Here is a 54,576-nt window from a genome sequence, read left to right on the forward strand (position 1 = left end):
GTTTTACGAAATGCTCGAACAGAATGTGGGGTCGAACTGGATCGACGCCGTGTCCAACCTGTTCGATTCTGACCAGGCGAAAGAAACCTACCCGTGGATTGGCATGGTGCCAACGCTGCGTGAGTGGATCGGTGGCCGTCATGCAAAGGGCTTCATCGGCGCTGAACTCGAAATCGAAAACCTGCACTTCGAAGCAACCATTGAGGTTCTGGTCAAAGAGCTGCGCCGCGACAAGACCGGGCAACTGCGCATCCGCCTTGGCGAGCTGGCCGACCGCACGAATGCACACTGGGCCAGGCTGCTTTCGGTACTGTTGCTCAATGGCGAAACCCAGGTCTGCTACGACGGCCAGTATTTCTTCGACGTTGACCACGAAGAAGGCCAGAGCGGGGTGCAGTCGAACAAAATCACCACCAAACTTTCCGAGCTGGCGGCGGCTGTTCATGGCACACCAACCCGACCGAGTGTCGAGGAATTCCAACAGGCAGTTGCCCGGTCTGTGACCCAGCTCACCAGCCTCAAGGATGATCAGGGCGAACCTATCAACGAACTGGCTCGCGAGTTCCTGGTGATGGTGCCGTTCAACCTGTTGAGCGTTGCTCAGTCTGCGCTGAGCGTTCCGCGCGGCACCAACATCAACGAGATTGTCATGCCTGACAACGTGGTGGTCCGCGTGGTCGGTAACGTGCGCCTCAATGCCTGGCAGGACAAGTTCGTGACCCTGCGTACCGATGGTCGTTTGAAAGCGTTCATCCGTCAGCAGGAAACCGACGTCGCAATGAAGGCGAAGGCGGAAGGCTCGGAATACGAGTTTGACAACGACGCGCATCAGTATGGTGTCGACACCTGGCGCAACGTCGGTTTTGGCCGCTGGCAGTACGCCGTCCTTAACCAGTTGGTGGCATAGGCCGGTCGGCCCGCCACCTCACCGAGGACACTGATATGCCGAAATACCGCGTGACAGAGACCATCACCCTTTACGGTGGTGAGTTGATCCTGACAGACGCCCAGGCCAGCGCCCGAAAGCACTGCCTTGAGCCGGTCGAAAAGAAAAAGGGGCGCTACACCATTCTGGAGCCCGTCCAGTTCAAAGTCGGGGAGGTGATCGTGATCCCCGGTGAGCCGGACAAGGCGCTGGATCAGCGGCTCGTGAAGGTGGACAAAGCTGGAGGGACCGGCGATGCCGAATAAAACATATACCGTCCTGTCAGGTTCGTTCCGCCGGCCAGACAACAGCCTGGTCGGCCAAGGTGGCTTAGTAGAGCTGCCGGACGACGTGGCAGATCGCTTTCGTCACCAGTTGGAAGTCGTGGTGTCCGGGCCATCGCCGGCACCGGTGGGTGAAGGTGGACGCAAGCAAAAGGTGAGCCCCGATGCTTGACGAAGACCTCAGGGGTTTCCTTGAGGACTTTGACGTTGGCGGAGTCGTCGATGGTGAGCCGTTTCTGGCGGCACGCGACATGCCAGATGAGATCCATGGCATGGGCGGCACCAATAGCCAGTCCACCGGCTACGAGATCCTTGTCATTACCTCCGACGCTGAACGCCTCGGTATCAGAAATCCCAAGCTGATCACCGTAGGTGGCGTGGCCTTTCGGGTCCGTGACTGCCGGATGATCGATGACGGCGCCTTCAGCCTGGCCTCACTCACCAAGGTTTAATCCATGCCTTCGATCCAAGAACGCATCGTCGCAAAGGCGCAGGCGCTGATCCTGGCTGCCGATACGCCGGCGGCTGATCGCGTGTTTCGCAGCCGTACCGAGGCGATCACACGCGACATGACTCCGGCGCTAGTGCTGCGGCCCAGCCTTGAAACTACTGAGCGGGAAAGCTTTTCCGTGGACCGCAACCAGTTCGAACTGACGGTAGAAATTATCGCTCGGGAAGACACTGTTACAGGGGCCGCCTGGGACCAGGTGGCTGACCTGGTGAAGGTAGCCGTACATGCGGTGCTGGCAACAGAGGATGCTTTTCCGGAGGCGGACCGGGTCCAGCGGTTTTACATCGACTGGATCGAGGACGAAGGGGACAACACCGCCGGCAACTGCCTGGTCCGCTATCGCTTCACCTACTTGTGCAACACCGGAGACTTGACCACCGGCCCCACCTTTTACTGAGGAATAAATTATGCAAATTGCATTCGGCAGTGGGTTGTTTTACGCCACCCCGCTGATGGACGCCTATGGCAACGCCCTAGCGTCACCCACCCCGATCCTACTGGGCATCATGCAGGAAGCATCGGTTGATCTGTCGTACGACTCCAAGGAGCTGTTCGGTAGCGAGCAATTCGCCGTGGATGCGGCGCGCGGTCAAGGCAAGCTATCGGGCAAGGCCAAGGCGGCGCAGATCAGCCTGTCGCAAATGAATGCCCTGGTGTTCGGGCAAACCCTCCAGCCCGGCCAGGTGCTTGTGCACCACGCAACCACTCCCCAGGATATTCCTGCCGGTGGCAAGATCATCGTCACCCCGCCAGGTGCTGGCCTCTTGGCCGGTGACTTGGGTGTTCGCGGCGGCGGTGCAGCCCCGTTCACCCGTGTACTGGCAGCGCCGGCCAAGGGGGAATACACCTATGACTCAGGTACCGGTGAATACGCTTTCGCCGCTGCGGACGAAGGCGTGCCGGTATTTATCGATTACCGCTACTCGGTCGCCACCGGCAAGAGCCTTTCCGTGCGCAACTTGCCGATGGGCGATATGCCGGTGTTCCAGGGTGAGCTGTATCTGAAATACAAAGGCAAGTCGATTTACGTCCGCGTGCCCAACTTCGTCAGCAACAAGTTGAGTCTTTCGACCAAGCAGGACGATTACACCATTCCTGACTTTGAATTCACGGGCTACGCGGATGAGTTCGGCGAAGTCGCTTACTGGAGTTCCAGCGAATGACCGTTAACATCCCTGGTGTGGGCTTTCCGTTCCCCGGCAAGACGCTGGTTATTCCCCCGCTGGCGTTGGGTGATCTGGAGCAGTTGCTGGACCGGATCAACCTGGTCATGGCCGGCAACATGGACAAGGACAGTATCTCCACCGTAATTGATGCCACCCACGCCGCCCTCCGTCGAAATTATCCTGATATGGATCGTCAGGAAGTAGCAGACCTGCTTGACCTGCGCAATTTCCGCGCTGCACTCGAAGCCGTAATGGGGGCGTCAGGGTTGGAAGTGTCGGAGCCGGCGCCGGGGGAAGGCCGGGCCCCTTCGACTGGGGCCAGCTCTACGCTCACCTGATCGCCAGTACCGGACAAAGCCCGGTCACGCTGCGCCGTGACTGGGACATGGTGATGGTCGGCCATATGACTGACTATTGGCGACGCCATCCGCCGGTCCATGTGCTGGTGGCTGGGTACATGGGCTACAAACCGGCAGAAAGTGTTACGGATGCGTCTGATCTGGCAAGCAACTTGGCGGCAATGGCGGAGGACATGCGCGCAGAGTTGCCTGAACACCTGCGCGGTGCGCTGGATGCGTTCGTTACGCCGGGATGACGCCGGTTTATTCCTGCTCTCGTCACTACCGAACTCCGCTCTGGCGGAGTTTTTTTCGTCTGCTATGTGAGGTTACGGCATGGATAGGAGTATCGCGTATCAGTTCACCGCCGGCACCCAAGGCTTTGACCGCGCAATCGAAAGTATTGAGCGGAATATGCGTGACGCTCGAACGACTTTTAGTCGGGAGCTGCGTGCGATTAATACCGAGATGGTGGGCAGCCAAACGCAATTGAGCCGTTTTGGTCCGGCGGTCAATGATGCATTGGGCGGTGTCAGCACCATCATGCGCTCTGGGCTCTCCAGTGTTGCTGCCGGCCTGATCGGTGTTTTTGCGCTTGGTGCTTTCAAGGTCAAGCAGTTGGTTGTTGACAGCAAGGATGCGGCAATTCAGCAGCAGGCGGCTTATCGGGGCTTGGAGGCGGTCGCCAATCACGCAGGTGTCGGTATTGGCCGTGCCATGGATGAGGCGAACAAACTTGCTGCTGACGGCCTGATCAGTGTCGGAGATTCGGCCAAAGCGCTTCAAAACCTGTTGAGCCGGGGCTACAACGTCGACCAGGCAGTGAGCGTCATCACTCGCTTGAAAGATGCCGCTGCCTTTAACCGGCAGGCGAACCTTAGTCTTTCGGAAGCTGTAGTGTCGGCTACCGAAGGTTTGAAGAATGAAAACTCGGTGTTGGTCGACAACGCTGGTGTCACTAAAAACGTTGCCAAAATGTGGGAAGAATATGCCAAGAGTATTGGCACTACCCGCGACAAGTTGACCGACTCACAAAAGATCACTGCTGAATACAACGGGGTGATGAAAGAAACTGAGGCCCAGGTCGGCAACGCCGCGAAAGCTGCTGACGGCTTGACTGGTAGCCAGGCTGAGCTTGATTCAAAAAGCAACGAGCTGCAAGTCACTATTGGCACGATCCTGGAGCCTGTTTTTGTCAGCCTAAACAAGCGACTTGCTGAGACGGCCAGTTGGTTCAATAGTCTGTTGAAAGGAATGACGGGCGTTGGGGCAACAGTCGACGAAGTGGCAGCGAACGTTGCTCGCTATGAAGCAATCCTCAAGGACTTCAAGCCTGGGCCTCGGGGCAATGGCAGTAAGGCGCCTCTCGAAGCGGCATTGGTGGAGGAGCGTCTGCTGCTGGAGAACATGCAACTTGTCTCCAACAAGGTAGACGAGGTTGACGCTGGTATGCGTTCCCGTGTTGCACGCATTGAAGAGCAGCGCCGAAAGGTGGCTGACATGGCGGCAACGGGCGACACAGCGATGACTAAGGCCCCACAGCAAGGCAGGACGGCACCAACAGCCTACGGTATCGAGGTTGCCCGCCTGACGAAGCTTGAGGCCGGTTATGCCGCAGCGATTGAGCACCGGGAAAAAGTGAAGGCGTCAACAACGCCTCCTACGAAAAAGACTGAAGATCCCATCGCGCCCTCGGGTAAGGCAACATCGCGGGTTAGCCAGTGGTCTGAGGCGCTGGATGCGCAGAAAGTTGCACACGCTCAACAGCAGACAGAACAGGGCACTTTTCTCCAATTTTCTCAGCAACAGGAAGCAGAGTACTGGCAAGGAATTCTCAAGCGTACTGACCTGACAGCCAAGGAACGCTTGAGCGTGCAGCGCAATTACCTGGCCTCTTTGAACTCACTACGACGCGAGGACGAAGGTAAGGCGTTTGCCGACTTGCAGGCTCAGGCCCAGCAATACCGCAACAATATGGATGCGCGTTTGAATATCGCGCAGCAGGTGCTGGAGCGGAGCCGGCAACTTTATGGTCAGGACAGCCAGGAGTATCGCAAGGCGGCTGCGGAAGTGGTCGCTGTCGAGAGGGAAAAGCAGCAGCAAATCACCAACATGAAGCAACAGGAGTATGCCGCTGACAAGCAGGCACGGCTTACCGATGTTGCCCATGCGGAGCAGATGGCTCAGTTGGATCTGCAGGCCAACTTGATTACCCAGGCGCAGTTGCTGCAGGCCCAGGCTGAGTTTGAAAAGCAACGGTATGCAATTGAGGCCGAATCGCTTGCGCAGCGAAAGGTTTTGCTAGAACAGGATCCTGATCGGAACCCGGTAGCTCTCCAGCAAGTCCAGCAGCAAATTCTCGCTCTTGAACAGACACATCGCAACAGCATGGCTGTAATCGGCCGGCAGCAAACCATGGAGTCTCAGAGCAACTGGACTGGAATGGTAGGGAGCCTGCAGGCCAGTTGGTCCAGCGGGTTGAACGGAATCCTTACCGGCACGATGGGAACCCAGGGGCTGTTGAAAGGGATCTTTGGAAGTATAGGCACCGCGTTTATCGAAAACATGGTCACCAAGCCATTGATGGCGTGGATCTTTGGCGAGACGGCGAAAACCGGTGCGACCGTCACGGGTGTCGGTGTGCGGACTGCTGCAGAAGCAGGCGGCGCGGCTATGTCGGTCGCGATCTGGGGCGCGGCGACCATCTCCAACATCATCGCCAGCGCATGGCAGGCGATGGCCGGTGCATTCGCCGCTATGTCAGCTATTCCGTTTATCGGACCCGTACTGGGGGTTGCGGCGGCGGTTGCGGCCGGTGCGTTTGTTTTCGGCTTGGTCAAGAACGTGGCGTCAGCTGAGGGCGGTTACGACATCCCCGCAGGTGTGAACCCCATGACCCAACTTCACGAACAGGAGATGGTGCTGCCAAAGCAGTACGCGAACGTCATTCGTCAGGCAGCGAGCGGCGAAGGGCAACTGGGTGGCGGCGGCGGTGGTTATCACTATCACGACAACAGCGGACGCCTTACCCCGGCTGACATTCGGCGTAATGCGCGGGTGTTTGCAGAGGAAGTGCAGAAGTTGCGGCGTGATGGTGCCATTAAGGCATAAGGGGCGAATCATGATTATAGGGCCGTTTTTTCCAGCGAGATGGATTGCTGGTTTACCAGATCGAGGGGTAATGGCCGAAGACGTTTTGCCCCATATGCCGGGGCAAACACTGCTCGCCAAGAAGGCACCGGAATGGAGTACCGGCGTTCAGAAATCGGTAAGTGGGCGACGTCGAACCACGGCCTATTACGCTGCGCCTGTCTGGTCGTTCCAGATCAATTACAACGCTGTTCGTAAGCGTCCGGGGCTGGACGAGTGGACGCGGCTGTTGCAGTTTTTCAACGCACGCAAGGGACAGTTCGGTGAGTTCTTATATTTTGACCGTACCGATCACCAGGTATCGAAGCATCGTTTCGGGTTCGGTGACGGGGCCATCCGGGTATTTCAACTTTCCAGAGCCATTGGGGACTGGGTAGAGCCGGTTTACGGCGTAGTCAACATTGAACTGCTGACAGTAAATGGAGTTCCCTCGAGCGCGTACACCGTGGATGAGTTGGGCCAAATCACATTTGCCCAGCCTCCCGCTGGTGGGGCTGTGTTGGAGTGGACAGGGGCCTTTTTCTTCCGTTGTGCCTACGAATCTGACTCGCTGAATAGCGCGCAGCCATTCGGGAGAATCTGGGAAATCAAAAACGTCTCTTTTACGAGTATCAAGCCATGATCGAGGCTACTCCCAAACTAAAGCAATTTTTGTCCTCGGCACGCAGCTTTGTTATGGCCGATCTCTACACCATCGCCTTGGCAAGCGGTCAGGTTCTTCGTTACACCGATGCGGGTATTCAACTCTATGTTGAAGGGGTGAACTACTCGGCGTCCGGTCCGTTAATCAAGCGTACGGGTGTCCGGATGGTACGAGGCATAGAGGTCGACACACTGAGTGTCACGTTCTATGCCGGCGTTCAAGACACTCTCCTGGGGGAGCCCGTGCTGGCCTTTATAGCTGGTGGTGGGTTCGACGGAGCATCACTAACTCTCGCCCGGGCCTTCATGTCGGACTGGGGCGCTCCGGTGGTTGGGACTGTAATGCGTTTTATTGGTCGTGTTGCCGAAGTAGATCCTGCTAATAGAGAGCAGGCGACTGTTTCGGTCAAGTCGCCAATGGAGCTACTCGACACAAAAGTACCTAAGGGAGTTTTCCAGCCAGGGTGTCTACGTACCGTATATAGCGCTGACTGTGGCGTGAATCGGGCTTTGTTTGAAACAGCAGGGCATGTGCTATCGGTGTCGGCGGGCCTGAATATACAAACCGATGTCGCTGCAGAGCAGGGCTGGTTTGATCAGGGTGTAATTCGATTTGTAAATGGTGGTAACGCCGGCGTATCACGTACGGTTCGTCGCCAGTCGGGTAGCGGTGTTATTAGTTTGATACTCGGCTTGCCCGCAGTGCCTCAGCCCGGCGATCAGTTCCTTGTTTACCCAGGATGCCCGCGCACGCTGGACGCCTGCACTAATAAGTTCGGTAACCGGGGTCGATATCGCGGGATGCCGTTCATTCCTGTCGCGGAGACGTCTGTATGACCGGGGTGGAATTGCTGCAGCGTGATGCAGTGTTGGCGGAGGCTCGGCGGTGGTTAAAGACTCCATATGCTCACCGGCAACATTTGGTGGGTGTTGGGGTGGATTGTGCCTGGTTATTGATCGAGGTTTTCCACTCGGCTGGGCTTATGCCTTGGATCGACCCGGGCGCTTATGCCCAGGATTGGCACCTACATCGCAGTCGCGAACTGTATCTGGGCTGGTTGGATGAGTACGGTCATGAAATAGAAACGCCTCAGCCTGGGGACGTCGCGATTTGGAAGTTTGGGCGCACTTACAGCCATGGGGCGGTTGTTGTCGACGAGCACCGGGTTATTCATTCGTATCGCGATGTAGGCGTAGAAGTCGCCGATATGCGCGAAGAGCGCCTAGCCAGCAGGCCGGTGCGGTATTACACGCTTAATCGATATGGGGGTGGATAATGGGGGGCGGTGGCAGCAGTATCTCGAATAGCGCAACACGCATAAACGCCTTGCAAATCCAAAGTAGCGCAAGTGGAAAGCCAATAGCCTGGATAGCAGGCCGAAACCGTATAAGTCCGAACCTTATCTACTACACCGACTTTGAGGCAGTTGCCAAAACAACTAAAACAAAGACCGGTGGCAAAGGTGGCGGTGGCGCTACACAAAAAGACACCACCTATACCTATTACGCGGCCATCATCCTTGCGATTGGCCGTGGGCCGCTCAGCGCGGTACGGCGTATTTTTCGGGATAAAGAAGTATTCGATGAGAAGTTGGTCGACGGCGTACCGCAGTCTGCTCTCGCGCAAATCGGGTTTAGCTTTATGCCTGGACAACCGGATCAGCCAGTATGGGGTTACCTCGAAACCAAACACCCGACCGAAGCTATCGCATACTCCGATACTGCTTATGTGTACTCGGCACATTATCTGCTGAATGATAACGCCGGCGTTCAGAATCACACCTTTGAAGTTGACGGACCCTACCAGGTGCCGGGCTTGCCGGACGCTAACCCCGGCGTATTTCTGCCTGGCCTATTAATGGATCCGCTGGATGGCGTGGGTTTCGATCCTCGGTGGATTGATGACATGTCTAATTACCGCGACTACTGCTTGGCAGAAAACTTATTGCTGAGCCCCGTTCTGGACGAGCAGGCGCCCGCTAGTGAAGCTATCGCGCGATGGCTACAGCTGACCAACAGTGAAGTGGTGTGGTCTGCAGGAAAGATGAAGGTGGTTCCTTTTGGTGACCAAGTAGTTACCGGTAATGGGGTTACCTGGTATCCGAATGTTTCCCCAGTAGCGCATCTGACCGATGATGATTTTTTGGCAGAAGAGGGTGAGCCACCGGTACAGCTGAAGATAAAAAGCCAGGCCGATAGTTACAACGAAGTGTCGTTAGAGATTCTTGATCGTGATCATGAGTACAACACGGATGTGGTGCGTGGAGTGGACCAAGCTGCTATTGAGCAATTCGGCTCTAGACCTATGGACACAATCAAGGCGTATGAAATCTGCAATCCCGTCATTGCGTCGCACTCGGCCCAGTTGCTGGTTCAACGCAAGCTTTATATACGCAATGAGTATCGCTTTTCCCTGGGTTGGCAACATGTGCTACTGGAGCCGATGGATCTGGTTACTGTCACCGAGCCGGGGTTGAAGCTTGATCGGCGATTGGTGCGTCTGATCTCCGTCGAGGAAGATGAGGATGGGAAAATTGCCATCGTTGCAGAGGACGCATTGCTCGGCACTGGTAGCGCGTCAAATTACCCCGTGCAGAGCAAGAGCGGTTATCAGGGGAATCAGAACGCGGCGCCCGGCCCAGTACTACCGCCAATAATTTTTAACCCTCCTGAGAGTCTTCTACTTCCGGGCGAACTTCAGGTTTGGGGGGCGGTCGCCGGCGCTGGCGACTCCTGGGGCGGTTGTGAAGTCTGGATCAGTGCGGACGGTGACAGCTATCGGATGGTAGAGAGTATCTATGGCCGATCTCGGATAGGACGCCTTACTGCGCCTTTGGAGGTTGGTAGTGATCCTGATCTGCAGAATGCTTTGTCGGTCCAGTTGTCGGTTCCTTCTGAACTCACGGCGGCCACCACAGGTGAGGCTGATAGTGGTGCAACGCTTTGTTGGGTTAACGGTGAGTTGATCAGCTACCGAGATGCTGTGCTCACCGGGCCGGGATCATACAATCTGAGCTATCTACGTCGAGGCCGGCTAAGTTCTAAGGTCGCTGCTCACGCCGTGGATGCCCCTTTTGTAAGGCTTGATGATGCCATCTGGAAATACAGTTTCGCTGTTGATCAGATCGGCAAGCGGGCCTGGGTCAAATTTCGCTCCTTTAACGTGTTTGGGCGAGCATTGGAGGATCTGGCAGATGTCACCGCTTATAGCGTGATGCTATCACCAGTTAAAGTCGCACCAAGCCCGGCGCTTAATTTGCAGTTGGTTGGCACTTTTGAAGCGCCATATTTCACTGTGAGCTGGGCTGCAGGTAGTCATGCAGAGGACCGCCTGGTAAGGGTGCGCAACGGGGCTACCAACGCCTTGCTAAGGGAAGTGCCCACAACCAGTACGGCATACACCTATCAGCGCGCAGATGCGCTGGTGGATGGGGCGTTGGTGCGCACATATCGAGTGGAAGTCGTCGAGCGGAACGCAGTCGGTAATGCCCCTGTCACTGCCCTGATGGTGACAAATACGGCTCCTCCTGCCGTGACAGGAAGTACCGCCACTGTCGGGGGGGCCACCGCCCTTGTAAGTTGTGATCCAAGCCAAGCAGCCGATGCTGCGGGGTACATTTTCGTGTACTCAACGCAATCAGGTTTTGATCCGACGGTTTCGGGAACTGTAGGTTATGAAGGCGCTTCCGCTTCTGGACAGATTCAAGGCTTGTCACTGGGAACTACTTATTACCTGCGTATCGCTGCGTTCGATACCTGGAGTAATGTTCGCTCGCAACTAAATTTTGCCCCGCCTATTACACTCCACACCTGACAGAGAAAATTATGCAACCTATTCAGTTCTTCGCCGCGAGAGCCGAAGACGGCGCTCTATTGCCTGATGCGACCGTGGACGTATTTGTTCACGGCACGCAAGAAAGAGCCGTTTTGTTTTCAGACTCTCCGGGTGTTACACCTTTAGGTAATCCCGTTCGTTCTGATGCAAACGCACGGGTATTTTTTTACACAACAGCTCCTCGCATTGATATGCGTATAAGTCGGTACGGGTATGTCGCGCCTCTGCTGGTCGATATTTCTACATTGGACGCGGCTACAGCTGTTGAGCAGGTTCAGGATAATATTGATAAAGCGATTAACAAGATTGATGGTTCGCTAGAGGTAATGCGGACTCAGTTTGATGAGCTTCTCGAGCGTTCCGGCTTCGAAACTGTGTTCTTGTCTTACGGTGCAGGCGTCATCGTAGAGCGCCCTACACAAGCAGTACAGCGCGATGGCGAGCTATATAAGGTCACGAATCAATCCGACTTACCATTTACTCTTTTAGGAAATTGGAGCGAAGATCGTCTGAAGCTGACGGCTATCGGTGATCAGGCCCTTCGCCAGCAAGTGCAGCCATTCCTCGATGCTGGTTACTTTCAACCAAACGATCTTGATTTGTCTGGCATTGTTAATGAGCAAGCAAAAATCTTGGCGTATTTGCTCAAGTATAAGCGAGTGAGAATCCCAGCCGGAAAGGTCAATATTGGAGAACTGGCTCCTCCCTCTGGGACGTCATTGGTTGGCTACGGAAAAACTAGACTTAATCGGTCAACGAAGCAGTGGTTGTCGGGAGGGACTACTCTTATAGGCTCAATTAACCTTACAGGTAAAACCGGTTGCAGGCTTTATGACTTCAACTGCGATGGGTACGCGGCAGGCAATGCCATCGTGGGGCTATCTGATTCTACTGAATGGCATTGGATTGAACGTGTAGCTACCCGTGCCAGTGACCATAACTTTTTATTTGAGCAAAATGGCGCAGATAGTGCTGGCCGCTACGGCGGCAATATTTTCTGTGTTGACTGTGATGCTTACGATGGACCGAATGGTTTCGTCTCCAAGATGCTTAACGTCACATTCTTGCGCTGTTTCGCTTATGACGTCACGGTTCAATCCCATGTGGCTGTGTCCGATAACATTAACGGCCCTGGTGTTTTTAGTCGTGCCCAAAATACCAAGTTTATAGAGTGCGGCGGTGATGGCTGTCATATTGGCTGTTCCATTTATTCCCATGATTTTTATCATGGTGTTTCACCCGCTAACCACGTGGTTACGGTCAATCCATCGACGGGTACTTATTGGTCGGGCACCCATACCAACGTAACAAATTGCCAAGGCCATGTCGGTGATTATCCAGAACAGCCCGGCAGTCCTTACAATTTTGTTCCGATCTTCAATAACGAGGTTACCGTTGGTGGTGGGAATTTCCAGAACTCGCCATTGTTTGGTTGGCGTTTTGATTGGGCTGGGCGTCCTCGGGTTTTGGCTGGTCACTTCTCTGGTTGTGTCAATCCAATCGTTATTGGCTCTAACGTTGTGGATCTTTATGTGGATTACAGTGTTACCCGTTTTGGTGCCATTAATCCCGGAATCCTGTCATACGAAATCGTCGAATCGAGCAATGCAAACGCAATTAACGTCAGCATGGTCAGGGATCTATTAATTGTCCGGAATACTGAGCCTACGGCTATTTCGCTGCTTGTTACAGGTAATAGCTTTCAGCGGATAAACATTGTGCTTGATGACGATCTGACTACTTTGACGATTGGGGGAAGGGCGATATTCGGAAAAGGCTCGGCGCTTTCTGCGGAGTGGAACGGTGAACTTGGCGCGTGGCGTGTAATTGGCGCGCCTAGCACTTTTCCGGATTCAGAGGTTCCGTTTGAATATGCCCAGAATCTTGATTTGTCTTGGCGATCAAAGGCTGCGTATGTAGAAATGACGGGGAACATTAATACCTTGGTAGTTCGCGGCGGATTTACACCAGGTACACGTTCAACGTTGAGACTTGCAGCGAAGTCTTCTGCCTATTCAGTATTCAACTGGGATGGTGTCAATTGGGGTTCAGCCGATGCTGTTACCTCCATTGCAGCAGATCAGACTGTGCTGATCCAGTTCTACTGGACGGGGAGAAGCCAGCTCGTTGAGTCAGTTTTGAGGTTCTCAGCCGTCCCGTAAGGACGGCCTTCTGATATCATTCCCGCTCTAATTGGAGCTATTTGAATGCAAGGCAAGCTTTTTCTATCTGCACTGTTGCTATCCGGCTGCGCTTTGGCCGATCAATCTCAACTCGATCAGCACGTAAAATGTCCGGTGTCTTCCGACAAGGCATACCGAGTTCTTTTCGTAGGCGACAGCATCACCCGCCACGCCTTCAACAAGGACACAATCCGCGACTTGGGCTGGTCTCACACTTCAGGCATGGGGGCATCCAGTGCCAAGACTGATTACGTCAATCAGCTGGTGTCAATGATCGCCAAGGATCGCAACCAGTACGTGGTCAAGTGTTACCACACGTACGGTGGTGGCGGCTCGGTAGCTGATCGCATTGCCGGTCTGCCGATGGTGGCGGATTCCAAGCCCGACCTAGTAGTTCTGCAACTGGGCGAGCATGACGACGCCACTACAGACCCTGTTCTTTTCCACCGGCAGTACGCAACCCTTGTCCGCCAGACGCGCGCAATGTCAAGTAAGCCGAAGGTTATTGCGGTTGGGCCCTGGTCTCTGGCGCCACTGAATGCCAATGGTGAGTACTCCGACTCTACCGCCGCGGTTGATCGTGAGATGTACAGCGTTGCGATTGAGGAATCGCTTGAGTACCTATCTGTTAAGGATATGGCGGCGATCCCGGAAGCTCACGGATGGGGCCCGTCCGAAGGGGTGAAGTGGCACCCAAACGACTTGGGACACTCTTTGTATGCAGCTAGGTTGTTCAGGTTATACAAGGCAGAAATCAATAAATAAATACAAGTAATTTTGAGCGTTGTAATGATGGGGTTTGTAAAATGTTGAAGGACTATAGCGTAGGTCTTAATTTAGCCAGGGTTGTAGCATGTCTGATGGTCATATTTCTTCACGTGTCTGCGGCAGGCATTGGTGTTTTTGATGAAGGCTGGATCTACTCAAACATTTACGATTCATTTGTAAGGTCATGCGTACCTATTTTCCTGATGATCTCGGGCGCTCTAATGCTTGGAAAAAATCAAGATGCGCTCGATTTTTATAAAAGAAGATTTCTTAGGATTTTTCCGCCGCTAGTTTTCTGGTCTGTATTTTATGTTGTATGGAAAGCTAGTATGGGAGTCGGGTATGGTGGTATTTTAGCTTCCGTTGTAGCAATCGTAAAAGGTCCTGTTTACTATCATCTTTGGTATCTTTACGCGCTTGTCGGCATCTATCTTTTCATTCCTTTCATGTCAAAGATATATCTGAATTCAAGCGACACAGATAAGAATGTCTATGTTTTTGTTTGGTTCTTAGTCGCGTGTGTTGTACCGATAGCTTCATATTTTTATCATGATCTCGCGGACTTTTCTAGCATTTATGGGCTCTCTTCGTTCATAGGCCTTGCGGGGTATGTGTTTTTAGGGGCATATGTTTTTGAGCGGATTTCAAGTGCTAACTCATCTGTTTCTGTAAAGACGGAAGTAGTGGTTTTCATGTTTTCTAGCGGGTTAACTGCGCTGCTCACTTATGCTTTATCTGTAAATGAGGGAAGCCCTAATCAGCTTTTTTACTCTTATCTATCTCCCGTAGTGGTTTTTTCATCTGTTTCAGCATTTAAGTTATTAGTTGTTCTGGGGGCGAGGTGTACGAGACTTTCCAAGGTTTTGGGTGTTCTCTCTGGTTGTACACTTGGCGTCTATTGTATTCATGTGTTTGTAATGAACAGGTTTAGCCTTATTTATGGGCCGATAGTAGAAGGTCACTCTAATTTGTGGGTTATACCTGTATTGTCAGTTTCAATATTTATCCTCTCAATAATTCCCGTTTACATTTTAAGAATGGTAAAGCCCTTAAGGCAGATAGTGTAAGGTTCTTAAATTTCGAAGCCCGCTCTCAGCGGGCTTTTTTTCGCCTGGAGAAAAGTATGAACTCAACCGAGAAAGACCGGGACATCCTGGCGCGCACGCTGTGGGGTGAAGCTCGAGGGGAAGGACTGGCCGGCCAGATCGCCGTTGCCTGGACCATCCGCAATCGGGTGTACGACGGCAAGGCCAAGTCATGGTGGGGCGAGGGCTATGCCGGTGTGTGCCTGAAGCCATGGCAGTTCAGCTGCTGGAATCAGAACGACCCGAACTACGCCTACCTGAGCGGTGCCAAGCAGATCCCGGTCGCGCAGTTCGCCCAGGCACAGCGTGCGGCAGACCAGGTGATGTCGGGTGCGGTACCTGATCCAACCGGTGGCGCCACTCACTACTACGCAACCACCATGCCGAAGCCTCCGGCCTGGGTGGCGAAGGCCACACAGACGCTGCGCCTCGGTCACCACGTCTTCTTTAAGGACGTGCCGTGATGACGCCCGGGCAGATCCTTGGCGCGATCCTGCTAGCGCTGGCCATCGGGTTCGGCGGGGCGTGGCAGGTTCAGGATTGGCGAATGGGCGAAAAGCTGGCTGAGCAGGCCGGGCAGTTCGAAAAGGAGCTGGCCGCGATCAGCAATAGGGCTTCCGCCCAGGCCCAGGCCGAGCAGGACAAGCGCCTGGCCCTGGAGCAGCAGCTCGCCGGCCAGGACCAACAACATTCCAAGGAACTCTCCGATGCCCAACGTAACCAGGCTCGCCTGCGTGATCGCCTTGCCACTGCTGATGTCCGGCTGTCAGTCCTCCTTGCCGAGGATCCAGCCAGTGGCTGCAACGTGCCTACCGCCCCCGGCACCGGCAGCGTGGTTCATGCAGCCCGTCGAGCCCAACTTGACCCTGCGCATGCGCAACGAATTATCGCCATCACCGACGCCGGTGACCAAGGATTGATCGCGCTGCGGGCTTGCCAGGCATATGTAAGGGCGGTGGCGCACTGATTGCAATCGGCTATGCTGAACGAGCGGCCAGCAGTGAGAGCCATCACCCACCCATCTGGTTGACACATGGACAAGCGCCTTGCTGGCCTTTCGTTTCTGCTGACCCTCTGCTGGGTAGCCGCGGTTATCACTGTGATGTGGTTCTATTCATAAGCCCTGCCAGATTGGCTTGATCAGTTCCGCCCCTTTGTTCCGCACATTGCCCACGGCTGTGTCGACCTTGAACCACTCGAACACCTCCGACGGCTCACCCTGGTGCAACACCATCTGCTCGGCGCGCTCCTTGGGCGTGGCCGGGTCCAACCATTCCCGCGCCAGGTCTGGCGTCAGCACCACGGGCCGCCGGTCGTGGATGTCCACCATGCCCCCGGCGCTGTCGGCGGTGATGATCACGAAGCCATCATGCTCGCCTGGGCCTTCATCAGCGTCAGGTAGCTGGCCAATGGCAGCGCAGAGTATCGGTGCACCGTCCCGCCGGCGGATCAGGTAGGGCTGTTTCTTGGGCCCGCCTTCATCCACCCACTCAAACCAGTTGTCGATGGGCGTAATTGCACGATGTGGCCAGATCGCCCGGAAGAACGGACCATGAGCCACTTTCTCTACGCGTGCATTGATAGGTGCCGCCCGGTCTTTCGCCCAGTGCGGCCTCCATCCCCAGCGCACCGGGTCGGCGTGTAGCCGTTCGCCCTGCACGTGCAGCAGCGCAACCGCGGTTGTCGGTGCCACGTTGTACCGTTCAATTGGTTGATCGCCCACGGAGTTTGCCAGAGCATTGGGCATGCTCAGCGCCGCAACGAAGTCGTGGATACCGCTGTACTGTGATAGTCGTCCGCACATAAGCATCTCCGCTCGTCGGCGCCAATGAACAGCCGGTCCCCGGCCAATCTCTATACTGTAGACACTGGCCCGAGGCATTCGTCATGGCGATCAACATTGAACAAGTCACCGCGATGGAGGCGTGGTTTGCGCTACGCAATGATCCCGCATTCATATCGGTCACTCCTGAGGAGCGCTACGAAACGCGGCTGGCCCTGGCGGATGACTTGAAGCAGCAGGGCCTAATTGATGATAACGAGTGGCGGGAGCTTACCGAGGAAGCCGTAGTAGCCTACGCGGATGAGCTTGGGTGAAGCTCATGCAGTGCTTTTAGCTCTGCCAGCAGCCGCTGATTTTCCCTGAACAGATAGTCCCTCTGCTCGGTAACAATCTTCACGCTTTGCAACGAGCCAAACGACTGCTGGTGTTCCAGCATACTTATCTTTTCCAGCGCATCGGCAATCTTTCCTTCGGCCTCGGCCTTTCCTGTCATGAGCAGGTCATTCATCTGCACCAGGCCGGCGATATTCGCCCGCGCTCGACGCAGCATGCGCTCGGTCTCCACCAGCTCATCTACTAAGATTGAGCATTGGTGCTGGTACATCTCAAGGGGAGTGGGGCAGCCGAGCCAATCATCGGTGTCCATGTCTACGTTCATAGTGTGAATCTCATAAGCTGTATGCGTGTACAGTAATCGAGGTTCAGAAGTGATGCGATTTCAGCCGACGAAGCGTAGAAAATCCATTCCGCAATCAAATGTGTTCGGCCCGTGAACATTGGGCTGCGCCGCCCGTGGAAATACTATTATGCGGAATGGGAAAATCTACAAGCAATTGAAAAATAAAGTTTTTATTGGGGATTGCAAATCCGCCTACGCCGGTTCGATTCCGACCTCGGCCTCCACTCTTGGAAACCCCGTAGATTAACGTCTACGGGGTTTTTTATTGGCTAATGCTTTTCATAGGCTCGCCCTCGCTGTCGTTGGGTTCTATAAGAATGCCATCGTGGCGCATAGACGCCTCGGCTTGGGCGAGTCCATCCAATTACCCTTGACCCTGCAACGGGCCGCTCAGGCACGGAAAGCGAGGCGCCGTCCTTTGGGGAGTCCTCGCGTCTGGTGGGCGAATACTGAGCACAAGGCGCAATTATAGGTGGAAGTGGCCCGCAGCCTCCGGCTGGTAAAGCACTTTCTTGATCTCAATCCGGCGGGTCCGATCAGAAATTCGCCAGTCGATGGCGTCCCCCTCCTGATAACCAAGGATGGCGGCGCCTATGTCGGAATACACGGAATGTTTCCCTGCGTTGTTGTCTGCGTCTTCAGGGTAGACCAAGGCCACTTCGTACTCTTCGTCGTCCAGTTGCAGCAACGCCCTGGAGTTCATCGTGATGACATTGCACGCCACCTGCTGCGGCTTGACGACAATGGCTCGCTCAAGCTCATGTTCGAGTTCAACAGCCGCCGGGCCTTGCTCGAAAGCGATTAATTCCTCGAGCCTGGCCTTGTCGATTTCAGTGATGTAAATCCTAGCGGAGTCGCCACCGGCTCCTTCGCGCAAGAACTGGAAATAGCGGGCCGCCGTCATGGAAAACGACTTCAATGTCGGCGTTTCGCTCTCAAGCATAAAGCCGCTGCGCAGAAAGGCTTTCAGAGAGCGCGAGTTGTCCGGGTGGATCTTGGCGATGAGTTTCTCGGCCCGCATGTCGAGGAAGGCCAGTTTCATGCCTTCGCGGATCGTACGGGCGCCTAGGTTTCGGCCCCATTTTTCGCTGTCTCCGATGACCAGGACTATCTCGCAATTTGAATCGGTCTTGACCAGGCGGACAAAGCCCACCGGGGCGTCATGCCGGTCATAGGCCATAAAGAATCTGCCGTCCCGGTTGAATAGATGGGTCAGGATCGGCAACTGAGTCCTATCAACGGCTTGCTCGATGGAGCGGGAGACATGACGCGAATCGCTCAGGTAGCAGGTGACGCGCTCATCCTCTAACCAATTCATCAATGTCAGTGCATGCGCCCGAGTTATTTCAGGACACAGCGAAATGAAAGGCTTGTTCATCTTAACCACACTTATTTGTAAAGGATTGAAGCCCTTCATGGATATGGTCATGGCGGTTCTTCGGCAACCGGATACTTTAAGACATACCGCGAGTAATGGCGAATATCCCAGAGAGTTCCAGGAGGCCACTGCTTACCAGGGGGGGGCGGAACTGTTTAGTCAACTATTTGTGAGAAGGAGAAATCAGCGGATTGCGAATCCGCCTACGCCGGTTCGATTTCGACCTCAGCCTCCACTGTTGGAAACACCTACGATTAACGTCTACGGGATTTTTTATTGGCTAGGATTTGATGGTCGCTTCCATTGATTGCTTGTAAGGTCTCAAAATGCCGATTTAGTCGCGCGTTCATCCTGCTGGCGCAGGATAACGCCCGTACTCATCAAAGCTGAAAAGGTAACCATGAAACAGAACATTCTTCTTGTGGCCGTTTGTGCTGCACTGATCCAAGGCTGTGCCGCCACCTCCAAAAGCCATGAAGAGTCACCTTCCATGCCCACTGCTACTTCGGCGGCTATAACCCAGCCAGCCTTATCCGCTTACTATTGGAACCTGGTCTCGGCGACTGATGCTTCCGGTAAACCTCTCGTTGCTTTGAACAAAGGTGTCGAACGCAAGTTGCGCGTTTCCTTCGGTGAAAAGAATCTGAACATCAGCGGTGGCTGCAATGGCCAGTTCGGCGGCTATCACTATCAGGGAGGGGTTTTAAAGGTACAGTCACTGGCCTCCACGCTTATGGCCTGCGACAAGGACCTGATGGATCTTGACGCCCAGGTAGGCCGACTGTTCAAGGGTGATCTGCGCGCCGTTATCACTGGTGATAACACCGAGCCGATGCTGCAACTGATTACAGTGGACGGCTCGGTGCTCAAGCTACAGGGTGAAGCTACTCCAGAGACCCGCTACGGTAGCAAGGGCGAGGTCAAGTTCCTGGAAGTGGCGCCCAAGACTGTCAAGTGCAGTCACCCGATGATCCCTGAGTATCAGTGCTTGCAAGTGCGCGAGCGCCGCTATGACGACGCTGGCCTGCAACTTCCGACCCAGGACCCATGGCACCCGCTGTATCAGTCTATTGAAGGTTTTGAGCATCGTGATGGGGTGCGCAATGTGTTGCGGGTCAAGCAATACGAATGGAAGAATCCGCCAGCAGATGCGCCTTCGACGGTCTATGTGTTGGATCTGGTGGTCGAGCAGGACGCTTCCGGGGCTGGTAAATAGGGAGGGCCAGAGCAGGTCGGTGTGCGCAAGTCGATTCCGACCACTGTCTGCACTCTTAGAAACTCCGTCGATGGGGGCTATGGGGTTTTATTGCCAGCGTTTATCGAGTGTCCCGAAACGTAGAAGGCTGTGCGCGGCGGGAGCTAACGCTTGAGTCCCATGCATGCATCGTAGGCGTCTTTGCTTCTTTCGAGGTTATTTAATAGCTCCTGGCGACGAGCGCCTTTGGGTGAATACACATCAAGGCCCGACATCGCCAGGCTGTCCTCCAGATGTGCAATCTCTTCCCTGTAGGGCGCGCAGCGCTTGTCTGCAGCCACCAAGGCTTTATAGGTTTGTGCTTCGGATTGGGAGTTGAGCGCGGCCTGGCTCGCAGAAGTCAGCTGCTTTTCTGTCTCGTTGAACCGAACTTCTTTTTTGGCGAGATCTACCTCAGCCTTTCGCAGAGAGTCCGCCAATTGCTTGTTGTCCAAGCGAGCGGCGTCCAGCTCCTTGCGGGTCTGCGTCAATGAGTCGTTTAAATGTCTTACGTCGCTTCGCAGCTGGCCGCGGTCTTCTACAACCGTAAATGCGTAGATAGCCAGCGTTATGAAAGCGGCAAACCATGTTCCGTCCTTGAGCAGGCCCCAGCGCGACGGCTTGACTGGATCGTGGTGGTCGTTTTTCAGTTGGCGCATATCAAATTCTCCTGTGTTATCGCTTGAGCCTTCGCAAGCTCTACCGCAGCCGCTATTGCCGCCTGGGCCTGAGGGCTGTTCTTCCAGCACCTAGACTTCAATGCGGCAGAAGCATTCGCCAGGATATCTCCCACTTGCGACCTTCCGAGTACCTCCATCGAGCCAATACCCATTTGCTCCAGCCGTGCGATCACGGTAGGGCCAACGCCTTTGAGCGCAAGTAGCGCGGTTCTTTCTTCCAATGAAAATGGCACTTGGGAATTCCTTTCTCCACGCGGGAAAATCTGAGCGGGATACCGTCAAGCAACCGGCGGCACCATTGCGGCATTTTCGACGAGTGACATGTCTAGATCAAGGGTCCCAGCCCGGTTGGGGTTGTCACACGGGCATTTGCCATTACCCTGAAAATGTTTGAATTATTACAAACAATTTCGGTTTGGCTATTTTTCAGTCAAGCGACTTCAGGATGAGGAACGAAAAATGTTTTCACATGAAGGTACCGCATTAGAGCTATTGATCCTGGTTTTTGGCGTGACGGGCGTGCTTTTGATTGCCTGGTTTTTTCACCATCAATATGAGCTCAGGGCTCGCAAGCGTGTAAAAAAACAACATAGCCCTGATAAGCAACCCTCGCCTCAAAATCACTGATTGCCGGTAAACCTGCGCCAGTCATTGTGCCGGCCCTCCGCCCTATGATCCGAGGCTCGGCGTCAGCCAATCGCTTCGGATCTGTTGATTCTCTGTGCTTTGACTTCATTGGCATAGGCTTCAAGCTTTTGCTGCTGTGCAGTGAGTAATGCGCAGACCTTCGTTAAAGCAGCCGCATCACTTGAATGCCCGCCAGCGGCCAATGCCGTCAGCTCAACCACCGACCATCCGATAACTGCGCTGGCGTCTTCAAGGTCGTAGAACAATTCCTGTTGCGCAGTCCTGGGGCCGTCGAGGTCTTCTATCAAAGCGTTCACTCTGGTCTGTTTGGGTTAAAACGAATAGATGCGTAGGGCATGATATTCATCCAGGTGGTCAATGTTTTTAGCCTGGCGCGAATAACAGGCAAAGAAAAGCCCGCGATGGGGCGCGGGCTAAAAGGAGTTCATTAAGGAGCTGAGACCACCATAAATGCTGGTCTGTGAAAGGTTTGTGAAACGCGTTGGTGACCTGCGTCGGCATGAGTGATGTAGACCGCCAAAGTGTACGCCTCGATCCGTCTGCAGCTGTATGGGGCGATGGATGCCACAACCCACTAGTGTCGCGGCATATGACTGTCGTTTGGATACCGCGCCCCATGTTGATGTCTACCAGCTTGTTGTCAGCCTTTGTGCTTTTTGCCTTTGTGTCTTCCATCACCCCTGGCCCCAATAACACCATGTTGCTGGCGTCTGGGGTGAACTTTGGATTTCGTCGTTCAATCCCTCACGCCCTGGGCATCAGCATAGGGTTCATGCTGCTGGTCATTTGCGCGGGGTTGGGCCTGGGGGAAGTGTTCAAGCTGTTCCCGTGGGCGTACACGCTGCTGCGCTATGTTGGCGCCACCTACCTGCTGTACCTGGCGTGGAAGATCGCTACCGCGGGCGGGATGTCGGAGAGTGATAACGAACAGGGCAAACCGATGACCTTCCTGGGGGCGGCGGCTTTCCAGTGGGTTAACCCCAAGGCCTGGATCATGGCGCTGGGTGCAATCACCACCTATACGCCGGCTGAGGGTTACGCCGCTAATGTGCTGGTGATTGCGGTGGTGTTCGCCGTGGTCAACCTGCCAAGCGTGTGTGTGTGGCTCGGTTGCGGTAGCGGCCTGCGCAATGTATTGCGCGAGCCGCGCTGGCTGCGGATATTCAATTGGTCCATGGCTGGGTTGCTGGTGTTGTCGTTGTATCCGATGCTTTTTGTGAGCTGATTCAGGTTCAGACCGGCGAAATAGTTGCCAGCAAGCCAATGCCGATGGTCAATACCAAAAAGCCGAACAGGAAAATTGCCATTTTGGTCATAAGGCCTCCGAGGGGCGGGGAACGACAGGGATGTCGGGATGGCGCCTATTGTCCGCCTGGGACGGCGTTCAATACAGGTGCAGATGACAGAGAAAAAACCGTATCAGATGGTGCCGCACTAGCTGGGCTGCGGCTTTTGAAGCCTCTTGGATTTATCAATATCAGATACGCCGATTGAGACAGTGACAGCGTTTGCCCCTAAGATAGCGCCCATTGCATCAACAATAAGAGTGGGCCAACCCTCGATGGAAAGACGCCAGTTCAGCGGTGGCATGCAAGGCAAGAACCTGCGCTACCTCAATGACAAAACCCAGCAGGCAACCTCGGTCACCCAAGTCGGTTTCCTGCTGCTCGAACACTTCTCCCTGCCGGCTTTCACCCAAACCCTAGACACCCTAGTGACCGCCAACCTGCTGCGCCCCGAGCTGTTTGCCTCGCGCACCTTCGGCTGGGGCGAGGGCGAAGTGATCAGCGACCTCGGGCTGGTGATCCGACCCGATGCAAGCCTGGAGTTGTCGGCACTTCAGGATCTAGACCTGCTGGTCATCTGCGGTGGTTTCCGCACCGAGCTCAAGGCCAGCGACCCGTTCATTCAACTGTTGCGCGGCGCTGCGGAGGCGGGCGTCCGCCTTGCCGGTTTGTGGAACGGCTCCTGGTTCCTTGGTCGCGCCGGCCTGTTGCAGGGCTACCGCTGCGCTATCCACCCCGAACACCGCCCGGCGCTGGCGGAAGTGTCCAAGGGCGCCCAGGTCACCAGCGAGCCCTATGTGATCGACCGCGACCGCCTCACCGCGTCGAGCCCCTCCGGCGCCTTCCATATGGCCCTGGACTGGATCAAGAGCCTGCACGGCAAGGCGCTGGTCGAAGGCATCGAGGACATCCTGGCGTTCGAGGAATCACGCTATCGCCGCATCAAGCCAACGGAGAACGTCTGCGTCAGCGCACCTCTGCGCGAAGTGCTGAAGCTGATGGACGCCAACCTCGAAGAACCGCTTGAACTCGATCAGCTCGCCGTCTACGCCGGCCGCTCTCGCCGCCAGTTGGAGCGCCTGTTCAAGGAGCAACTGGGCACCACGCCGCAGCGCTACTACATGGAACTGCGCGTCACCGAAGCGCGCCGCCTGTTGCAGCACACCGAGTTATCACAGGTGGACGTGCTGGTGGCGTGTGGGTTTGTCTCGCCTAGTCATTTCAGCAAGTGCTACAGCGCGTACTTCGGCTATCGCCCCTCCAAGGAGAAGCGATTGGTCAAGTAGCAGGACGGCTGCCACCCTGGTGTTTCGGGATCAGTTGTCTCAGAAGCGGTCCAGTCGATAGGGCTGTAATTCAGGCATTGACTCTCCTGCCGCCAGTTGCCCGACCCTTTCAGCCGTCACCGCCGCCTGAGTCAGCCCCAGATGCTGATGACCAAACGCAAGCAGCACCTTGCCCTCGCACACCCGGTCAATGATCGGCAGCGAGTCGGGCAGGGACGGCCGAAAGCCCATCCACGGTGTGGCATCTCTGTCGTTCAGGTCGTGGCGAAACAGCCCCTGGCTCAAGCGGTGCAGCTGCCAGGCCCGTTGCATATTCGCCGGGCGTTCGAGGCCGGCGAATTCGACCGTTCCGGCCAGGCGCAGGCCGCCGACCATGGGCGTCATGATGAACTTGCGTTCCAGCGAGGTGACGGCGAAGGGCAGGCGCTGGTGTTCGTGGGGCAGCATCAGGTGATAGCCGCGCTCGGTGTCCAGCGGTACCTGTTTGCCTGTCAGGGCCGCAGTGAGTTTGGCCGAGTGGGCGCCGCAGGCGATCAGCACTTGGCGCGCCGTCACTACGCCTTGATCGGTCATCAGCGAAACACCGCTGTCATCCAGGCGCCCATCCAGAACACGTTGCTGGAGAAATTGCACACCCTCGGCCTTGGCCGCATTCACCAGCTCGCCGACCACGGTATAAGGGTCGAGAAAATGCCCGGTACCGGGGAAAAACAAACCACCTTGTATGGCGTCGCTCAATTGCGGCGCGACCGTGCGCACCGCCTCGCCGCTCCAGAACTCCACGGCTACGCCTTGCTGCTGCATGCGTTGCTGCAACGCATCCAGGGCGACGCGGGATTCGGCGCGCTCAAACACCAGCAGCGAGCCGTCTTCGCGCAGCAGTTGCGCCTGCCCAATCGACCGCAGCAAACGCTGCCACGCACCCAGGCTGCCTTCGTTCAAGGTACGCAGGCCGGCCACGGTGCGCTGGTAGCTTGCCGGTCGCAGATTCAACAATAGGCGAATAAACCAGGGCAGGGCGCGGGGCAGGTAGGCCCAGTCCAGCCGCAGCGGGCCCATGGGGTCCAGGAGCATGGCCGGCAAGCGCTTGAGGATCGACAGGTCGGCGATGGGGAATACCTGCTCCGTCGCCAGGTGACCGGCGTTGCCGTAGGAGGCGCCCATGCCCGGCGCCTGCGCGTCAACCACCAGCACTTGCCGACCCTGACGCGCCAGTTGCAAGGCACAGGCGACGCCGATGATGCCGGCGCCGACCACCACAATGTCTGCTTGATTGGGCTTGGCCATGGCTACGCCTCTCTCTGGCCGTCAAGCAGGCGCCGCAGCCCCAGCGGGTTGTTCTGTTGGAGGGCATTGGGCAGCAGGCTATCGGGGAAGTCCTGATAGCACACTGGGCGCAGGAACCTGTGGATCGCCGCCATGCCCACCGAGGTGCTGCGCGCATCCGAGGTCGCCGGGAACGGCCCGCCATGCACCATCGCATCGCAGACTTCCACGCCAGTCGGCCAACCGTTGACCAACAGGCGTCCGGCCTTGCGTTCCAGTACCGGCAGCAGTGCGCGCGCCTGCAGCAGATCCTGGTCATCCATATGCAAGGTCGCGGTGAGTTGACCTTCCAGGTGTTCGGATACCTGGCGCACTTGCTCGACATCGCGGCATTCCACCACCAGCGAGGCGGCGCCGAAGACCTCGGCTTGCAGGTGTTCGTTGTTCAGGAATGCCTGGGCCTGGGCCACGAACAGATAGGCCTGGCCTTGGTTCGGCCCGGCGGCCGCCACGCCCTTGGCGGCAACCTGGGCGTGCTGGGCTAATGCACTCACGCCGGTTTCGTAGGCGCTGAAAATGCCCGGTGTGAGCATGGTCTGGGCCGGGCAATGTGCAAGCAGATCACTGGCGACCTTGATAAAGCGGTCCAGGGCGCTACCTTTCACGGCGATTACCAAGCCAGGGTTGGTGCAGAACTGGCCGGCACCTTGGGTCAGTGACGCGACAAAGCCTTCGGCCATTGCTTCAGCCCGTGCTTCAAGCGCGGCAGGAAACAGGTAGACCGGATTGATCGAACTCATTTCCGCATACACCGGGATCGGTTCCGGGCGTGCCTGGGCGGCCTGGCACAGCGCGATACCGCCACTGCGCGAACCGGTAAAGCCTACGGCCTTGATACGTGGGTCGGTTACCAGGGCGATACCCACCTCGTTACCCGAGCCATAAAGCAGTGAAAACACACCTTCGGGCAAACCACACTGTTTGACCGCCTGCGCAACGGCGCGACTCACCAGCTCGCTGGTGCCGGGGTGGGCGCTGTGGGCCTTGACCACCACCGGGCAACCGGCAGCGAGTGCCGATGCGGTATCGCCGCCCGCCACGGAGAAGGCCAGGGGAAAGTTGCTGGCGCCAAACACTGCGACCGGGCCCAGGGCAATATGGCGCTGGCGCAAGTCGGCGCGGGGCAGCGGCTGGCGCTGGGGTTGCGCGGTATCGATCCGCACGTCGAGCCATTCACCCAGCCGCACGGTGCGGGCAAAGGCGCGCAACTGCCCGCAGGTACGACCGCGTTCGCCTTGAATGCGCGCGCGGGGCAGGCCGGTTTCGGCGCTGGCGCGTTCGATCAATTCATCGCCCAGGGCTTCGAGGTTGTCGGCGATGGTTTCAAGAAACCTGGCGCGATCTGCCAAGGCGGTTTCGCGGTAAGTGTCGAACGCGGCCAACGCCAGTGTGCAGGCCTGCTTGACCTGCTCGCCGTCGCCGCCCGCGTAGGCGGGCTCCAGTGGCGTGTCGGTGGCGGGGTTGATGGCCCGGATCGCGTCGCGATGGCCGGAGAGGGATTGCTGACCGATCAGCATTTTGCCCGTCAGAGTCATGGGGTCATCCTGGAAAAAATAGAGGAGGTAGGCGCGATCAAGCCCGCGCCTACCACAAATCAGGCGACGTTCTGTTCAGCCGACCAGTTGGCATACCACTGGCGGAACAGCGCGTACTGTTGCTCGGCATACCGACGCTGGGCCTGGCTGAGTACATCGGTTTCGTTGAAGTGCATGGCGTACCCCTGGTCACCGTTGAGCACCATCAGGTGCTTGTAATACAGCACCAGGTCGCAGCCTTCGTCGAACGACGACAGCACCGCCAGCGCGGCTTCCAGCTCGCGCGCCTGGCGACGGGCCTTGGCATCGCCCTTGGCGGCTTTTTTGCTCAGGGCCACCAGCTGCAGGACTTCCCGTGGCAGCGCGTTGCCGATGCCGGTGATCGCGCCGGTGGCGTTGCAGTTGACGAAACCGTGCACCACCTGGGTGTCGACACCGACCATCAGGGTCACGTCATCGTCCTGGGAGGTGATGTTTTCTGCGGCGTAGCGCAGGTCGGCAGCGCCGCCGAACTCCTTGAAACCGATCAGGTTCGGGTGCTCACGGCGCAGTTCGAAAAACAGGTCGGCACGGGTGGCGAAGCCGTAGTAGGGGCTGTTGTAGATCACGGCCGGCAGGTTGGGCGCAGCGTTGAGGATCGCCGCAAAGTGGGCCTTTTGCGCGGTGATCGAAGCCCCACGGGACAGCACGCGGGGAATCACCATCAAGCCATGGGCGCCGACCTTGGCGGCATGGGCCGCGTGGGCTACCGCCTCGCGGCTGTTCACCGCGCCGGTACCGACGATGGTCGGCACGCCGGCCGCGACCAGGCGCGCCACGCCTTCCTGGCGCTGTGCCTCGGTGAGCAGCGGCCAGTCGCCCATGGAACCGCAATACACCACTGCGCTCATGCCGATATCGATCAGCTCGCGCCCTTTGGCGACCAGCGCGTCGAAGTCCGGCTGGCGCTCGGCGGTGCAGGGGGTCATCAGGGCGGGCATGCAGCCGGTGAAGATGTTCTCGCTCATGGTGCTAACTCCATTCAGGTCAATAAATAAAAGGCTCAGATACCCCAGGCAAACGGGTCCTGCTCGTCGATCAGCAAGGTGCTGTCGGCAGTCATGTACGCACGGCCGGTGATGAAGGGACGCACGCGTTCGCCGTCCCATTCATAGTGGCCCTGGAACTGGCTGCCTGTGATGCTGGCTTGTACCCAGGTGTCTCCTGCGGCAAGTTTGCCGTCGGCGGCCAGGCAGGCGAGCTTGGCGCTGGTGCCGGTACCGCAGGGGGAACGGTCGTAGGCTTTGCCGGGGCACATGACGAAGTTGCGGCTGTCGGCGTGGTCGTCGTCGGCAAACAGTTCGATATGGTCGATCAGCGCGCCATCGGCGCCCTGAATGCCCTGGGCTTCGAGGGCCTTGAGCATCGCCCAGGTGTAGTCGGTCAAGGCCTCCACGTTGTCCATCTGCAACGCCTGGCCGTGGTCCGAGACCAGGAAGAACCAGTTGCCGCCCCAGGCAATGTCGCCCAGCACCGTGCCATGTCCAGGCACCTGCACCGCTACCTGCTGGCGGTAGCGGTAAGCCGGCACGTTGCGCAGGGTCACGTTGCCGTCCTCGTGCAGGGTGGCGGCCACCGGGCCCACCGGCGTGTCGATGGTGTGCACACCCGGGGCGATCAGCCCGAGGTAATGCAGTGAGGCCACCAGGCCGAGTGTGCCGTGGCCGCACATGCCGAGGTAGCCGGCGTTGTTGAAGAAAATCACCCCGCAGGTCGCGCCCGGCGTAACGGGCGCGCAGTAGAGCGCGCCGACCAGTACGTCATTGCCCCGTGGCTCCAGCAGGCAGGCGCGGCGCCACTGGTCGTGGTGGGTGCGCAGGTGTTCCAGTTGCTCGGCGATGGAGGCGCCGAGCAACTCAGGGAACCCGCTCATTACCAGGCGCGTAGGTTCGCCGCCGGTGTGCGAGTCGATCACGTGCAGCCGTTTCATAGAACGCTCCATCAGTGGGTAGTCGGGGACAGTGGGGCGCGGTAAGGCGCGTCGTTGACGGCTTCGCTTTCATCGTCTTCGTGTTCCAGGCGCACCAGGTGGGCCGGCACGCCGGTGGCGGCGCCCCAGTAGTAGATGCCCAGGGCGCAGGCCGCCACGACCAGAGTGTCAAACGGGTGGCTGATCACACCGATGCCGCCAAAACTGCCGAGCTTGGAGAGCAGGATAGTCACGGCGTAGAAGCCGATCAGCCAGGCCGACGAGCGCACTTGTTGCTTGAGATTCAGGTGCGCGGTCGGCACCCAGCGTGCGCACAGCAGGTACACCACAAACATCAGGATTTGCAGGCCCAGCAGCCAGGACACCGTGCTCCAGCCCGACCAGTACACGATCAGCGCGGCGATGATGAATGACAGCGGGCCCAGCACCGCCATGCCCTTGACCCGGAACGGGCGCGTCATGTCCGGCGCATTGCGGCGCAGGGCGGCGACGGTCACCGGGGCCACCGCGTAACTGAGGATCAGCGCCGCGGACACTACGTTGATCAGTGCTTCCCAAGACGGGAACGGCAGGGTCCAGAACACCGACAGGCCAAAGGTCAGCCACAGCGCCGGGCGCGGGATGCCGGACTTTTCATCGATGCGCGTGAAGATCTTGAAGAAGGTCCCGGTCTGCGCCCAGCCATACACCACGCGCGGGGTGGCGTTCATGTAGATATTGCCGCAGCCGCTGGGGGAGATCACTGCATCGGCCACCACCAGGTAGGCCAGCCAGCCCACGCCCAGGGCCAGGGCGATATCGCGATAGGGCAGGGCCAGTTCCTTGCTGATCCCGGCCCAGCCATTGGCGAGCATCTCCGTGGGTACGCCGCCAAGGAATGCGGTTTGCAGCAGCACATAGATGGCGGTCGACAGCAGCACCGAGAGAATCAATGCGATGGGAATGGTGCGCTGCGGGTTCTTGACTTCGCTGGCTACCGAAATGATCGGCGTCAGCCCCAGGTAGGCAAAGATCACCCCGCCTGCCGACACCGCCATCTCGATGCCTGAGAGGCCGAATGGGGCAAAGCCGTGCATCTGGAAATTCGCCGGCTTGAAGAAAGTGAACAGCACACCGATCACCAGCAACGGCACGATGAACTTGAACACGCTCACCAGGTTATTGGCGATGGCGAACGTCTTGACGCTGCGGTAGTTGAGGACAAAGAACAGGCACAGCAGCGCGAACTGCACCAGCCAGCCAAGGGTGGTCGGGTCACTGGAACCGGACTTGGTCAGCTCGGGAAACCACGCCGCGGCATATTGGCGCGAAGCAACCACTTCAATCGCCACCAGGCTGGAAAACGCGATCAGCGTGATAAAGCCCATCAGGTAGCCCAGCAGCGGGCCATGGGAGTACACCGGGTAACGCACCACGCCACCGGCGCGGGGCAGGGCGGCGCCGAGTTCGCAGTAGACGATGCCCAACAGCAGTACGGCGAAACCACCCAGCAACCAGGAAAAAATCCCTGCCGGACCGGCGATGGCCGACACATGGCTGGCGGCGAACAGCCAACCCGAACCGAAGATGGCACCCAACCCGATAAAGGTGAGGTCCATCAGTGACAGCTGTTTCTTGAACTTGCCTTGGCCTGACATAGCGGCGCCTTCTTGTGAGTTATTGGATAGGCATGCAGTGGCGTTATCGTGAACCCATCGACATGGCGGCGATTGATGTTTTGCGTGGGGATGGATGACGAATTCAGCACAGTTTGTCGCGCTCGACAGCGCCTGGCGCATGGCGCAATCTGCGCGTTGTAAAAGTATGAAAAGGGCAGTGATAGTCATGTTGCACAGCGCGTTTGCGAGGCTTTTCCAAGGCAGTCGACCCCACAGCATCGAACAGCTATTGAGCGGTGTAGAGCAGTTGCTGCCGATGCTCGACGTATTGCCCAACGCCGCGATTTTTATCAAGGACATCGACGCCCGCTACGTGCTCGCCAACCGCACTCTGGTGCAGCGCTGCGGCCTGCGGCAGTTGCAACCGCTGCTGGGCAAGACCAGCGCCGAGGTATTTCCTGCCCAACTGGGGCCGGGTTATACCGAACAAGACCGGCGTGTACTCGAGCAAGGGCTGGTGCTTGAAGACCAGCTTGAACTGCACCTCTACGGGACCCGCGAGCCCGGCTGGTGCCTCACGCATAAATGGCCGCTATACAACCATCTCGGCGCGATCATCGGCCTGGCCGGGATCTCGGTCGACCTGCAATCGGCCAGCGAAACCCACCCGGCCTATCAACGCCTGGCGGCAGTGGACGAACACATCCGCAACCACTTCAACCGCCGTGTGACCCTTGGTGAGTTGACCCGTATCGCCGGCATATCCGTGGCGCAGTTGGAACGCTACTGCAAGCGCGTCTTCCACCTCACGCCGCGGCAAATGATCCAGAAAGTGCGCCTGGAACATGCCCGGCGGCTGTTGCATACCGACCTGCCGATTACCGAGGTGGCGCTGCAATGCGGTTACACCGACCACAGCGCGTTTACCCGGCAGTTCAAGGCATTGACCGGGTTCACCCCCAGGCAGTATCGACAAGCAACACCAGGAGGGCGGACACACGAAAGTCCAATGTGGGAGGGGGCTTGCTCCCGATAGCGGTGTGTCAGTCACACAAGAATCGACTGAAGCACCGCTATCGGGAGCAAGCCCCCTCCCACATTTTTGGATGGCTGCCTGCCTTGGCTCCATTTCAATGCAACGAATGGCGCGCCCGCCCCTCCTATGCTTACGAGTAACCTTTTGACCACCACAGGTATCGAGCTTATGACTGCGGCGAACAACGACCATGTGAACTGGCTGGTGCAGCAATCCATGCTGCATTCGGCGCGACAGCGGGCCAAACTGTATTCCGGACAGGGTCGTTTGTGGCAGCAGCCGTACGCACATACACGTCCGCGTGACGCTTCAGCCTTGTCATCGGTGTGGTTCACCGCGTACCCGGTGTCGATCGTCACCCGCGAAGACGGCACGGTGCTTGAGGCGTTGGGGGATGAAAGCCTGTGGCATGCGCTGTCAAAAATTGGTATCCAGGGCATTCATAACGGCCCGCTGAAGAAGTCCGGTGGCCTGTCTGGCACCGAGCACACGCCGACCATCGACGGAAATTTCGACCGTATCAGCTTCGATATCGACCCACAGCTGGGCACCGAGGCGCAGTTGCAGGCATTGACGCGCATGGCCGCCGCGCACAATGCGGTGATTATCGACGACGTGATCCCATCCCACACCGGCAAGGGAGCCGATTTTCGCCTGGCGGAGATGGCCTACGAGGACTACCCCGGGCTTTACCACATGGTGGAAATCCGCGAGGAAGACTGGCCGTTGCTGCCTGACGTGGCCGAGGGCCGTGATGCGCAGAACCTCAGCCCGGCGCAGGTGGACGCGCTGCGTGACAAACACTACATCGTCGGCCAGTTGCAACGGGTGATTTTCTTCGAACCCGGGGTGAAGGAAACCGACTGGAGTGCCACACCTGTGGTGCTCGGCGTGGATGGCAAGCCGAGGCGCTGGGTGTACCTGCATTACTTCAAGGAAGGCCAACCGTCGCTGAACTGGCTGGACCCGTCGTTCGCCGCGCAGCAGATGATCATCGGCGATGCGTTGCACGCCATCGATGTGATGGGCGCCAAGATCTTGCGCCTGGACGCCAACGGTTTTCTCGGGGTGGAGCGCAAGCTCGACGGCACGGCCTGGTCGGAAAGCCATCCGCTGTCGATCACCGGCAACCAATTGCTCGGCGGGGCGATCCGCAAGGCTGGCGGGTTCAGCTTCCAGGAACTCAACCTGACCGTGGACGACATCGCTTCCATGTCCCACGGCGGCGCCGACCTGTCCTATGACTTCATCACCCGGCCGGCCTACCAGCATGCGTTGTTGATGGGCGACACCGAATTCTTGCGCCTGATGCTGCGCCAGATGCACAACCTTGGCATTGATCCGGGGTCACTGATCCACGCCTTGCAGAACCATGACGAACTGACCCTGGAGCTGGTGCATTTCTGGACGCTGCACGCCCATGACACGTTCATGTTCCAGGGCCAGACCTTTCCCGGCAACATCCTGCGCGAGCACATCCGCGAGCAGATGTACGAACGCCTGACCGGCGAGCATGCGCCGTATAACCTCAAGTTCGTCACCAATGGCGTGTCCTGCACCACTGCGAGCATCATCACCGCTGCCCTGGGGATTCGCGACCTCGAAGCGATCACCCCGGCCGATATCCAGCAGATCCGCCAGATCCATCTGCTGCTGGTGATGTACAACGCCATGCAGCCCGGCGTGTTTGCATTATCCGGCTGGGACCTGGTGGGCGCGCTGCCGCTGGCGGCCGAAGAGGTTGCGCACTTGATGGCCGATGGCGATACCCGCTGGATCCATCGCGGCGCCTATGACCTGGTCGATCTCAACCCCGATGCCGAGCTGTCGGCCGGGCAGATGCCACGCTCGAAAAGTCTGTATGGCAGCCTGAACAGCCAGTTGGAAGACCCGGAGTCATTTGCCTCGCAACTGCAAAAAATCCTCGCCGTGCGCCGCGCCTACGACATTGCCGCCAGTCGCCAGATACTGGTGCCCGACGTGGAAAACCCCGCGTTGTTGATCATGGTCCACGAGTTGCCGGCCGGTAAGGGCACGCAGATCACTGCGCTGAACTTCGGTGCGACGCCGATCACCGAAACCTTGCACTTGCCCGATATCGCGGCGGGGATGGTGGTGGACATTATCAATGAACGGGTGGAGGGCGACCTGAGCGCCGAGGGTGATTTCACTATCACGCTGGATGCCTATGAAGGCTTGGCGTTGCGGGTGGTGAGCAGCTCGCCGATATAACACGGGGCGGGTGTTGACAAGCCGGGTTGAAAGGAATTCAACGCCTTTGAGCCCGGCTTGTTTGCAATCAGAACAGCATCAGACGATCAATGATGCTTATTCTTGTGCTTATGCTTGTTGCCTTTGTGCTTCGCGCCGCCTGAACGATGATTGCTCTCGTCATCGGCCAGGTTATTACCCAGCGCACCACCTGCGGCGCCACCTACACCCGCGCCGATGGTAGAACCGGTGCTGCCACCCAAGCGGTTGCCGATCAGCGAGCCGCCGGCAGAGCCGACCCCGCCGCCAATCGCCGCTTCGGTTTTATTGCCCTTTTGCGCGCCAACCGCGCCACCCGCTGCGCCGCCCACGCCTGCACCGATGGCCGCGCCGGTCGATCCGCCGAGCTGTTGGCCTACCACATTGCCCAACGCGCCGCCGACACCGCCGCCCAGCGCGGCAGTGCCATCTCCGGCGGCCAGGGCCCCCTGGGAAATCAGGATGCCCAATGCCAGGGCAGGGAATGTCATTTTCATTTTTTTTTACCTCAAGGGCTGTCTCAGGCGCTCACGGTTTAAAGCACGCCCGGCATTCAGATTAGAGCACATGCGGTATCACTGCGGTTTTTGCGATAGTCATTGACGCAAGAAAAAAATTTCTTGTGGCCCTCTTGAATTCCGTTTCCGCGTCCATAAATTTTTCATCACGCGATGCCGAATTCGGGTCGCGTACTAAATCACTTGGAGAAACTCAGGAGATTTTAAAATGGCTACTACCCTTTCGTTGGCCCCACTGTTCCGTCAATCGGTGGGCTTTGATCGCTTCAATGACCTGTTCGAGTCAGCGCTGCGTAGCGAGGCTCCGAATTCCTATCCGCCTCATAACGTGGAAAAGCACGGTGACGACGCCTACCGCATTGTCATCGCCGTCGCTGGCCTGACCGAGGAGGACCTGGATATCCAGGTCGAAAGGGGCGTCTTGACGGTTTCCGGCGGAAAACGCGAAACCGACGATAAGGTCGCTTACCTGCACCAGGGCATTGCCCAACGTGCCTTCCGGTTGTCGTTCCGCTTGGCGGACCACATCGAAGTGCGTGGCGCAGCCCTGACCAACGGGTTGCTGAGCATTGACCTGCTGCGCGAGGTGCCTGAAGAGGCCAAGCCAAAACGCATCACGATTGGCGGCGAGGCCAAGCCTGAACTGCGTCAGGTAAGTGTGCAGTAAAGCAAACGGCGGTAAAAGGCGCTCTACGGAGCGCCTTTTTTATGCGCGTCAGATCTCGGTCTTGGTTGCGAACAACTTCCTGGCCTCGGCAAAACACTTCTCGGCAATGGCCGAGCGTGGTTCGGTCTTGCGCATCACCATGCCCAGGGGCGCGAGGACGCTGGCGTCCGGCAGGTTGATGAACGCCAGGTTCTCGATCGGGCTTTCCAGGCCGCTGTCCAGAGGCATGATCGCGCAGCAGAAGCCTTCGTGGATGGCCTGGAACAGTTGGTACGTCGAATCGCTTTCAAGGATGGGCTGCGGATCGAGGCCGCGGCTGCGGAAGCTCAGGTCGATGGACTTGCGGTAGTGCATGCCATTACTGATCATCCCCAGGGGCAATTCGGCAGCGTCTTCCCAGCTCATTTCCGTGCCGTCGAAATGGAAATGACGGGTGTCATACAGCAGGCCGACGCGGGTCTCGCCCAGTTCGAAAAAATCCAGGTAGTTGGCGTTCACATGGTCCAGGTAGCACACGCCCAGGTCGAGCTGGTTGGTGCCCAAGGCTTCGATGATTTTGTCCGAGCTCATGGAGGTCAGGCTGAACTTGAGCTCCGGAAAGGTGTGGGACAAGCCCTGGATGTAGCTGATCGGGTTGAATGCGCTAAGCGGCACCAGGCCCAGTCGCAGGTTACCGACCAGTTGGCCACGGCACGCGGCGGCCTCGGCAAACAAGCCATCGTGGGCGGCAAGCAGGGTCCGGGCCCAGGCCAGCACGCGCTCACCGGCCTGGGTGAAGCCTTCGAAGCGTTGGCCGCGGGTGACCAGTTCCAGGCCCAGCTCATCTTCCAGGTTGCGCAGGCGCATCGACAGGGTCGGCTGGGTGATATGGCAGCGTGCGGCAGCCTGGCCGAAGTGCCGGGTCTGCTCCAGCGCGATCAGGAATTTAAGTTGCTTTATGTCCATAAGGCACCTGCCTGGGAATAAGTGAAAAGCCGTAAAGGCACGAGGCGCTGGAACCCCGCGTAACCCGGCGAATGAATGAACAGACGATCTCATTGTAACGGCAGGCTCGTCCAAGTATTGACGCAGTGATTGATTCGCTCGATAACCTGTTCAGCCGTAACGGAGTTCAAGTGCAGTAACGACGTCTCTACCTCGCTGGAGATCCAAATGTGGGTGGGGCTTGCCCTAATGCCAGTCAATTAAGCGTACATCGCCCTCTGTAGGAGCGAGCTTGCTCGCGAGATACGTCAACGATAACGCGTGCTTCCTGAATGAACGCGGTGCCTGTGGGTTTTCGCGAGCGGGCTCGCTCCTACAAAAGCCTTAACTGGCTGGCATTAGGGCTACCCCCGATGGCGGTGAGTCAGTCAAAGGTGCATTTGCTGACACAGCCTCGTCAAGGGCACGTCCCTCCCACTTTTAATCCGTGCCCAACCGCTAAATCAAAAGTGTCCAGCGCTCCTGCGTCAGGCGCCCACACAAGGAAAATCGCACCAGCTAGCCGCCGGTCATGCTCATGAAACGCACCACCTGCACGTCGTCATTTAGCTCGAAGTTGTGTCGATAAGGCTTGATCTTCATCGACTCGAGGATGGCGTGCTCCAGCCGTTGCGGTTCACCCGGGTAACGGCGCAGCACCTCCTTGAGGTCGACCGAATGCTCGTTGCCCAGGCACAGCAGCAAGCGGCCTTCCACGGTCAATCGCACGCGGTTGCAGGTGCCGCAGAAGTTGTGGCTGTGGGGGGAAATAAAGCCCAGGCGGATATGCGGCGCTTCGGCCAGGCGCCAGTAGCGTGACGGGCCCTGGGTCGATTCGGCGGAGTCGATCAGGGTGTAGCGTTCGGCGATGCGCTCGCGCACTTGCGCACTGGAGTAGAACGCCTCGGCACGGCTGTGTTCGCTGATCTCGCCCAGGGGCATTTCCTCGATAAAGCTGATATCCACGCCGCGTTCGATGGCGAACGCCACCAGGTCGTTGATCTCGTGATCATTGCGGCCTTTCATCACCACGCAATTGAGTTTGGTGTGTTGAAAACCCGCAGCATTCGCGGCGTCGATACCGGCGATGACTTTGGCCAGGTCGCCGGTGCGCGTCAGTTCGCGAAAGCGTTTTGGGTCCAGGCTGTCGAGGCTGATATTCAGGCGCTTGAGGCCGGCGTCGAACAAGGGGATGGCGAACTTGCCCAACTGCGAGCCGTTAGTGGTCATGCACAGCTCGCGCAGACCGGGGAGGGCGGCGATGCGCTGGCACAGATCAACCACCCCTGGGCGAATCAGGGGCTCGCCGCCGGTCAGGCGGATTTTGCGCGTGCCCAGGGCGACGAAGCTTTCAGCCAACTGATAAAGCTCCTCCAACGTGAGGATGCGTTGGCGCGGCAGGAATTGCATGTCTTCGGCCATGCAATACACACAACGGAAATCGCAGCGGTCGGTCACCGACATTCTGAGGTAGTCGACCCGGCGAGAATATCGATCCATCAGGATTTTATCGCTCATTAAAACCTCCGGCGGCGACCCAGTGAGTGGTCATGGCAGTGTTTTGGAGGCCTTGATAGGTATAAAAGCCTTGTTTGGCTGCAGGCTAAAGTTGTTTTTGAGGGGCGTCTAATCACTATCGCCAACCGGCTGATCGATGAAATCTATGGCGGTTTAATCTAGGTGGGTCGAGTTTTTAATCCGCTGAAAAATAATGACGAAGCGGCTCATCTGTACAGCTGTTCGTTGGAGGGCAGGTTGCATGCATTCAGTTTTGCCAATGTTCGGGATCGCAGCGTTGCAGTCGCATTTTGTTACTAACCAATGGCCTAAAAATACCGGGCTGTAGTGGCAAACCGGGACAAAACCCCGGTTTGCCACTCAATTTTCATAAAAATGTAACAACCCTGCTGCACAGTTCGGGAGCCCGTCACCACAACGAGTTCCTTTTAATGAAAAGCTTGATGAAGTCTGCAGCACTGGCCGTTACGGTTTCTCTTTGTGCCTCCTCCATGACCTTTGCCGCCGAGAGCGTGCGCCTGACCGGTTCCGGCGCCAGCTTCCCTGCACCGATCTATCTCACCTGGTTCAAGGATTTCAGCAAGAAGACCGCTGGCGTCACCGTGGATTATCAATCCAAGGGCAGCGGCGCCGGTGTGCAGGACTTCCTGAACAAAACCGTCGATTTCGCCGCTAGTGACTCGGCCATGAAAGACGAAGACATCGCCAAGGTTGCTGAAGGCGTGCAGTTGCTGCCGATGACTGCGGGTGAAATCGTGCTGGCGTATAACCTGCCGGGCAATCCCAAGGGCCTCAAGCTGCCACGCGACGTTTACTCGAATATCTTTTTGGGCAAGATCACCAAGTGGAATGACCCACAGATCGTGGCCGCCAACCCGGACCTGAAGCTGACCGATACGCCGATCACCGTGGTGGTACGTGCGGACTCCAGCGGCACCACGGCGGTCTTCACCAAGCACCTGGCGACCATCAATCCTGAGTTCAAGCAGGCGCTGGGGGAGGGCAACACCGTTAACTGGCCGGCCAGCGACAAGTTCATCAAATCGCCCAAGAACGACGGCGTGACCGCCACCGTACGCCAGACGCCGGGCGCTATCGGCTACATCGAATACGGCTTCGCCAAGCTGGCCAAGGTTGACTTTGCCCAGTTGCAAAACAAGGCCGGCCAGTATGTGGTGCCGAACGCCGAAAGCGGTGCCGAGGCCCTGGCCGCGGTGAAGATGCCGGAAAGCCTGGTGGCCTGGTTGCCGGATCCGGACGGTGCCAAGTCCTACCCGATCACTTCCTACACCTGGATGATCTTCCGCAAGGACAACGGTAACCCGGCCAAGGCCAAGGCCATGCGCGAAATGGTCGAATACAGCCTGACCGAAGGGCAGAAAATCGCCGATTCGATGGGTTATATCCCGCTGCCGCAATCGGTGGTCGATCAGGTGCGCAAAGCCTCCGCCAACATCCAGTAACACCCGTGCGGCCGCTCCCGGTGTGTGCTGCCAGCCATGCCGGGAGCGTTTCCCCCTTTGTTCCGGAATTGACCAATGATCAAACCTTTCGTCGTACCGGTTAACCCGGCCTCTGCCTGCCAACCACCCTCGGCAAAGGATTTCCTGGTTGACCGCACCTTCCGTGCGCTTGCGAAAATCGGTGTGGTGCTGATTCTGGCATTGGTCGTCGCCTTGGTTTTCGAGGTGGGACGCAAGGCCCTTCCAGGCATGGAGAAGCACGGGTTCGACGTGCTGTTTGGCAGTGTCTGGGACGTTAACCAAGGCAAGTACGGCATTCTTCCGGCCATTTGGGGCACGCTCTACAGCGCCCTGATTGCGCTGCTGATTGCAGGCGCCTTCGGCGTCAGCATGGCGATTTTCCTGACCCAGGATTTCCTGCCGGCGAAGCTGGCCGCGGTATTTCGTACCATCGTCGAATTGCTCGCGGCCATCCCCAGCGTGGTGTATGGCCTGTGGGGCATCTACGTGGTGATTCCGGCGATCCGGCCCCTGACCACCTGGTTGAACAGCGAGCTGGGTTGGATACCATTTTTCGGCACCTCGTTGAGCGGGCCTGGGCTGCTGCCGGCGGCGCTGGTATTGGCGATCATGATCCTACCGACGATTGCCGCCGTGTCCCAGGACGCGCTGACCAGCGTGCCGATGAAAACCAAACAGGCCGCCTATGGTATGGGCACCACCCACTGGGAAGCGATTCTCAAGGTGATGGTGCCATCCGCCGCCACCGGTATCTTCGGTTCCCTGGTACTCGGTCTGGGCCGCGCACTGGGCGAAACCATGGCGCTGGCGATGTTGGTGGGCAACGCCAACAACATTTCACTTTCGCTGTTCGCGCCGGCCAATACCCTGGCCGCCTTGTTGGCACTGAACTTCCCCGAAGCCGGGCCCAACGAGATCGAGGTGTTGATGTACGCCGCCCTTGTGCTGATGTTCATCACGCTGCTGGTGAACGTTATCGGCTCCATGATCATGCTCTACGCCCAGCGGGGTACTAAACAATGACTAACCTCACGTCCCCTATAACCGCGGTGCCGAGCCTGCAACGCAAATTCGAAGGGCGTGCACTACGTAGCCTGGTGTTGACTACGCTGGTGTGGTTTGGCGCGCTGCTCGCCAGTGTGCCGCTGATTTCCGTGCTCTACATGCTGATCACCCGTGGCGGCGCACGCTTGAGCCTGGAGGTGTTCACCGAACTGCCGCCCACCGGCTTCGAGACCGGCGGCGGTTTCGGCAACGCGATGGCCGGTACCTTTGTGATGGTCGGCATCGCTGCCGCCATCGCGGTGCCGGTCGGCATCCTGGCCGCGATCTTCCTGGCTGAATTGGGGCCGGACAGCAAACTGGCGAACACCGCACGCTTTGCCGCCAAGATGCTCACGGGCCTGCCGTCGATCCTGGCCGGGGTGTTTGCCTATGCGCTGGTGGTGATGACTACCGGCACCTATTCGGCACCCGCAGGTGGTGTGGCATTGGCGGTATTGATGCTGCCGATCGTTGTGCTGACCGCTGAAGAGTCGATGCGCATGGTGCCCAAGGTCATGAAGGACGCCGCCTACGGCATGGGCTGCACCCGTTCCCAGGTGATCTGGAAAATCATCTTGCCCACCGGCCTGCCGGCGATCCTCACCGGCGTGATGCTCGCCGTGGCCCGTGCTGCGGGCGAAACCGCGCCGCTGTTGTTTACCGCGCTGTTCAGCAACTACTGGATCTTCCACGACGGCGACCTGTCGGTGATGAACCCGACCGCCTCCCTTGCGGTGCTGATCTACAACTTCTCCGGCATGCCCTTCGACAACCAACTCGAGCTCGCCTGGGCGGCCTCGTTGGTGTTGGTGATGATCGTGCTGGTCGTCAATATCGTCAGCCGTATCTTCGGCAAGCCCAAGTATTAAGAACGGGAGCATCTGAATTTGAACGTATCAACTGCGCAAGTAGCCGCTCCGTTTGTCACCCAGTCGCCTGTGGTCATGGACTGCAAGCTGGACAGGATCTTCTACGGCAACTTCATGGCGGTGCGTGACAGCCATGTGCCGATTGAAAAAAACAAGATCACCGGCTTCATCGGCCCGTCGGGCTGCGGCAAAAGTACCGTGCTGCGCAGCCTCAACCGCATGAACGATTTGGTGAAGGGCTTTCGTTTCGAAGGCCATGTGCATTTCCTCGGCCAAGACGTGTATGGCAAGGGCGTCGATCCGGTGGTGGTACGCCGCTACATCGGCATGGTGTTCCAGCAGCCCAACCCGTTTTCCATGAGCATCTTCGACAACGTTGCGTTCGGCCTGCGTCTGAACCGCTACAAGGGCGACCTGGGCGATCGCGTCAAGCACGCCTTGCAGGGTGCGGCGCTGTGGGACGAGGTCAAGGACAAGCTCAAGGTCAGCGGCCTGTCGCTTTCCGGCGGTCAGCAGCAACGTTTGTGTATTGCCCGTGCGATCGCCACCGAGCCGGAAGTGCTGCTGCTCGATGAGCCTTGCTCGGCACTCGACCCGATTGCGACCCGCCGGGTCGAAGAGCTGATGGTGGAGTTGAAGAAGGACTACACCATCGCCCTGGTGACCCATAACATGCAGCAGGCTATCCGCGTGGCGGACACCACGGCGTTTTTCTCGGTGGATATTTCCCAGGGCACGCGCACTGGCTACCTGGTGGAGATGGGCCCGACCACCCAGGTGTTCGGCAACCCACGGGAAAAAATGACCGAGGATTACATCAGCGGTAAGTTCAGCTGAGCCATCCATGTTCGATAAAGGCGGTACCTGTGCCAACGTCTTCCCGGGAATATCAATGCCTGTAACCCATCGTCTTGATTTGTCAGCGATTGAACGCGCCCTGCGTAAAGTGCAGGGCCGCTTTGCCGAGCTCAGCACGCAATTTACCGAGCCGCGTGACCCCTTGACCGACGAAGTGCTGCTCAATGTACTTGAGGGTTACGCGCTGATTGACGACTATGTGGCCCGGGGTGTCGACCTGTTTGATCTTCATCATCTGGACTTGATGCTGGAGATCAATGCCACGGTCCTGTGCGGTCGAGACCCGGCGCGTCGGGTGGAATACTCCCAGCACCTGGCCGCGACCGAGGAGCACTTCTTCAACAACGTTGAAGGCGGCATCAAGGACTTGTTCAATTGGTATTGCGCGTATCGCAGTGAGTCCGTCTGGAAGCGTGCGGCGGGTGTCTATGTACGTATCCTCAGCAAGCCGCAGTTGTTTATCGAAGGTAACAACCGCAGCGGCTCGCTGATCGTCAGCTACCTGCTGATGCGCGCCGGTTTGCCTCCGTTCGTGCTGACACTGGAAAATGCCGAGGGCTACTTCAACCCGTCCTCGGTGATCCGCAACTCGGCCAAGCATGGCGTCAAGGCGTTGTATGAATTGCCCAAGATCAAGAAAAAATACGCGGCTTTCCTGGAGGAACAGGCTCCTGATCCAAAGGCGTTTTTCTTGAGCGACACACCGCAGCCCATCCATGGGGAAGGCCAATGATGCGTTGGTATCCAACACTCGCGGGCAAATGCCGAACCTCCGCCCGCCGAGTCGTACAAGCCCTGTCCACGCGCGCGTTCACGCGCCCGCGCATACGCATCTCGTTTGATATAGACGACACCCTGGCCTGCCAGCTCCATCACTCCGCCGTGGAGAGCAGCTGGCTACCAGCCTGCGCCCATCGCTGGTGGGGCGAGCCGCTGCGTATCGGCACCCGTTCCCTGACCCGCGAGCTGCGGCGCCAGGGTTGCAGCATCTGGGTCTATACCTCGTCGGGTCGGGCACCTTCCTATATCAGGCGTTGGTTGATGCTGTACGGCATCCGCGTTGACGGGGTGGTGAACAGCACCCTGCATAACGACGCCCTCAGTGCGCACGGGCTGGCCAATACTCCGTCGAAGTTCCCGCCGGCTTTCGATATTGATTTGCACGTGGATGACTCCGAGGGCGTGCGCATTGAAGGTCACGATCATGGCTTTCGTGTGGTCGTGGTTGACCCGCAGGATGAGCAGTGGGCGCAGAGAGTGCTCGATGCGGTGGCGGGGGTTCAGGCGCAATTGGTCAGGCAGCAAATGCCTCGATATCACCAGCCGGCACGTCAAGGCGCTGAGGTTTTTTCTTCCTGAGGTCAAACGGGTGTCACGCAAAAAACGCTTGAATGCCCGTGGCCGATGATGAGTGTGCAGATGAAAAAGTCATACTTTTCAGCGTTATTCGCCGAGTGTTAGAGATCAAACAAACTTGCACGCTTAATTGACGCCATCAAAATGACATCCTATGATCGCCCTTCATTGGTGGCTTAAGGCCACATAGAGGGATCTAGAGAATGTGGCGTTTACTGCGTCGGACCGGGTTCAGCCTGCTGTCCGCTTTTTTTGTCTGGGAATCGTTGGCCTGAATTGCTCAAGCAGATGCTTGCGAAGATGCAGTCCAGAGTCGGTTTCCTCGAAGAAGAAAATGCGCTGTTGCGTCAGCGCCTGGTCGGACGCAAGTCCGAACAGGCGGTTGATCCGGCAACGCCGCAGTTGGCCCTATTCAATGAGGCGGAAAGCGTCGTCGAGCCCATTGATGAAGCGGCAGAAGAAGAGGCTGTTGCGCCGACCCAGCGGCGTGGCAAACGCAAAGTGCTGCCGGCCGATCTCCCCCGCATCGAAGTCATCCACGAACTGCCCGAACATGAACTGACCTGTGCCTGCGACTGCCGCAAACACGCCATCGGCGAGGTGCTCAGCGAGCAGCTTGAAATCGTGCCGATGCAAATCCGCGTGATCAAACACGTCCGTAAGGTCTACGATTGCCGTGCCTGTGAAACGGCTCCGGTACTGCGGACAAGCCCGCTCAGTTGATTGAAAAAAAGTATGGACAGCCCAAGATCGGGAGCCCAGCAGCCAGTCCTGGATATGGGTGCAAACCGGCGGCCGACCCGATAAACCAGTGTTCCTTTTCGACTACTCTACCAGCCGGGCTCAGGAGGTGCCGACGCGCCTGCTTGATGGCTATCGCGGCTACGTGATGACCGATGATTACGTCGGTTGCAACGCGCTGGGCGCGCAGGAGAGCGGTACGTCGAGGAAGGCTATGCCATCGACAACAACCCTGCCGAAAGAGCCATCAAGCCCTTCGTGATCGGAAGAAAGAACTGGTTGTTCAGTGACACGTCCAAAGGCGCGACGGCTAGTGCCCAACTTTACAGCTTGGTCGAGACCGCCAAAACCAACGGCCAAGACCCCTATTCGTGGCTGCGCCACGCACTTGAGCGCCTGCCTACGGCTTCTTCGGTTGAGGATTACGAAGCTTTACTGCCCTGGAACTGCTCGCCGGGTATCGCGTAGTTAAACGCGCTATCCATCTTGCTGGCTGGCAGGATTTACGGTGAGCTTTAAAGAATACGAGCGGAGCAACGATCATGGAATACGACGATAAACTGATTGAAGAAGCCGTGCTTGCCCTGTTGGCAACCAAGGGTACGTACTTTCAGCCGCGGCGCTCGCGGCAATTTCACGTAGAGTTTCAGTTTTAACGTGCTCCAGTCATGCTTATTATATTTAAAGCTTCTGAATAATGCGTACATATAACAAAATACACCAAGAAACTGTCATATTTAACAGTAGCTATCAAATAAAACCACAGTTATAAATCTACACACGCATGCGCGCAACATGCTTTTCTCTGATACTTCTAAAACAGGTGGCGTGATGAGCACACAACAAAAAATCGATGATATCGTAAAAAATCACGATATCGTTCTATTCATGAAGGGTACAGCACAGTTTCCTCAATGTGGTTTTAGCGCAGCAGCCATTAAAATATTAAATGACTGCGCTGTCGGTGTGATAAAAACAGTTAACGTTCTTGAAGATGCCGAGCTGCGACAGGGGATAAAGGAGTATTCTGGTTGGCCTTCTATTCCGCAGCTTTATGTTAAGGGAGAGTTCGTTGGCGGGAGCGACATCATGATAGATATGTATGGAACCGGAGAGTTACAACAAATGCTAGGCGCTTAAACAAAGTATTGTCGCCAGCGCTAAGATTTTCTTAATAAGGCAAACTGAAAAAAGGCAGGGCATGGCTAAGCCAGTGCTTGCTAGAGCAGCAGAAACTGGCTTAACGCCTAATACCTAATTGCTTCGCCCCGTTTATATCGAAAAAAAGAAAATGCACGAAAAAGTGGGGAGGATTTAAATGGCACTTGCCTAGCGGCTAACTCGCTGAAGTGCCTACAAAAAATGACTGAAAAAGGTGTCAGATTTATATGAATGTGTTTTGAAGAATAAATTCGTGCTCTTTTTGCAGGCTGATATGGCCTCATTTGTGTTGGCGTCATCAGCCTGTCTTGTGGTGGGCGATAGCCTCGTATCTATTGCAGTGCAGCATGTCACACAAATTAGTCGGTCACTTCTTACATACCAAGCAGAGTGGAACTGCAATAGTGCTGCGACCTGATTTATCAATGAGCTGATTACAAATGCCTATCTCTCTGTCGGATCGTTTTCGTGGCTGTCTGCTGGGCCTGGCCTGCGGTGACGCCGTAGGAACCACGGTTGAGTTTATGCCGCGTGGTTCATTTGAGGCTGTTACTGGCATGATCGGCGCAGGCCCTTTTAATCTGCAGCCTGGTCAATGGACTGACGACACCTCCATGGCGCTCTGTCTGGCTGAGAGCCTGCTGCACAAAGGTGGTTTTGACGCTGGCGATCAGATGGCCCGTTACTTGAAATGGTGGACGTCGGGGTACTTGAGCTCTACGGGGGACTGTTTTGATATTGGCCTGACGGTGCGTCAGGCACTGGCCGACTTTCAACGCAGCGGCGATCCTTATGCCGGTTCCACGGATCGCTACTCAGCGGGCAACGGTTCAATCATGCGGCTCGCCCCTGTCGTGCTCTTCTACTTCCCTGATAGCAGTCGAATCCAGACCTTTTCAGCCGATAGCTCTCGTACGACACACGCCGCTCTAGAAGCGGTTGAGTGTTGTCTGGTACTTTCGAGGGTGCTTACCAGCGCGCTACGTGGTGATGCCAAAGCGCAGGTGTTTCAGGTGGAATGCTCCGGCTTGACCGAGCCAAAAGTGATAGCCATTGCCCAAGGGCACTATCGAGAAAAGGCCTGCGTTGACATTGTCGGCTCAGGTTATGCAGTCGCTTCGCTGGAAGCGGCACTGTGGTGCTTGCACCAGACGGATAGCTTTGCCGAGGCCGTGCTGATGGCTGCGAACCTGGGAGACGATGCGGACACTACCGCAGCAATCGTTGGGCAGGTGGCCGGCGCCTATTATGGTGTGCAAGGTATTCCCGAGGATTGGCTGGGCAAGGTGTGGATGCGTGAGCATATCCAGAGTACGGCCGATGCCTTAATGCAGATGGGTGACGATCACTAACGCGCCCCGCAAAAGCGCAGGGCGAGTTTGATGCTATTGGCCGAGTTTCTTACGCACATCTGTAACCATCGGGCCAACGGCTTTTACCGCATCCTTGAGCTGTTGCTCAGTCACGCCAAACTCCTTCGTCCAATACTTCAACTCCCAAGCTTCTGAAGTGTTCACTCGAGCACGGTCTTGAGGGCCACGGTTTTTCAGATCGTCAGACATAGTCCACTCCTGCGGGTTGGCCTGGAGATGTTCAGGCGTCTTTCGGTAGAGCATTTGAAAGCGCGGGTAGTTCGGTTGAGATTTAAGGAGGGAGCTGGATATGACAAAACGCGGAGGAGAGGATTGCGGAGCAGAAAAGATAAGGGCCTGCCCAGGTTTCCCTGGCAAGCCCTTGATATCTATGGTGCCCGAACCCGGAATCGAACCGGGACGCCCTTACGAGCGGGGGATTTTAAGTCCCATGCGTCTACCAGTTTCGCCATTCGGGCGGTAGCGCGGTGTAGCAGGGTTGGGAATATATAGATCCTGTCGCTTCGGCGCAACCTCGAAACACGCATTCGTGCACGAAGGTATGCATGAAAAAGCGTGGCAGATCAGTCATCTACATGTCTGCCGAGTTAAGTTCTGATCAATTTATGCGGCACAGGAACGAGCCTCATAAATGACAGTCATAGCGATATGCCATCCCGGCAAATTGCGAAGGAATCAGTTGATGCTCAGTGTCCGTAAGCATTCTTGGATGATGGCTTTTGGTGTAGCGGGGCTGCTGGGTTCGGCCATGGCCAGCCCGACGCAGGCGGCGAGTGCGGTGCGTTGGGGAGAGTTCAGTGCATCGTCGACAGATAGATTGACGGGCGCCTCGATAGAGGCTGGCAATACCTATGTGCTGAAATCGTCGAGTATTTCCATTGGCGATATCGAGACGTTGCAAGCGGCGCAAAAGCGTAGCGAGAGCGAGCTGCAAAGTCTGAAAACCAAAGTGGATGGTCAGGATCGGGCATTTGACGAGTTCAAGCGTAAGGACGGGTCGAGTTCAAGCAGCAGTGACAGTCAGCTGTCGAGTCTCAAGCGCACGGTGGATGAGCAGAAAAATACGATAGACCGGCAGAAAGGCGAGATCGACGGCCTTAAACGCAGCCTGGATGATCTGAAACGCAGCGTTGAGACGTTGAGCAACAAGGTGAAGTGACCTGGCCGTGCGACACGCGGTCAGTCACGGCGCCGAATGCGGGTGTAAGGTTGGAGCTGTAACGCCAGAAAATCTCAGGAAAGCGAGGTGACTATGAGCGCTTCAATGTTGAAAAAACTGCAACTCAATGGCTATGACATCGTGCAGGTCAACTTCGGGCCGTGGCGGGTGTGCACTCACAACGACAGGTTGGCGTCCTTCAATTCCCGCGAGCAGGCGCTGGCGTATGCTGCGGCGCTGCCGGGGTACAGGGCCCGTGCGAGGCGGGTGCCGGGGCAAGCCGTACCTCGCCCTCTGTAGGAGCGAGCTTGCTCGCGAAAAAACGTCAAGATAACGCGTGCTTCCTGAATGAGCGCAGTGTCTGTGAGTGTTTCGCGAGCAGGCTCGCTCCTACAAAAAGCCTTGACTGATCGGCATTAGCGCAAGCCTACACCGCGCTCAATCAATCAGCGCCAGCAGGTCGGTAGTACCCACGTCCACCCCCGCCTGGGTCAGCAGTGTTGTCACCTGGCCCCGGTGGTGGGTCTGGTGGTTGAAGAAATGCACCAGCAGCCCGAAGAAGGGTTTCTCGGCGGCCACACCGCGCATGTTGTGGTAGCGCAGATGCTGGTCCAGATGGGACTCTTGCAGGCTGTAGGCCCAATCGATGATCAGTTGGTCCAGCCAGGCGCGATGGGCCGAGAGTTCACTTAGATCGGCAAAGGCCAGTTGTTTGAGGTCGGCGGGGGTAGCGATGGCACTCAACGGCGCCAGTGCCGAAAAGTCAGCCGGGTGCTCGGCAAAGCGCTTGAGCCAGACCGTGTCGCCCAGCATCAGGTGGTTCAAGGTGCCGAGGATCGAGCCGAAGAACGCCTGCCGGTCCAGGATTAATTGCGCGTCGGTCAACGTGCCGGCGGCGTCATAGACCTTGCGGTTCATCCACTGGTTGTAGTTGGCCATCAGCGCGATCTGCTCGATGCGGTTCACCGATACTTTCTCCCTTGGCGGTGTAGTGGCGCCATCATAAAGCTTGCCCGCCCGGCGGTCATGGTGTTCCATCGCAGGCGGACTATGTTTGATAAACGCCACTTTTGCGCCCGGGGAGGGCGACACCATGAATACCAGCGATCTGTTGGAACAACTGTTGCGTGCAGGGCAGCAAGGCGGCGGCGCTTCGGGCGGCGGTCTGGGCGGGTTGCTCGGTGGTTTATTGAAGGGCACCAGTGCCGGTGGTGCTGCAGCTGGCGGTGGCTTGGGTGGCTTGCTGGGTGGCCTGGGTGGCTTGTTGGGCGGTGCACCGGCCGGCGGCGGCACTCAGGCGCGTAAAAGCGGCGGGATGAATTACGCGGCGCTGGCGTCCCTGGGGATGGCGGCTTTCCAGGCCTATCAAGCCTGGCAACGCCAGCAGGCCACAGCCCCACAGCAGGCTATCCAGACCGTTGACCAGCTTGAAGGGGCGCAAGCCGAAGCCCATAGCCATGGCGTATTACGTGCGCTGATCGCGGCGGCCAAGGCCGATGGGGCTATCGATGCGCAAGAGCAGCAGATGATCTCTGCAGAGATCGGCCGCCATACCGACGACCCCCAGTTGCAGCAGTGGCTCGACGCCGAAGTCGCCAAGCCTCTGGATGCCTCGGATTTTGCCGAGTATGCCCATGACCCGGCGCTCGCCGCGGAGATTTACCTGGCCAGCGTGATGCTGGTCAATGATCAGCAGGACGCCGAGCGCAATTACCTCGACGATCTGGCCGGGCAGCTGCAAATCGATCCGCAGTTGCAGCTGCACCTGGAACAGCAGGCAAAAGCCTAGAACCTCAGCGTCGCCCCAGTGGTCAGCCACTGGGCGCGTTCCCCAATCAGGCTGCGCCCGACCACCACGTCCACATCGAACAGTTTGAAGATGTGGAATCGCGGCCCGGCCTGCCACGCTTGCTCACCGCCTGCCTGGCCGTAGCGTTCGGCGATCAGGGTCAGTCCCTCCGCCAACTGATATTCGAACCCCGTGCCCCAGGTCAGGCGATGCTGTTGATCACCGTCGTTATAGGCGTGGCTCCAGCCAACGTTCAGGTTCAGGCGCAATGGCGCCAGAGGCTGCCAGGTCAACGGGACATTCAAATCGGCCCCGTCAAACCCGTGCTGGCGATCCAGGGCCATATGCGCCCCGGCGGCAATCGCCAGCTCAAGCCCCACGTCTTCCCGTGACAACACCTGCGCCTTTACCTGCGGGCTGATCTGCGTCTCGCCTTTGCCTGCGGTGGTAGCGCGAGACAACACGGCGCCCCATTGCACGGTGGGCATGGCGCTGAACGTACACGCCGGCGACAGAGTGGTGTTATGGGTGCTGCCCGCGTGTCGATTGGCGCTGTACCAGGCATCGACATTGCATTCTCCCGGGGCATTGACGGCGCCGTCATCGACCACATAAGCACCGCCGGCGGCATGGGCCTTGGAAAACAGAGCGATGAGCAACACCGCGCCCAGGCTCACGCCGATAAAAATCAGGTTGCGCTGCAATGCACGGCGCTTGGCCGGTGGCAACAACAGCAAGGTGTGGCGGGCACCGCGATAGTGGCGGGCACGGTATTTGGCAAAGCCGTCCTGCCGCTTTGGGGTGTGTTGTTTGTGCATGATGCACCTCGTTTGAATTCAGCTTTCTACAGTCAGCACCGAAATGCCGCGGGCTTTGGCCTGGCACACCAGCTCCAAGGTGTCGTCGCCACCGGGCAGGGCGATGATCACGTCGGGGCGGCTGTCGGCCAGCATGAAGTGGTTGCGCTGGCGTTCCGCCTGTTTGCCGTGGCGTTGCCAATTGGGTGGGTAACGCACCACGTCGATGCCGATGTCCCGCGCCCATTCCTCAATCTCGCTGCCGAGGAACTGGTTGCCGCCGTGAATCAATACCTGCACCGGGCGCAGGCGGTGGTAGGCGTCCAGCACATGGCGGGACTTCTTGGTGTCGGCGTAATGACGACCTGCACAGATCAAGACGCGCATAGGGAGCATCCTTGTATTGCACGGTGACGGCCGGGCGACCGCCACCGTTTGAACGGCGGGGTGATCAGTACCACTGCTTGAAGCGGCGGATGTAGATCGTCTTCATCAGTTGGGCCACGCAGCAGTACGCCAGCAGGGTGCCCACCAGCCATGGGAAATACGCCATCGGCAGCGGTTGCAGGCCTACCAGGGTGCCCAGTGGCGAGAACGGCACATAGATACCCAGGGCGATGACGATGCAGGTCATCATCAGCACCGGCCAGGCAGCCGTGCTCTGGAAGAACGGGATCTTGCGGGTGCGCAGCATGTGCACCACCAGGGTTTGTGAGAGCAGCCCCTCGATAAACCAGCCGGACTGGAACAGGGTCTGCATTTCCACACTGTTGGCCGCGAACACGTACCACATCAGCGCGAAGGTGGTGATGTCGAAGATCGAGGAGGTAGGCCCGATCCAGATCATGAAGCGGCCGATGTTTTTCGCATCCCACTTGCGCGGCTTGGCCAGGTATTCCTTGTCCATCTTGTCCCACGGCAGGGCCAGCTGGGAGATGTCGTACATCAGGTTTTGCAGCAGCAGGTGGATCGCCAGCATCGGCATGAACGGAATGAACGCACTGGCTACCAGCACCGAGAACACATTGCCGAAGTTGGAGCTGGCAGTCATGTTCAGGTACTTCATGATATTGCCGAAGGTCTCGCGGCCTTTGAGTACGCCTTCTTCCAGCACCATCAGGCTCTTTTCCAGCAGGATGATGTCGGCTGATTCCTTGGCGATATCCGTACCGCTGTCCACCGAGATACCCACGTCGGCATCCCGCAGCGCCGGCGCATCGTTGATACCGTCGCCGAGGAAACCGACGGTGTGGCCGTTGGCTTGCAGCGCCTTGAGTACCCGCGATTTCTGTAGCGGCGTCAGCTTGGCAAATACCGTACGCTCCTCCACGCGGCGCAGCAGGGTGGCGTCGTCCATCGCTTCGATTTCCACGCCCAGCAGCGGCTGGCCCGGCTCCAGGCCGACCTGGCGGCAGATCTTGCTGGTGACCACGGCGTTGTCGCCGGTCAACACCTTGATCGCCACGCCAATTTGTTGCAGCGCAGCAATCGCCGGGCCTGCGGTTTCCTTCGGTGGGTCCAGGAAGGTCAGGAAGCCCTGGATCACCAGGTTGCGTTCATCGGTGGTGGTGTACTGCTGGCGTGCCAATGCCTTGGGAATATTACGAGTCGCCACCACCAGCACGCGAAAACCGTCTTCGTTGTAGTCATTAGCCAGTGCCAGCAGCTCCTGACGGCGGCGATCATCCAGGGGTACGGCGGTGCCGCCTTCCAGGGTGTGGGTGGAAATGCTCAGCATCTCCTCCACGGCGCCCTTGCACACCAATAGATGATCACCGGCAGCGTCCTTGACCACGATGGATAGGCGGCGGCGGACAAAGTCGAACGGCAATTCATCGACCTTGCTGTAGGCAAATGGCACCTGGAACTTGGGGTTTTGTTGCGCAAACTGCACCACGGCCTGGTCCATCAGGTTCTTCATGCCGCTCTGGTGAAAGCTGTTCAGCCAGGCCAGGGACAACACTGCATCATCGCGCCGGCCGAAGGCGTTGACGTGATGCTCGAGAATGATCTTGTCCTGGGTCAGGGTGCCGGTCTTGTCGGTGCACAGCACGTCCATCGAGCCGAAATTCTGGATCGCATTGAGGCGCTTGACCACCACTTTGCGCTTAGCCATGGCCGTGGCGCCCTTGGCCAGGTTGGCGCTGACGATCATCGGCAGCATTTCCGGAGTGAGGCCGACGGCCACCGCCAGGGCAAACAGGAAGGCATCGCCCCAGTCACCCTTGGAGAAGCCATTGAGGAAGAACACAATGGGCACCATCACCAGCATGAAGCGGATCAGCAACCAACTGACGCTGTTCACTCCACGGTCGAAGGCGGTTTGCACCCGCGAGCCGACAATCGCCTTGGCCAGGGAGCCAAAATACGTGCGCGGCCCGGTGGCGACCACTACAGCCTTGGCGCGGCCGCTGACCACGTTCGTACCCATGAAGCAGATGTTCGGCAGGTCCAGCAGATTGCCCTGATCGGCGGCCAGGCTGGAGGCGGATTTTTGCGTGACATCGCCGAGGGTGTCGTACTTCTCCACCGGCAAGGCTTCACCGGTCAGGACGGCCTGGCTGATAAACAAGTCGCGGGATTCGATCAGGCGGATGTCGGCAGGGATCATGTCACCGGCCGACAGCTGCACGATATCGCCGGCCACCAACTCGCGCATCGGCACCTCGCGCAGGGTAGGTTGGGCACCGACCTGCTCGCGGCGTAGCACGGTGGCCGTGGTGCGCACCATGGCCTTGAGCGCCTCGGCGGATTTGGCCGAACGGTGCTCCTGCCAGAAGCGCAGCAGGCTGCTGAGCAGCACCATGGTCATGATAATGATGACCTTGGTCGGGTCGGCCTCTTCGCCTGCCTGCATCGGCAGCCAGCAGTCGGTGACAAAGCTGATGCCGCCCAGGGTGAGCAGTACGTAGATGAAAGGGTTGTTCAGCGCCTGCAGGAACTGGACCATGGCGTGTGGCGGCTTGTCGTGGGCGACTTCGTTGTAGCCTTCGCGTTGCAGACGCGCCGAGGCGTCCAGTTCGGTCAGGCCGTCCTGGGTGGCACGTACGTTGGCGAGGGTAGCCGCCAAGCCGTTCTGGGCTTCACGGGCGGCGCGCATCGACAGTTTGGTGTCGGTAGCGGTGCCATTTTTCTTGTGCAGAGGCAGGTTTTTTACGGCGCTCATTGTCTGTGCTCCTGTCGCCAATTCTCGACAAAACATACCCGGTACTTACCTGCATAGAGGCGAGCGAAAGCATGCCGAGCCGCGGACTTCGCGATCGGTTTCAATAATGTGTTCAGATAACTTCTAGGGTGCCCGCTAACAGCGCGTTAGTTAATCTGCGCGCAGCGGGCTACTACTGGACGTATTCATAAAGAACTCCAGGGTATTAATAAGAAAGTTGCAGTTTCCAGCCAAGTCAGGCGGCGCGAGCGCTCACATAAACACAGAGCATCAAGCTGGCTTGTGCCAGGCTGAAAACCTTGGGTCTCTGCGGGTCTTGAGGGTCGGCGTGGTCCCAGTGCTGCACCAGTTGTCCGCTGTCAGGGCAGATACGCCAGTGCGCCAACGGCGGTGCCGGGCGGGCTTGAGGGGAGGGTGCCGCAAAGGTTGAGCGGGTAGGCGAAAAGCCCACGGGATCGCGGCACAGCTTGGCGCGCAGGGCGGCGGCCAGCGTGCGTACATCGGGCAAAGCAATGAGTTGGAAGGTCATAACACACCTCGGGACCGGACACGCGACCGGTGAGGCAGTTACGGTGGAGCATCGAGCTCTAGCGCAGCTTACCGGACCTGGAAGGCGAGTCCTGTCATATTCTGGGTTTGGCGCCCGATGCCCGCGGATGCGGTGCTCGGACAGCGACTAGATACTGTGTCCATTGGCTTCTTTTGTGAGGTTTAAAAAAGGCCCCAGTTGCGGGCACGGGCAATCTACTCAGGCCATGTCAGAATGTCAACGCATGATTAATTAAATCAACCTGCGTTCAGAATTCATTCAGACAAGAGGCGTGCGCAAGTTGCTGGGTATATAACTTCATATACCTTGGGCGGCGAGTATCGCCAGGTAGATCAATACCAAACCGCATGCGGCATAACTGACACGCTGCCAAGTCGGTGATGCGTTCTTGCGCAACAAATTCACCAGTGCGGCAACCAGGAAACACGAGAGCACCGACGCCAGCATGAAGCCGGCAAAAAACATCAGGGTTTGCCCCTGGCTGGGCGTGGTGCCGACGATGCCCGACAGCGCACTACCCAGCGCGCCCCAATAGACAATATTCTTCGGGTTGGCCAGGGAAATCGCCGCGCCCACGGCCAATGCATTTTGTCGGGTACTGGCCGGTGCGTCGCTGGCTGCGGGCAAGTGCCAGGCGTCGATCAGGCTGCGGATGCCCAGCCACGCCAGGTACAGCGCACAGACGATAGTCAGTGGCACCCGCACCGCGTCATGCTGGATCAGCAGCGCGATACCGGTGAGGCCAATCACGGCCCAAACGGCGTCACCCACCAGTGAGCCGAACTGCACCAGCAGCGCCGGTGTGAAACCGTGGAGCAAGCCGCGGCGTAGGGTCTCCGCCAGTACGGCGCCGGGGGAGAGGCAAAACACGAAACCGAAAACCAGTGCGTAGAAAAAGATCGTCAGCATGCCCGCATCCTTCCAGGAAAGTGCGAAAGCATACGTCAGCACAGGGTTAAGAAACCATGCAGATTTGCATGGTCCACGA

Annotated in this window: 59 protein-coding genes, 1 tRNA gene and 1 pseudogene (1 of these 61 cut by a window edge); 38 read left to right on the top strand and 23 right to left on the bottom strand. The window is 57.7% G+C overall.

Annotated elements, in window-relative coordinates; genetic code table 11:
• From BLU48_RS09730 to BLU48_RS09815, 18 genes are all read left to right on the top strand, one after another.
• On the top strand, nt 1-907 hold the 3' portion of the coding sequence (locus tag BLU48_RS09730) for a Mu-like prophage major head subunit gpT family protein (RefSeq protein WP_034127785.1). It extends 41 nt beyond the left edge of the window; 907 of the gene's 948 nt are visible here — the last part of the coding sequence; the start codon falls outside the window, past its left edge; its stop codon occupies nt 905-907.
• 35 nt (nt 908-942) lie between these two features.
• A complete protein-coding gene (locus BLU48_RS09735) occupies nt 943-1,191 on the top strand; it encodes a hypothetical protein (RefSeq protein WP_057023988.1) in 249 nt (82 codons plus the stop codon).
• A complete protein-coding gene (locus tag BLU48_RS09740) occupies nt 1,181-1,381 on the top strand; it encodes a hypothetical protein (RefSeq protein ID WP_034127783.1) in 201 nt (66 codons plus the stop codon). The genes BLU48_RS09735 and BLU48_RS09740 overlap by 11 nt, the downstream gene beginning before the upstream one ends.
• On the top strand, nt 1,374-1,661 hold the full coding sequence (locus BLU48_RS09745) for a hypothetical protein (protein ID WP_057023987.1): 288 nt from the start codon (nt 1,374-1,376) through the stop codon (nt 1,659-1,661). The genes BLU48_RS09740 and BLU48_RS09745 overlap by 8 nt, the downstream gene beginning before the upstream one ends.
• A 3-nt stretch (nt 1,662-1,664) precedes the next feature.
• The gene (locus tag BLU48_RS09750) at nt 1,665-2,117 is read left to right on the top strand and encodes a hypothetical protein (RefSeq protein WP_034127781.1); all 453 of its coding nucleotides are present in this window, start codon (nt 1,665-1,667) and stop codon (nt 2,115-2,117) included.
• A 10-nt stretch (nt 2,118-2,127) separates the two neighbouring features.
• Entirely contained in the window at nt 2,128-2,883 is a 756-nt protein-coding gene (locus tag BLU48_RS09755; protein WP_052199978.1) for a major tail protein, read from the top strand.
• Nucleotides 2,880-3,224: a hypothetical protein gene (locus BLU48_RS09760; protein WP_174655175.1), complete on the top strand. Its 345-nt coding sequence runs from the start codon at nt 2,880-2,882 to the stop codon at nt 3,222-3,224. The genes BLU48_RS09755 and BLU48_RS09760 overlap by 4 nt, the downstream gene beginning before the upstream one ends.
• Nucleotides 3,225-3,289: 65 nt before the next feature.
• Nucleotides 3,290-3,481, top strand: coding sequence for a hypothetical protein (locus BLU48_RS09765; protein WP_124356137.1), 192 nt, complete (start codon nt 3,290-3,292; stop codon nt 3,479-3,481).
• 79 nt (nt 3,482-3,560) lie between these two features.
• Nucleotides 3,561-6,335, top strand: coding sequence for a hypothetical protein (locus BLU48_RS09770; protein WP_057023985.1), 2,775 nt, complete (start codon nt 3,561-3,563; stop codon nt 6,333-6,335).
• 70 nt (nt 6,336-6,405) lie between these two features.
• Nucleotides 6,406-6,996 (top strand): DUF2460 domain-containing protein, encoded by a 591-nt coding sequence (locus BLU48_RS09775; RefSeq protein WP_057023984.1) that lies wholly within the window; start codon nt 6,406-6,408, stop codon nt 6,994-6,996.
• Complete coding sequence (locus BLU48_RS09780; RefSeq protein WP_057023983.1) at nt 6,993-7,853, top strand: DUF2163 domain-containing protein; 861 nt, start codon at nt 6,993-6,995, stop codon at nt 7,851-7,853. The genes BLU48_RS09775 and BLU48_RS09780 overlap by 4 nt, the downstream gene beginning before the upstream one ends.
• Nucleotides 7,850-8,293 (top strand): CHAP domain-containing protein, encoded by a 444-nt coding sequence (locus tag BLU48_RS09785; RefSeq protein ID WP_057023982.1) that lies wholly within the window; start codon nt 7,850-7,852, stop codon nt 8,291-8,293. The genes BLU48_RS09780 and BLU48_RS09785 overlap by 4 nt, the downstream gene beginning before the upstream one ends.
• Nucleotides 8,294-8,343: 50 nt before the next feature.
• Nucleotides 8,344-10,830, top strand: a complete 2,487-nt coding sequence (locus tag BLU48_RS09790; RefSeq protein WP_167659868.1) for a phage tail protein — start codon at nt 8,344-8,346, stop codon at nt 10,828-10,830.
• Between the two features lie 11 nt (nt 10,831-10,841).
• On the top strand, nt 10,842-13,013 hold the full coding sequence (locus BLU48_RS31660; RefSeq protein WP_138233632.1) for a hypothetical protein: 2,172 nt from the start codon (nt 10,842-10,844) through the stop codon (nt 13,011-13,013).
• A 45-nt stretch (nt 13,014-13,058) separates the two neighbouring features.
• A complete protein-coding gene (locus BLU48_RS09800; RefSeq protein ID WP_057023979.1) occupies nt 13,059-13,799 on the top strand; it encodes an SGNH/GDSL hydrolase family protein in 741 nt (246 codons plus the stop codon).
• 41 nt (nt 13,800-13,840) lie between these two features.
• Nucleotides 13,841-14,869: an acyltransferase gene (locus BLU48_RS09805; RefSeq protein WP_082636682.1), complete on the top strand. Its 1,029-nt coding sequence runs from the start codon at nt 13,841-13,843 to the stop codon at nt 14,867-14,869.
• Between the two features lie 56 nt (nt 14,870-14,925).
• Nucleotides 14,926-15,351, top strand: a complete 426-nt coding sequence (locus BLU48_RS09810) for a cell wall hydrolase (protein ID WP_057023978.1) — start codon at nt 14,926-14,928, stop codon at nt 15,349-15,351.
• On the top strand, nt 15,351-15,854 hold the full coding sequence (locus BLU48_RS09815) for a lysis system i-spanin subunit Rz (protein ID WP_057023977.1): 504 nt from the start codon (nt 15,351-15,353) through the stop codon (nt 15,852-15,854). The genes BLU48_RS09810 and BLU48_RS09815 overlap by 1 nt, the downstream gene beginning before the upstream one ends.
• 147 nt (nt 15,855-16,001) lie before the next feature.
• On the opposite strand, the gene BLU48_RS09820 is transcribed toward BLU48_RS09815, so the two are convergent.
• Nucleotides 16,002-16,691 carry an SOS response-associated peptidase family protein gene (locus BLU48_RS09820; protein ID WP_057023976.1) on the bottom strand — a complete coding sequence of 230 codons (690 nt, stop codon included), beginning with the start codon at nt 16,689-16,691 and terminating at the stop codon, nt 16,002-16,004.
• Between the two features lie 83 nt (nt 16,692-16,774).
• On the opposite strand from BLU48_RS09820, the gene BLU48_RS09825 reads away from it, so the two are divergent.
• Nucleotides 16,775-16,984 (top strand): hypothetical protein, encoded by a 210-nt coding sequence (locus BLU48_RS09825; RefSeq protein WP_057023975.1) that lies wholly within the window; start codon nt 16,775-16,777, stop codon nt 16,982-16,984.
• Here BLU48_RS09825 and BLU48_RS09830 read toward each other — a convergent pair.
• The 3 genes from BLU48_RS09830 to BLU48_RS32230 form a co-directional block, all read right to left on the bottom strand.
• On the bottom strand, nt 16,963-17,328 hold the full coding sequence (locus tag BLU48_RS09830; RefSeq protein WP_057023974.1) for a hypothetical protein: 366 nt from the start codon (nt 17,326-17,328) through the stop codon (nt 16,963-16,965). The genes BLU48_RS09825 and BLU48_RS09830 overlap by 22 nt on opposite strands.
• 487 nt (nt 17,329-17,815) lie before the next feature.
• Nucleotides 17,816-18,778, bottom strand: a complete 963-nt coding sequence (locus tag BLU48_RS09835) for a bifunctional GNAT family N-acetyltransferase/nucleoside diphosphate kinase regulator (RefSeq protein WP_172833416.1) — start codon at nt 18,776-18,778, stop codon at nt 17,816-17,818.
• A 270-nt stretch (nt 18,779-19,048) separates the two neighbouring features.
• Nucleotides 19,049-19,219: a hypothetical protein gene (locus BLU48_RS32230; protein ID WP_231989028.1), complete on the bottom strand. Its 171-nt coding sequence runs from the start codon at nt 19,217-19,219 to the stop codon at nt 19,049-19,051.
• Between BLU48_RS32230 and BLU48_RS09840 the strand changes: the two genes are divergently transcribed.
• Entirely contained in the window at nt 19,218-19,943 is a 726-nt protein-coding gene (locus BLU48_RS09840; protein WP_231989029.1) for an META and DUF4377 domain-containing protein, read from the top strand. The genes BLU48_RS32230 and BLU48_RS09840 overlap by 2 nt on opposite strands.
• Nucleotides 19,944-20,086: 143 nt before the next feature.
• Here the strand turns inward: BLU48_RS09840 and BLU48_RS09845 are convergent, their stop codons facing one another.
• Nucleotides 20,087-20,620: a hypothetical protein gene (locus BLU48_RS09845; RefSeq protein ID WP_057023972.1), complete on the bottom strand. Its 534-nt coding sequence runs from the start codon at nt 20,618-20,620 to the stop codon at nt 20,087-20,089.
• Nucleotides 20,608-20,874, bottom strand: coding sequence for a hypothetical protein (locus BLU48_RS32235; RefSeq protein WP_057023971.1), 267 nt, complete (start codon nt 20,872-20,874; stop codon nt 20,608-20,610). Before BLU48_RS32235 ends, BLU48_RS09845 begins: the two co-directional genes overlap by 13 nt.
• Before the next feature lie 226 nt (nt 20,875-21,100).
• Between BLU48_RS32235 and BLU48_RS32000 the strand changes: the two genes are divergently transcribed.
• On the top strand, nt 21,101-21,268 hold the full coding sequence (locus BLU48_RS32000) for a hypothetical protein (protein WP_164484823.1): 168 nt from the start codon (nt 21,101-21,103) through the stop codon (nt 21,266-21,268).
• A gap of 62 nt (nt 21,269-21,330) precedes the next feature.
• Here the strand turns inward: BLU48_RS32000 and BLU48_RS09855 are convergent, their stop codons facing one another.
• Nucleotides 21,331-21,585, bottom strand: a complete 255-nt coding sequence (locus BLU48_RS09855; protein ID WP_057023970.1) for a hypothetical protein — start codon at nt 21,583-21,585, stop codon at nt 21,331-21,333.
• A gap of 320 nt (nt 21,586-21,905) precedes the next feature.
• Between BLU48_RS09855 and BLU48_RS09860 the strand changes: the two genes are divergently transcribed.
• The gene (locus BLU48_RS09860) at nt 21,906-22,514 is read left to right on the top strand and encodes a LysE family translocator (RefSeq protein WP_057023969.1); all 609 of its coding nucleotides are present in this window, start codon (nt 21,906-21,908) and stop codon (nt 22,512-22,514) included.
• Nucleotides 22,515-22,877: 363 nt separating this feature from the next.
• A complete protein-coding gene (locus BLU48_RS09865) occupies nt 22,878-23,861 on the top strand; it encodes a GlxA family transcriptional regulator (RefSeq protein ID WP_057024101.1) in 984 nt (327 codons plus the stop codon).
• A 39-nt stretch (nt 23,862-23,900) separates the two neighbouring features.
• Here BLU48_RS09865 and BLU48_RS09870 read toward each other — a convergent pair whose 3' ends face one another.
• The 5 genes from BLU48_RS09870 to BLU48_RS09890 are packed head-to-tail and all read right to left on the bottom strand — an operon-like array spanning nt 23,901 to nt 30,328.
• The gene (locus BLU48_RS09870) at nt 23,901-25,148 is read right to left on the bottom strand and encodes an NAD(P)/FAD-dependent oxidoreductase (RefSeq protein WP_057023968.1); all 1,248 of its coding nucleotides are present in this window, start codon (nt 25,146-25,148) and stop codon (nt 23,901-23,903) included.
• Nucleotides 25,149-25,150: 2 nt separating this feature from the next.
• Nucleotides 25,151-26,722, bottom strand: a complete 1,572-nt coding sequence (locus BLU48_RS09875; RefSeq protein WP_057023967.1) for an aldehyde dehydrogenase (NADP(+)) — start codon at nt 26,720-26,722, stop codon at nt 25,151-25,153.
• A 59-nt stretch (nt 26,723-26,781) separates the two neighbouring features.
• Entirely contained in the window at nt 26,782-27,729 is a 948-nt protein-coding gene (locus BLU48_RS09880; protein ID WP_057023966.1) for a dihydrodipicolinate synthase family protein, read from the bottom strand.
• 35 nt (nt 27,730-27,764) lie between these two features.
• Complete coding sequence (locus BLU48_RS09885; protein ID WP_057023965.1) at nt 27,765-28,691, bottom strand: 4-hydroxyproline epimerase; 927 nt, start codon at nt 28,689-28,691, stop codon at nt 27,765-27,767.
• Nucleotides 28,692-28,702: 11 nt separating this feature from the next.
• Nucleotides 28,703-30,328 carry an APC family permease gene (locus BLU48_RS09890; RefSeq protein ID WP_057023964.1) on the bottom strand — a complete coding sequence of 542 codons (1,626 nt, stop codon included), beginning with the start codon at nt 30,326-30,328 and terminating at the stop codon, nt 28,703-28,705.
• 187 nt (nt 30,329-30,515) lie between these two features.
• On the opposite strand from BLU48_RS09890, the gene BLU48_RS09895 reads away from it, so the two are divergent.
• Together BLU48_RS09895 and treS are read left to right on the top strand one after the other, a co-directional pair.
• A complete protein-coding gene (locus tag BLU48_RS09895; protein ID WP_057023963.1) occupies nt 30,516-31,325 on the top strand; it encodes an AraC family transcriptional regulator in 810 nt (269 codons plus the stop codon).
• A 168-nt stretch (nt 31,326-31,493) separates the two neighbouring features.
• Nucleotides 31,494-33,557 carry a maltose alpha-D-glucosyltransferase gene (gene treS, locus BLU48_RS09900; RefSeq protein ID WP_057023962.1) on the top strand — a complete coding sequence of 688 codons (2,064 nt, stop codon included), beginning with the start codon at nt 31,494-31,496 and terminating at the stop codon, nt 33,555-33,557.
• Between the two features lie 86 nt (nt 33,558-33,643).
• Here the strand turns inward: treS and BLU48_RS09905 are convergent, their stop codons facing one another.
• On the bottom strand, nt 33,644-34,072 hold the full coding sequence (locus BLU48_RS09905) for a glycine zipper domain-containing protein (RefSeq protein WP_057023961.1): 429 nt from the start codon (nt 34,070-34,072) through the stop codon (nt 33,644-33,646).
• Between the two features lie 229 nt (nt 34,073-34,301).
• Between BLU48_RS09905 and BLU48_RS09910 the strand changes: the two genes are divergently transcribed.
• On the top strand, nt 34,302-34,760 hold the full coding sequence (locus BLU48_RS09910) for an Hsp20 family protein (RefSeq protein WP_046068267.1): 459 nt from the start codon (nt 34,302-34,304) through the stop codon (nt 34,758-34,760).
• A 48-nt stretch (nt 34,761-34,808) separates the two neighbouring features.
• On the opposite strand, the gene BLU48_RS09915 is transcribed toward BLU48_RS09910, so the two are convergent.
• Both BLU48_RS09915 and moaA read right to left on the bottom strand, forming a co-directional pair.
• Nucleotides 34,809-35,705, bottom strand: a complete 897-nt coding sequence (locus BLU48_RS09915) for a LysR family transcriptional regulator (RefSeq protein ID WP_057023960.1) — start codon at nt 35,703-35,705, stop codon at nt 34,809-34,811.
• Between the two features lie 537 nt (nt 35,706-36,242).
• Nucleotides 36,243-37,241: a GTP 3',8-cyclase MoaA gene (gene moaA, locus BLU48_RS09920; RefSeq protein WP_057023959.1), complete on the bottom strand. Its 999-nt coding sequence runs from the start codon at nt 37,239-37,241 to the stop codon at nt 36,243-36,245.
• 431 nt (nt 37,242-37,672) lie between these two features.
• Here moaA and pstS point away from each other — a divergent pair, with 431 nt between their 5' ends.
• The 9 genes and pseudogenes from pstS (at nt 37,673) to BLU48_RS09965 (ending at nt 46,106) form a co-directional block, all read left to right on the top strand.
• Complete coding sequence (pstS, locus tag BLU48_RS09925) at nt 37,673-38,704, top strand: phosphate ABC transporter substrate-binding protein PstS (RefSeq protein WP_057023958.1); 1,032 nt, start codon at nt 37,673-37,675, stop codon at nt 38,702-38,704.
• 75 nt (nt 38,705-38,779) lie between these two features.
• Nucleotides 38,780-39,748, top strand: coding sequence for a phosphate ABC transporter permease subunit PstC (gene pstC, locus BLU48_RS09930; protein WP_057023957.1), 969 nt, complete (start codon nt 38,780-38,782; stop codon nt 39,746-39,748).
• Entirely contained in the window at nt 39,745-40,638 is an 894-nt protein-coding gene (gene pstA / locus BLU48_RS09935; RefSeq protein ID WP_057023956.1) for a phosphate ABC transporter permease PstA, read from the top strand. The genes pstC and pstA overlap by 4 nt, the downstream gene beginning before the upstream one ends.
• Nucleotides 40,639-40,713: 75 nt before the next feature.
• Nucleotides 40,714-41,475: a phosphate ABC transporter ATP-binding protein PstB gene (gene pstB, locus BLU48_RS09940; protein WP_043047778.1), complete on the top strand. Its 762-nt coding sequence runs from the start codon at nt 40,714-40,716 to the stop codon at nt 41,473-41,475.
• Nucleotides 41,476-41,530: 55 nt separating this feature from the next.
• The gene (locus tag BLU48_RS09945) at nt 41,531-42,229 is read left to right on the top strand and encodes a hypothetical protein (RefSeq protein WP_057023955.1); all 699 of its coding nucleotides are present in this window, start codon (nt 41,531-41,533) and stop codon (nt 42,227-42,229) included.
• Complete coding sequence (locus tag BLU48_RS09950) at nt 42,229-42,855, top strand: hypothetical protein (protein WP_057024100.1); 627 nt, start codon at nt 42,229-42,231, stop codon at nt 42,853-42,855. Before BLU48_RS09945 ends, BLU48_RS09950 begins: the two co-directional genes overlap by 1 nt.
• Nucleotides 42,856-43,140: 285 nt before the next feature.
• Nucleotides 43,141-44,061, top strand: a pseudogene (locus BLU48_RS32650) (IS66 family transposase).
• Nucleotides 44,062-44,388: 327 nt separating this feature from the next.
• On the top strand, nt 44,389-44,733 hold the full coding sequence (grxD, locus tag BLU48_RS09960; protein WP_197678343.1) for a Grx4 family monothiol glutaredoxin: 345 nt from the start codon (nt 44,389-44,391) through the stop codon (nt 44,731-44,733).
• A gap of 461 nt (nt 44,734-45,194) precedes the next feature.
• A complete protein-coding gene (locus tag BLU48_RS09965; RefSeq protein ID WP_057023953.1) occupies nt 45,195-46,106 on the top strand; it encodes an ADP-ribosylglycohydrolase family protein in 912 nt (303 codons plus the stop codon).
• 33 nt (nt 46,107-46,139) lie between these two features.
• Here BLU48_RS09965 and BLU48_RS09970 read toward each other — a convergent pair whose 3' ends face one another.
• Together BLU48_RS09970 and BLU48_RS09975 are read right to left on the bottom strand one after the other, a co-directional pair.
• A complete protein-coding gene (locus tag BLU48_RS09970; RefSeq protein WP_082636681.1) occupies nt 46,140-46,316 on the bottom strand; it encodes a DUF3606 domain-containing protein in 177 nt (58 codons plus the stop codon).
• Between the two features lie 182 nt (nt 46,317-46,498).
• Nucleotides 46,499-46,585: transfer RNA gene (locus tag BLU48_RS09975), tRNA-Leu, on the bottom strand.
• A gap of 224 nt (nt 46,586-46,809) precedes the next feature.
• On the opposite strand from BLU48_RS09975, the gene BLU48_RS09980 reads away from it, so the two are divergent.
• A complete protein-coding gene (locus tag BLU48_RS09980) occupies nt 46,810-47,286 on the top strand; it encodes a hypothetical protein (protein ID WP_057023952.1) in 477 nt (158 codons plus the stop codon).
• Nucleotides 47,287-47,379: 93 nt separating this feature from the next.
• Entirely contained in the window at nt 47,380-47,586 is a 207-nt protein-coding gene (locus BLU48_RS09985; protein WP_057023951.1) for a hypothetical protein, read from the top strand.
• Nucleotides 47,587-47,724: 138 nt separating this feature from the next.
• Here the strand turns inward: BLU48_RS09985 and BLU48_RS09990 are convergent, their stop codons facing one another.
• Nucleotides 47,725-48,252 (bottom strand): DinB family protein, encoded by a 528-nt coding sequence (locus BLU48_RS09990; protein WP_057023950.1) that lies wholly within the window; start codon nt 48,250-48,252, stop codon nt 47,725-47,727.
• A 127-nt stretch (nt 48,253-48,379) separates the two neighbouring features.
• On the opposite strand from BLU48_RS09990, the gene BLU48_RS09995 reads away from it, so the two are divergent.
• The gene (locus tag BLU48_RS09995) at nt 48,380-49,075 is read left to right on the top strand and encodes a tellurite resistance TerB family protein (protein WP_046072468.1); all 696 of its coding nucleotides are present in this window, start codon (nt 48,380-48,382) and stop codon (nt 49,073-49,075) included.
• Here the strand turns inward: BLU48_RS09995 and BLU48_RS10000 are convergent.
• From BLU48_RS10000 to BLU48_RS10020, 5 genes are all read right to left on the bottom strand, one after another.
• Nucleotides 49,072-49,893 carry a hypothetical protein gene (locus tag BLU48_RS10000; protein ID WP_057023949.1) on the bottom strand — a complete coding sequence of 274 codons (822 nt, stop codon included), beginning with the start codon at nt 49,891-49,893 and terminating at the stop codon, nt 49,072-49,074. The two genes, BLU48_RS09995 and BLU48_RS10000, sit on opposite strands and share 4 nt — an antisense overlap.
• A gap of 18 nt (nt 49,894-49,911) precedes the next feature.
• Nucleotides 49,912-50,259, bottom strand: coding sequence for an SLOG family protein (locus BLU48_RS10005; RefSeq protein WP_057023948.1), 348 nt, complete (start codon nt 50,257-50,259; stop codon nt 49,912-49,914).
• A 64-nt stretch (nt 50,260-50,323) separates the two neighbouring features.
• A complete protein-coding gene (mgtA, locus tag BLU48_RS10010; protein ID WP_057023947.1) occupies nt 50,324-53,038 on the bottom strand; it encodes a magnesium-translocating P-type ATPase in 2,715 nt (904 codons plus the stop codon).
• Between the two features lie 235 nt (nt 53,039-53,273).
• Nucleotides 53,274-53,567, bottom strand: coding sequence for a hypothetical protein (locus BLU48_RS10015; RefSeq protein WP_057023946.1), 294 nt, complete (start codon nt 53,565-53,567; stop codon nt 53,274-53,276).
• A 318-nt stretch (nt 53,568-53,885) separates the two neighbouring features.
• Nucleotides 53,886-54,497 (bottom strand): LysE family transporter, encoded by a 612-nt coding sequence (locus tag BLU48_RS10020; protein ID WP_057023945.1) that lies wholly within the window; start codon nt 54,495-54,497, stop codon nt 53,886-53,888.
• Between the last annotated feature and the right edge of the window lie 79 nt (nt 54,498-54,576).

The sequence above is a fragment of the Pseudomonas synxantha genome (genome assembly GCF_900105675.1).
Lineage (GTDB): Bacteria > Pseudomonadota > Gammaproteobacteria > Pseudomonadales > Pseudomonadaceae > Aquipseudomonas > Aquipseudomonas synxantha.

Excerpts from the sequence above, each read along its gene's own strand:
- BLU48_RS09735 (WP_057023988.1), top strand. The coding sequence starts at position 943 with ATGCCGAAATACCGCGTGACAGAGACCATCACCCTTTACGGTGGTGAG.
- BLU48_RS09740 (WP_034127783.1), top strand. The coding sequence starts at position 1,181 with ATGCCGAATAAAACATATACCGTCCTGTCAGGTTCGTTCCGCCGGCCA.
- BLU48_RS09745 (WP_057023987.1), top strand. The coding sequence starts at position 1,374 with ATGCTTGACGAAGACCTCAGGGGTTTCCTTGAGGACTTTGACGTTGGC.
- BLU48_RS09750 (WP_034127781.1), top strand. The coding sequence starts at position 1,665 with ATGCCTTCGATCCAAGAACGCATCGTCGCAAAGGCGCAGGCGCTGATC.
- BLU48_RS09755 (WP_052199978.1), top strand. The coding sequence starts at position 2,128 with ATGCAAATTGCATTCGGCAGTGGGTTGTTTTACGCCACCCCGCTGATG.
- BLU48_RS09760 (WP_174655175.1), top strand. The coding sequence starts at position 2,880 with ATGACCGTTAACATCCCTGGTGTGGGCTTTCCGTTCCCCGGCAAGACG.
- BLU48_RS09765 (WP_124356137.1), top strand. The coding sequence starts at position 3,290 with ATGACTGACTATTGGCGACGCCATCCGCCGGTCCATGTGCTGGTGGCT.
- BLU48_RS09770 (WP_057023985.1), top strand. The coding sequence starts at position 3,561 with ATGGATAGGAGTATCGCGTATCAGTTCACCGCCGGCACCCAAGGCTTT.
- BLU48_RS09775 (WP_057023984.1), top strand. The coding sequence starts at position 6,406 with ATGGCCGAAGACGTTTTGCCCCATATGCCGGGGCAAACACTGCTCGCC.
- BLU48_RS09780 (WP_057023983.1), top strand. The coding sequence starts at position 6,993 with ATGATCGAGGCTACTCCCAAACTAAAGCAATTTTTGTCCTCGGCACGC.
- BLU48_RS09785 (WP_057023982.1), top strand. The coding sequence starts at position 7,850 with ATGACCGGGGTGGAATTGCTGCAGCGTGATGCAGTGTTGGCGGAGGCT.
- BLU48_RS31660 (WP_138233632.1), top strand. The coding sequence starts at position 10,842 with ATGCAACCTATTCAGTTCTTCGCCGCGAGAGCCGAAGACGGCGCTCTA.
- BLU48_RS09800 (WP_057023979.1), top strand. The coding sequence starts at position 13,059 with ATGCAAGGCAAGCTTTTTCTATCTGCACTGTTGCTATCCGGCTGCGCT.
- BLU48_RS09805 (WP_082636682.1), top strand. The coding sequence starts at position 13,841 with ATGTTGAAGGACTATAGCGTAGGTCTTAATTTAGCCAGGGTTGTAGCA.
- BLU48_RS09810 (WP_057023978.1), top strand. The coding sequence starts at position 14,926 with ATGAACTCAACCGAGAAAGACCGGGACATCCTGGCGCGCACGCTGTGG.
- BLU48_RS09815 (WP_057023977.1), top strand. The coding sequence starts at position 15,351 with ATGACGCCCGGGCAGATCCTTGGCGCGATCCTGCTAGCGCTGGCCATC.
- BLU48_RS09820 (WP_057023976.1), bottom strand. The coding sequence starts at position 16,691 with ATGTGCGGACGACTATCACAGTACAGCGGTATCCACGACTTCGTTGCG.
- BLU48_RS09825 (WP_057023975.1), top strand. The coding sequence starts at position 16,775 with ATGGCGATCAACATTGAACAAGTCACCGCGATGGAGGCGTGGTTTGCG.
- BLU48_RS09830 (WP_057023974.1), bottom strand. The coding sequence starts at position 17,328 with ATGAACGTAGACATGGACACCGATGATTGGCTCGGCTGCCCCACTCCC.
- BLU48_RS09835 (WP_172833416.1), bottom strand. The coding sequence starts at position 18,778 with ATGACCATATCCATGAAGGGCTTCAATCCTTTACAAATAAGTGTGGTT.
- BLU48_RS09840 (WP_231989029.1), top strand. The coding sequence starts at position 19,218 with ATGCCCACTGCTACTTCGGCGGCTATAACCCAGCCAGCCTTATCCGCT.
- BLU48_RS32230 (WP_231989028.1), bottom strand. The coding sequence starts at position 19,219 with ATGGAAGGTGACTCTTCATGGCTTTTGGAGGTGGCGGCACAGCCTTGG.
- BLU48_RS09845 (WP_057023972.1), bottom strand. The coding sequence starts at position 20,620 with ATGCGCCAACTGAAAAACGACCACCACGATCCAGTCAAGCCGTCGCGC.
- BLU48_RS32000 (WP_164484823.1), top strand. The coding sequence starts at position 21,101 with ATGTTTTCACATGAAGGTACCGCATTAGAGCTATTGATCCTGGTTTTT.
- BLU48_RS09860 (WP_057023969.1), top strand. The coding sequence starts at position 21,906 with ATGTTGATGTCTACCAGCTTGTTGTCAGCCTTTGTGCTTTTTGCCTTT.
- BLU48_RS09865 (WP_057024101.1), top strand. The coding sequence starts at position 22,878 with ATGCAAGGCAAGAACCTGCGCTACCTCAATGACAAAACCCAGCAGGCA.
- BLU48_RS09870 (WP_057023968.1), bottom strand. The coding sequence starts at position 25,148 with ATGGCCAAGCCCAATCAAGCAGACATTGTGGTGGTCGGCGCCGGCATC.
- BLU48_RS09875 (WP_057023967.1), bottom strand. The coding sequence starts at position 26,722 with ATGACTCTGACGGGCAAAATGCTGATCGGTCAGCAATCCCTCTCCGGC.
- BLU48_RS09880 (WP_057023966.1), bottom strand. The coding sequence starts at position 27,729 with ATGAGCGAGAACATCTTCACCGGCTGCATGCCCGCCCTGATGACCCCC.
- BLU48_RS09885 (WP_057023965.1), bottom strand. The coding sequence starts at position 28,691 with ATGAAACGGCTGCACGTGATCGACTCGCACACCGGCGGCGAACCTACG.
- BLU48_RS09890 (WP_057023964.1), bottom strand. The coding sequence starts at position 30,328 with ATGTCAGGCCAAGGCAAGTTCAAGAAACAGCTGTCACTGATGGACCTC.
- BLU48_RS09895 (WP_057023963.1), top strand. The coding sequence starts at position 30,516 with ATGTTGCACAGCGCGTTTGCGAGGCTTTTCCAAGGCAGTCGACCCCAC.
- treS (WP_057023962.1), top strand. The coding sequence starts at position 31,494 with ATGACTGCGGCGAACAACGACCATGTGAACTGGCTGGTGCAGCAATCC.
- BLU48_RS09905 (WP_057023961.1), bottom strand. The coding sequence starts at position 34,072 with ATGAAAATGACATTCCCTGCCCTGGCATTGGGCATCCTGATTTCCCAG.
- BLU48_RS09910 (WP_046068267.1), top strand. The coding sequence starts at position 34,302 with ATGGCTACTACCCTTTCGTTGGCCCCACTGTTCCGTCAATCGGTGGGC.
- BLU48_RS09915 (WP_057023960.1), bottom strand. The coding sequence starts at position 35,705 with ATGGACATAAAGCAACTTAAATTCCTGATCGCGCTGGAGCAGACCCGG.
- moaA (WP_057023959.1), bottom strand. The coding sequence starts at position 37,241 with ATGAGCGATAAAATCCTGATGGATCGATATTCTCGCCGGGTCGACTAC.
- pstS (WP_057023958.1), top strand. The coding sequence starts at position 37,673 with ATGAAAAGCTTGATGAAGTCTGCAGCACTGGCCGTTACGGTTTCTCTT.
- pstC (WP_057023957.1), top strand. The coding sequence starts at position 38,780 with ATGATCAAACCTTTCGTCGTACCGGTTAACCCGGCCTCTGCCTGCCAA.
- pstA (WP_057023956.1), top strand. The coding sequence starts at position 39,745 with ATGACTAACCTCACGTCCCCTATAACCGCGGTGCCGAGCCTGCAACGC.
- pstB (WP_043047778.1), top strand. The coding sequence starts at position 40,714 with ATGGACTGCAAGCTGGACAGGATCTTCTACGGCAACTTCATGGCGGTG.
- BLU48_RS09945 (WP_057023955.1), top strand. The coding sequence starts at position 41,531 with ATGCCTGTAACCCATCGTCTTGATTTGTCAGCGATTGAACGCGCCCTG.
- BLU48_RS09950 (WP_057024100.1), top strand. The coding sequence starts at position 42,229 with ATGCGTTGGTATCCAACACTCGCGGGCAAATGCCGAACCTCCGCCCGC.
- grxD (WP_197678343.1), top strand. The coding sequence starts at position 44,389 with ATGCTTTTCTCTGATACTTCTAAAACAGGTGGCGTGATGAGCACACAA.
- BLU48_RS09965 (WP_057023953.1), top strand. The coding sequence starts at position 45,195 with ATGCCTATCTCTCTGTCGGATCGTTTTCGTGGCTGTCTGCTGGGCCTG.
- BLU48_RS09970 (WP_082636681.1), bottom strand. The coding sequence starts at position 46,316 with ATGTCTGACGATCTGAAAAACCGTGGCCCTCAAGACCGTGCTCGAGTG.
- BLU48_RS09980 (WP_057023952.1), top strand. The coding sequence starts at position 46,810 with ATGCTCAGTGTCCGTAAGCATTCTTGGATGATGGCTTTTGGTGTAGCG.
- BLU48_RS09985 (WP_057023951.1), top strand. The coding sequence starts at position 47,380 with ATGAGCGCTTCAATGTTGAAAAAACTGCAACTCAATGGCTATGACATC.
- BLU48_RS09995 (WP_046072468.1), top strand. The coding sequence starts at position 48,380 with ATGAATACCAGCGATCTGTTGGAACAACTGTTGCGTGCAGGGCAGCAA.
- BLU48_RS10000 (WP_057023949.1), bottom strand. The coding sequence starts at position 49,893 with ATGCACAAACAACACACCCCAAAGCGGCAGGACGGCTTTGCCAAATAC.
- BLU48_RS10005 (WP_057023948.1), bottom strand. The coding sequence starts at position 50,259 with ATGCGCGTCTTGATCTGTGCAGGTCGTCATTACGCCGACACCAAGAAG.
- mgtA (WP_057023947.1), bottom strand. The coding sequence starts at position 53,038 with ATGAGCGCCGTAAAAAACCTGCCTCTGCACAAGAAAAATGGCACCGCT.
- BLU48_RS10015 (WP_057023946.1), bottom strand. The coding sequence starts at position 53,567 with ATGACCTTCCAACTCATTGCTTTGCCCGATGTACGCACGCTGGCCGCC.
- BLU48_RS10020 (WP_057023945.1), bottom strand. The coding sequence starts at position 54,497 with ATGCTGACGATCTTTTTCTACGCACTGGTTTTCGGTTTCGTGTTTTGC.